The 57,671-nt window shown below is 55.1% G+C and carries 51 protein-coding genes (2 of these 51 running past the window's edge); 21 read left to right on the top strand and 30 right to left on the bottom strand.

The genetic code is table 11. The annotated features are described in order from the left end of the window. The 3 genes from dnaB to OZX72_RS08175 form a co-directional block, all read left to right on the top strand. Positions 1 to 374 carry the final stretch of a replicative DNA helicase gene (gene dnaB / locus OZX72_RS08185; RefSeq protein WP_277158203.1) on the top strand. Its footprint begins 1,060 nt before the window's first position, so only the last 374 of its 1,434 coding nucleotides appear in the window; the start codon falls outside the window, past its left edge; its stop codon occupies positions 372 to 374. Between the two features lie 124 nt (positions 375 to 498). Next, positions 499 to 2,121 (top strand): Mur ligase family protein, encoded by a 1,623-nt coding sequence (locus OZX72_RS08180; protein ID WP_277159420.1) that lies wholly within the window; start codon positions 499 to 501, stop codon positions 2,119 to 2,121. A 135-nt stretch (positions 2,122 to 2,256) separates the two neighbouring features. Continuing rightward, positions 2,257 to 3,033 carry a glutamine amidotransferase gene (locus tag OZX72_RS08175; RefSeq protein WP_277159419.1) on the top strand — a complete coding sequence of 259 codons (777 nt, stop codon included), beginning with the start codon at positions 2,257 to 2,259 and terminating at the stop codon, positions 3,031 to 3,033. 30 nt (positions 3,034 to 3,063) lie between these two features. On the opposite strand, the gene OZX72_RS08170 is transcribed toward OZX72_RS08175, so the two are convergent. From OZX72_RS08170 to uhpT, 10 genes are all read right to left on the bottom strand, one after another. Continuing rightward, positions 3,064 to 3,567, bottom strand: a complete 504-nt coding sequence (locus OZX72_RS08170) for a hypothetical protein (RefSeq protein ID WP_277158202.1) — start codon at positions 3,565 to 3,567, stop codon at positions 3,064 to 3,066. A 28-nt stretch (positions 3,568 to 3,595) separates the two neighbouring features. Next, positions 3,596 to 4,048: a hypothetical protein gene (locus OZX72_RS08165; RefSeq protein WP_277158201.1), complete on the bottom strand. Its 453-nt coding sequence runs from the start codon at positions 4,046 to 4,048 to the stop codon at positions 3,596 to 3,598. Positions 4,049 to 4,214: 166 nt separating this feature from the next. Then, positions 4,215 to 5,327 (bottom strand): hypothetical protein, encoded by a 1,113-nt coding sequence (locus OZX72_RS08160; protein ID WP_277158200.1) that lies wholly within the window; start codon positions 5,325 to 5,327, stop codon positions 4,215 to 4,217. Between the two features lie 21 nt (positions 5,328 to 5,348). Then, positions 5,349 to 5,648 (bottom strand): hypothetical protein, encoded by a 300-nt coding sequence (locus OZX72_RS08155; protein WP_277158199.1) that lies wholly within the window; start codon positions 5,646 to 5,648, stop codon positions 5,349 to 5,351. A 20-nt stretch (positions 5,649 to 5,668) separates the two neighbouring features. Further along, positions 5,669 to 5,989, bottom strand: coding sequence for a hypothetical protein (locus OZX72_RS08150; RefSeq protein WP_277158198.1), 321 nt, complete (start codon positions 5,987 to 5,989; stop codon positions 5,669 to 5,671). Next, entirely contained in the window at positions 5,990 to 6,487 is a 498-nt protein-coding gene (locus tag OZX72_RS08145) for a hypothetical protein (RefSeq protein ID WP_277158197.1), read from the bottom strand. It lies immediately after the preceding gene. Positions 6,488 to 6,559: 72 nt separating this feature from the next. Further along, positions 6,560 to 7,285: a histidine phosphatase family protein gene (locus OZX72_RS08140; RefSeq protein WP_277158196.1), complete on the bottom strand. Its 726-nt coding sequence runs from the start codon at positions 7,283 to 7,285 to the stop codon at positions 6,560 to 6,562. Between the two features lie 125 nt (positions 7,286 to 7,410). Continuing rightward, positions 7,411 to 9,195 carry a glycoside hydrolase family 13 protein gene (locus OZX72_RS08135; protein ID WP_277158195.1) on the bottom strand — a complete coding sequence of 595 codons (1,785 nt, stop codon included), beginning with the start codon at positions 9,193 to 9,195 and terminating at the stop codon, positions 7,411 to 7,413. Positions 9,196 to 9,362: 167 nt separating this feature from the next. Continuing rightward, complete coding sequence (locus tag OZX72_RS08130; protein ID WP_277158194.1) at positions 9,363 to 10,097, bottom strand: histidine phosphatase family protein; 735 nt, start codon at positions 10,095 to 10,097, stop codon at positions 9,363 to 9,365. Then, complete coding sequence (gene uhpT, locus OZX72_RS08125; protein ID WP_277158193.1) at positions 10,094 to 11,506, bottom strand: hexose-6-phosphate:phosphate antiporter; 1,413 nt, start codon at positions 11,504 to 11,506, stop codon at positions 10,094 to 10,096. Before uhpT ends, OZX72_RS08130 begins: the two co-directional genes overlap by 4 nt. 333 nt (positions 11,507 to 11,839) lie before the next feature. On the opposite strand from uhpT, the gene OZX72_RS08120 reads away from it, so the two are divergent. The 3 genes from OZX72_RS08120 (at position 11,840) to OZX72_RS08110 (ending at position 15,200) form a co-directional block, all read left to right on the top strand. Next, a complete protein-coding gene (locus tag OZX72_RS08120; protein WP_277158192.1) occupies positions 11,840 to 12,874 on the top strand; it encodes a LacI family DNA-binding transcriptional regulator in 1,035 nt (344 codons plus the stop codon). Positions 12,875 to 12,991: 117 nt separating this feature from the next. Continuing rightward, complete coding sequence (locus tag OZX72_RS08115) at positions 12,992 to 13,270, top strand: phasin family protein (protein WP_277158191.1); 279 nt, start codon at positions 12,992 to 12,994, stop codon at positions 13,268 to 13,270. A 235-nt stretch (positions 13,271 to 13,505) separates the two neighbouring features. After that, entirely contained in the window at positions 13,506 to 15,200 is a 1,695-nt protein-coding gene (locus tag OZX72_RS08110; RefSeq protein ID WP_277159418.1) for an AarF/UbiB family protein, read from the top strand. 254 nt (positions 15,201 to 15,454) lie between these two features. On the opposite strand, the gene upp is transcribed toward OZX72_RS08110, so the two are convergent. From upp to OZX72_RS08090, 4 genes are all read right to left on the bottom strand, one after another. Then, positions 15,455 to 16,093, bottom strand: coding sequence for a uracil phosphoribosyltransferase (gene upp / locus OZX72_RS08105; RefSeq protein WP_277158190.1), 639 nt, complete (start codon positions 16,091 to 16,093; stop codon positions 15,455 to 15,457). Between the two features lie 621 nt (positions 16,094 to 16,714). Beyond that, positions 16,715 to 17,701, bottom strand: coding sequence for a hypothetical protein (locus tag OZX72_RS08100; RefSeq protein WP_277158189.1), 987 nt, complete (start codon positions 17,699 to 17,701; stop codon positions 16,715 to 16,717). Continuing rightward, entirely contained in the window at positions 17,691 to 19,187 is a 1,497-nt protein-coding gene (locus OZX72_RS08095) for an NUDIX domain-containing protein (protein ID WP_277158188.1), read from the bottom strand. Before OZX72_RS08095 ends, OZX72_RS08100 begins: the two co-directional genes overlap by 11 nt. A 21-nt stretch (positions 19,188 to 19,208) precedes the next feature. Then, positions 19,209 to 21,437 carry an RNA degradosome polyphosphate kinase gene (locus OZX72_RS08090; RefSeq protein ID WP_277158187.1) on the bottom strand — a complete coding sequence of 743 codons (2,229 nt, stop codon included), beginning with the start codon at positions 21,435 to 21,437 and terminating at the stop codon, positions 19,209 to 19,211. A 314-nt stretch (positions 21,438 to 21,751) separates the two neighbouring features. Here OZX72_RS08090 and OZX72_RS08085 point away from each other — a divergent pair, with 314 nt between their 5' ends. The 3 genes from OZX72_RS08085 to OZX72_RS08075 all read left to right on the top strand — a co-directional run bounded on the left by OZX72_RS08085 (position 21,752) and on the right by OZX72_RS08075 (position 24,186). Continuing rightward, positions 21,752 to 22,102 carry a type II toxin-antitoxin system RelE/ParE family toxin gene (locus OZX72_RS08085; RefSeq protein ID WP_277158186.1) on the top strand — a complete coding sequence of 117 codons (351 nt, stop codon included), beginning with the start codon at positions 21,752 to 21,754 and terminating at the stop codon, positions 22,100 to 22,102. 6 nt (positions 22,103 to 22,108) lie between these two features. Next, entirely contained in the window at positions 22,109 to 22,384 is a 276-nt protein-coding gene (locus OZX72_RS08080) for a helix-turn-helix transcriptional regulator (RefSeq protein WP_277158185.1), read from the top strand. Positions 22,385 to 22,902: 518 nt separating this feature from the next. Beyond that, complete coding sequence (locus OZX72_RS08075; RefSeq protein ID WP_277158184.1) at positions 22,903 to 24,186, top strand: phosphatase PAP2 family protein; 1,284 nt, start codon at positions 22,903 to 22,905, stop codon at positions 24,184 to 24,186. A 112-nt stretch (positions 24,187 to 24,298) separates the two neighbouring features. On the opposite strand, the gene OZX72_RS08070 is transcribed toward OZX72_RS08075, so the two are convergent. Both OZX72_RS08070 and OZX72_RS08065 read right to left on the bottom strand, forming a co-directional pair. Next, on the bottom strand, positions 24,299 to 25,633 hold the full coding sequence (locus OZX72_RS08070; RefSeq protein WP_277158183.1) for an MFS transporter: 1,335 nt from the start codon (positions 25,631 to 25,633) through the stop codon (positions 24,299 to 24,301). Positions 25,634 to 25,948: 315 nt separating this feature from the next. Then, positions 25,949 to 26,674, bottom strand: coding sequence for a TetR/AcrR family transcriptional regulator (locus OZX72_RS08065; RefSeq protein WP_277158182.1), 726 nt, complete (start codon positions 26,672 to 26,674; stop codon positions 25,949 to 25,951). A gap of 177 nt (positions 26,675 to 26,851) precedes the next feature. On the opposite strand from OZX72_RS08065, the gene OZX72_RS08060 reads away from it, so the two are divergent. The 4 genes from OZX72_RS08060 (at position 26,852) to OZX72_RS08045 (ending at position 32,066) form a co-directional block, all read left to right on the top strand. Then, positions 26,852 to 27,748, top strand: a complete 897-nt coding sequence (locus OZX72_RS08060; RefSeq protein WP_277158181.1) for a lysophospholipid acyltransferase family protein — start codon at positions 26,852 to 26,854, stop codon at positions 27,746 to 27,748. A gap of 57 nt (positions 27,749 to 27,805) precedes the next feature. Then, positions 27,806 to 28,804, top strand: coding sequence for an NAD(P)H-dependent glycerol-3-phosphate dehydrogenase (locus OZX72_RS08055; RefSeq protein WP_277158180.1), 999 nt, complete (start codon positions 27,806 to 27,808; stop codon positions 28,802 to 28,804). A gap of 150 nt (positions 28,805 to 28,954) precedes the next feature. Beyond that, positions 28,955 to 30,103, top strand: a complete 1,149-nt coding sequence (locus OZX72_RS08050; RefSeq protein WP_277158179.1) for a D-alanine--D-alanine ligase family protein — start codon at positions 28,955 to 28,957, stop codon at positions 30,101 to 30,103. A gap of 118 nt (positions 30,104 to 30,221) precedes the next feature. Beyond that, positions 30,222 to 32,066 carry a CPBP family glutamic-type intramembrane protease gene (locus OZX72_RS08045; protein WP_277158178.1) on the top strand — a complete coding sequence of 615 codons (1,845 nt, stop codon included), beginning with the start codon at positions 30,222 to 30,224 and terminating at the stop codon, positions 32,064 to 32,066. A 92-nt stretch (positions 32,067 to 32,158) separates the two neighbouring features. Here the strand turns inward: OZX72_RS08045 and OZX72_RS08040 are convergent, their stop codons facing one another. Both OZX72_RS08040 and OZX72_RS08035 read right to left on the bottom strand, forming a co-directional pair. After that, a complete protein-coding gene (locus tag OZX72_RS08040; protein WP_277158177.1) occupies positions 32,159 to 32,911 on the bottom strand; it encodes a mechanosensitive ion channel domain-containing protein in 753 nt (250 codons plus the stop codon). A gap of 58 nt (positions 32,912 to 32,969) precedes the next feature. Continuing rightward, positions 32,970 to 33,764, bottom strand: a complete 795-nt coding sequence (locus OZX72_RS08035; protein WP_277158176.1) for a TetR/AcrR family transcriptional regulator — start codon at positions 33,762 to 33,764, stop codon at positions 32,970 to 32,972. Between the two features lie 438 nt (positions 33,765 to 34,202). Here OZX72_RS08035 and OZX72_RS08030 point away from each other — a divergent pair, with 438 nt between their 5' ends. The 5 genes from OZX72_RS08030 (at position 34,203) to rsmD (ending at position 42,100) form a co-directional block, all read left to right on the top strand. Further along, a complete protein-coding gene (locus tag OZX72_RS08030; protein WP_277158175.1) occupies positions 34,203 to 35,537 on the top strand; it encodes a beta-propeller fold lactonase family protein in 1,335 nt (444 codons plus the stop codon). A 1,107-nt stretch (positions 35,538 to 36,644) separates the two neighbouring features. Continuing rightward, positions 36,645 to 36,839, top strand: coding sequence for a 50S ribosomal protein L28 (gene rpmB / locus OZX72_RS08025; protein ID WP_277158174.1), 195 nt, complete (start codon positions 36,645 to 36,647; stop codon positions 36,837 to 36,839). Positions 36,840 to 37,108: 269 nt separating this feature from the next. Continuing rightward, positions 37,109 to 38,635, top strand: a complete 1,527-nt coding sequence (locus tag OZX72_RS08020; protein WP_277158173.1) for an MFS transporter — start codon at positions 37,109 to 37,111, stop codon at positions 38,633 to 38,635. Positions 38,636 to 38,793: 158 nt separating this feature from the next. Continuing rightward, positions 38,794 to 41,496: an ATP-dependent DNA helicase RecG gene (locus tag OZX72_RS08015; RefSeq protein WP_277158172.1), complete on the top strand. Its 2,703-nt coding sequence runs from the start codon at positions 38,794 to 38,796 to the stop codon at positions 41,494 to 41,496. Between the two features lie 28 nt (positions 41,497 to 41,524). After that, positions 41,525 to 42,100 carry a 16S rRNA (guanine(966)-N(2))-methyltransferase RsmD gene (rsmD, locus tag OZX72_RS08010; protein WP_277158171.1) on the top strand — a complete coding sequence of 192 codons (576 nt, stop codon included), beginning with the start codon at positions 41,525 to 41,527 and terminating at the stop codon, positions 42,098 to 42,100. Positions 42,101 to 42,134: 34 nt separating this feature from the next. Here the strand turns inward: rsmD and trmD are convergent, their stop codons facing one another. Genes trmD through rpsP form a run of 4 tightly spaced genes read right to left on the bottom strand, consistent with a single transcriptional unit; the run spans position 42,135 to position 44,423 of the window. Next, on the bottom strand, positions 42,135 to 42,986 hold the full coding sequence (trmD, locus tag OZX72_RS08005) for a tRNA (guanosine(37)-N1)-methyltransferase TrmD (protein ID WP_277158170.1): 852 nt from the start codon (positions 42,984 to 42,986) through the stop codon (positions 42,135 to 42,137). A 47-nt stretch (positions 42,987 to 43,033) separates the two neighbouring features. Further along, the gene (gene rimM / locus OZX72_RS08000; protein WP_277159417.1) at positions 43,034 to 43,684 is read right to left on the bottom strand and encodes a ribosome maturation factor RimM; all 651 of its coding nucleotides are present in this window, start codon (positions 43,682 to 43,684) and stop codon (positions 43,034 to 43,036) included. Between the two features lie 14 nt (positions 43,685 to 43,698). Then, positions 43,699 to 43,932 carry an RNA-binding protein gene (locus OZX72_RS07995; RefSeq protein ID WP_277142488.1) on the bottom strand — a complete coding sequence of 78 codons (234 nt, stop codon included), beginning with the start codon at positions 43,930 to 43,932 and terminating at the stop codon, positions 43,699 to 43,701. Between the two features lie 2 nt (positions 43,933 to 43,934). Further along, positions 43,935 to 44,423, bottom strand: coding sequence for a 30S ribosomal protein S16 (rpsP, locus tag OZX72_RS07990; protein WP_277158169.1), 489 nt, complete (start codon positions 44,421 to 44,423; stop codon positions 43,935 to 43,937). A gap of 220 nt (positions 44,424 to 44,643) precedes the next feature. Between rpsP and OZX72_RS07985 the strand changes: the two genes are divergently transcribed. Beyond that, entirely contained in the window at positions 44,644 to 45,582 is a 939-nt protein-coding gene (locus tag OZX72_RS07985) for a 3-hydroxyacyl-CoA dehydrogenase family protein (protein WP_277159416.1), read from the top strand. A 164-nt stretch (positions 45,583 to 45,746) separates the two neighbouring features. Here OZX72_RS07985 and OZX72_RS07980 read toward each other — a convergent pair whose 3' ends face one another. The 5 genes from OZX72_RS07980 to cysS all read right to left on the bottom strand — a co-directional run bounded on the left by OZX72_RS07980 (position 45,747) and on the right by cysS (position 53,527). After that, a complete protein-coding gene (locus OZX72_RS07980) occupies positions 45,747 to 45,977 on the bottom strand; it encodes a DUF1778 domain-containing protein (RefSeq protein ID WP_277158168.1) in 231 nt (76 codons plus the stop codon). Positions 45,978 to 46,260: 283 nt separating this feature from the next. Continuing rightward, positions 46,261 to 47,400: an endonuclease/exonuclease/phosphatase family protein gene (locus OZX72_RS07975; protein WP_277158167.1), complete on the bottom strand. Its 1,140-nt coding sequence runs from the start codon at positions 47,398 to 47,400 to the stop codon at positions 46,261 to 46,263. Positions 47,401 to 47,416: 16 nt separating this feature from the next. Further along, complete coding sequence (ffh, locus tag OZX72_RS07970; protein ID WP_277158166.1) at positions 47,417 to 49,078, bottom strand: signal recognition particle protein; 1,662 nt, start codon at positions 49,076 to 49,078, stop codon at positions 47,417 to 47,419. Positions 49,079 to 49,221: 143 nt separating this feature from the next. After that, entirely contained in the window at positions 49,222 to 51,444 is a 2,223-nt protein-coding gene (locus tag OZX72_RS07965; protein WP_277158165.1) for a BspA family leucine-rich repeat surface protein, read from the bottom strand. Positions 51,445 to 51,685: 241 nt separating this feature from the next. Further along, entirely contained in the window at positions 51,686 to 53,527 is a 1,842-nt protein-coding gene (cysS, locus tag OZX72_RS07960) for a cysteine--tRNA ligase (protein ID WP_277158164.1), read from the bottom strand. 102 nt (positions 53,528 to 53,629) lie between these two features. Between cysS and OZX72_RS07955 the strand changes: the two genes are divergently transcribed. Next, positions 53,630 to 54,352 (top strand): type 1 glutamine amidotransferase, encoded by a 723-nt coding sequence (locus OZX72_RS07955; RefSeq protein WP_277158163.1) that lies wholly within the window; start codon positions 53,630 to 53,632, stop codon positions 54,350 to 54,352. Positions 54,353 to 54,703: 351 nt separating this feature from the next. Beyond that, a complete protein-coding gene (locus OZX72_RS07950; RefSeq protein WP_277158162.1) occupies positions 54,704 to 56,740 on the top strand; it encodes an ABC-F family ATP-binding cassette domain-containing protein in 2,037 nt (678 codons plus the stop codon). Positions 56,741 to 56,782: 42 nt separating this feature from the next. Here the strand turns inward: OZX72_RS07950 and OZX72_RS07945 are convergent, their stop codons facing one another. The 3 genes in view from OZX72_RS07945 to OZX72_RS07935 are tightly spaced (at most 11 nt apart) and all read right to left on the bottom strand, a layout consistent with a single transcriptional unit that may run on beyond the window. Next, positions 56,783 to 56,971 (bottom strand): hypothetical protein, encoded by a 189-nt coding sequence (locus OZX72_RS07945; protein ID WP_277158161.1) that lies wholly within the window; start codon positions 56,969 to 56,971, stop codon positions 56,783 to 56,785. Between the two features lie 11 nt (positions 56,972 to 56,982). Continuing rightward, complete coding sequence (locus OZX72_RS07940) at positions 56,983 to 57,417, bottom strand: type II toxin-antitoxin system VapC family toxin (protein WP_277158160.1); 435 nt, start codon at positions 57,415 to 57,417, stop codon at positions 56,983 to 56,985. After that, a protein-coding gene (locus tag OZX72_RS07935) for a hypothetical protein (RefSeq protein WP_277158159.1) crosses the window boundary here: on the bottom strand, positions 57,417 to 57,671 show its 3' portion. 150 nt of this gene lie beyond the right edge of the window; the window shows 255 of its 405 coding nt (coding positions 151-405); its start codon lies beyond the right edge, outside the window; the stop codon is at positions 57,417 to 57,419. The genes OZX72_RS07940 and OZX72_RS07935 overlap by 1 nt, the downstream gene beginning before the upstream one ends.

Genomic DNA, 57,671 nt, shown 5'->3' with positions numbered 1-57,671 from the left:
TCATGAGCTCGGGCAAGCAGGAGGAAAGCCGTCAGCAGGAGGTCTCGGGCTTTTCGCGTGCGCTGAAGTTGCTCGCCAAGGAACTCGAGGTGCCGGTGGTCGCGCTTTCCCAGCTCAACCGTGGCCCCGAAATGCGTAACGACAAGAAGCCGCAGCTCGCCGATCTGCGTGAATCCGGCTCCATCGAGCAGGACGCCGACGTCGTCTTCCTCGTCCACCGTCCCGACTTCTACAACGAAGAGGATCGGCCGGGCGAGGCCGACATCATCCTTGCCAAGCATCGCAACGGCAAAACCGGCACGTACCCGCTCGCTTTCCAGGGTGAGTATTCGCGCTTCCGCGATATGCCGCAGGATTACAACCAGGGGGTCTGATGCAGACTAGATTGTCAATGGGGCTTCAACGAATTACCCGATCAACGTTCGCACAGGGCCGGTGATTATGAATACTCAAGCCAATGCCAACACAACCAACCATCCTGGCAATAAGGAACGCAACATGACGAAGGCTGCTTCAGCGCCTCGCAAGCCTTGGAACGCGTTCGCAACCCCGACCATCGGCAAGGCGGTCCGCGGGCTTTCGCGACTGCTGCGTCATGGCGGCAGCGCGTTTCCCGGCAAGGTGGTCGAGATGATAGACCCCGATTTTCTGGCGCGCACGCTCGGCCAGTTGCGTTACGGGGTCGTGCTGGTTTCGGGCACGAACGGCAAGACCACGACCACCCGCATGATCGCCTCGATGTTGAAGGATCTGGACCTCAAGGTGTTCACCAATCCGACCGGCTCCAACTTCACGCGCGGCGTCGTTTCGGCGTTGCTCACCGAGGTTTCCGCTTCTGGAAAGCTCGATGCCGATATCGCGGTTTTGGAACTTGACGAGGCGTACGCGGTGCATTTCGTGCATCAGGTCAAGCCACGTTATTCCTTGCTTTTGAACGTTATGCGCGATCAGCTCGACCGGTTCGGCGAAATCGACAATACTGCTCGGCTTTTGAGCCATGTTGCCGAAGCGACGACCGGAACCGTGGTCTTGAACAGGGAGGATCGGCGGATTGCGGCGCTTGCTTCGGTGGTGCCGCAGGGCACGCAGGTCCGGTATTTCGGGCTTTCCGACGAGTTGCGCAAGCTGTTTCCCTCTGACGACGACATGCACGCCGGGGATTTGTCTGCCGCCGAAAAGGCCGCGGCGAAAGTGGAAGGTGTCAACACGGCGTTGGCCAGTGCCATCGCGCCTGCCGCTGCTGCCACGTCCGCCTCGCAGACGCAGGACAAGGCGACATCACAAGCTAGTGTGTCCGCCTCGCAAGCTGATACTACGACTTCGCAAGATGGGACGGCAACTGCCGCAACCTCGCACGATGTATTCGATGCCGAAGGCAACAGGATTATCCCCAAACTTGACGCGCGCGAGACCGTTTCCGTTTCCGCGGCTATGACGGATTCGTTGGCATCGCAGCGTTTTGCAGATGTGGTGCTGAGTCATGTGGGTGACCACGAGGCGGAATTCGTGATGGACGACGCCGAATTCGAGACCAAAGTCCAGCTCGAAGGCGTCTATAACCTGTTCAACGCGGCTGCGGCGCTTGCCGTGGTTCGCGCGGTGACCGAGCAGATCGAGAACGCCGACACCACCCAGCCCAGGGCGCGTGATGAACGGCTCATGCGGGCGCTTTCGCACGTCACCCCGGCGTTCGGGCGCGGCGAGGTCATCAAAGTTGACGGCGCTCCGGTTGAGCTGCTACTGGTCAAGAACCCGATGGGCTTCAGGATGTCGTTGGCGAGTTTTGCACCTGAAGGTCACGAAACGATGATTGTCATTAATGACGAATATGCCGATGGGCGTGATATGAGCTGGCTTTGGGATGTCGATTTCACCTCGCTGCGTGGCACTGGCGTCGAAATGGTTTCGGGCGTACGCGCCTGGGATATGGCGTTGCGCTTGGAATATGAAGGCGTCAGGGTCGCGCAAACCGATACGAATATCGAAGAGGCCGTCCGGTCGTTCGTTACGGCCAATCCCGGCAAACCGAAACATATCTATTGCACATATACCGCGATGCTCAAAGTGCGCTCGGAACTTGGCAAATACGCCAAAGTCGCCGACGCCGGGGTGGGGAAGTGAACGCGATGGTTGAAAATCAGAATGCTATAAAATCTGCGGAAATAGCCAGAGTCGGCCTCACTCTGAGAGGGGTACAGCATGAGTAGCGATATGAACACTGCGTCTGCCGAATCTGCCGCAGCATTGGATGTGTCAATGTCGAATCAAGGCGGCGTGGCTGGCGATGCCCGGCCAATCGACGTCATGTCCATCTACCCGAAGGATATGAACATTTACGGCGACTGGGGCAATGTCTTGACCATCAAGCGCCGGCTTGCGCTATACGGCTACTCACCGGTCATCCATACCTACAATCAGGGCGACCCGTGGCCGGAACATGTCGACATGATCCTCGGCGGCGGCGGGCAGGACAACGGCCAGAAGAAGATTTCCGACGATTTCTTCAAACGGGCGGACATCCTGCGAAAACTGGCCGAAGAAGACGTTCCGATGCTCATGATCTGCGGCATGTACCAACTGTTCGGCGAGTATTTCGAGACCATCGACGGCACCAAGCTCGACGGCATCGGCATTTTCGGCGTCTACACCGAAGGCCGCGAAACCCGTATGATCGGCAACCTTCTCGAACATTCCGACCAGTTCGGAGACGTCATCGGCTATGAGAACCATTCCGGCCAGACCTTCCTGCGCGAAGGCGTTGCGCCATTCGGCCACGTCAACCACGAGGGTTGGGGCAACAACGGCAAGGACATGACCGAGGGCGCCATCGTCCACAACGTCATCGGCACCTACATGCACGGCCCGCTTCTGCCGAAGAACCCCGAGGTTTCGGACTTCCTCATCCGCGCCGCCGCCACCCACCGCTATGGCGAATTCCAGCCGCAGCAGACCGAGACGCAAAAAGCCGAGCTAACCCACATCGACGCTCTAGCCGCCAACGCCCGCCGCGTCGCTATTTCAAGGCCTCGATAGTTTAGTGATTGGCAAAATGTTCGTCTGTTTTCATTCCTGTTTGTCGTCGTTCGTGCTTGCGTCTTCGTTGAAAGTAATGGATTCGGCGATGTCCATGAACTGGTCGGTTCGTATGAATGCATTCTCGTACGTACAGTCCATGAAAATGCAGAGATCTTTTCCCTTTAAAGGAGCAAGCACAAAGATTGCGGAGTAGTCGGCGTCCAGTGTTTTGTATGTGTAAGTGATGAGCCCTAATGGGTGGTTTTGGGTTTGAGACCGTCCTTCTCGCATGGCGAATTCAAGGTTGTCGACTCCGGCGTGGGTTCGGTCGATTGTCTCTGCATAGCCTCCCAATCGTTCAGCGAGAGTGTTGTCATCCCATGTCTCTTCTCCTGGAACGAATGCAATGGAGGTGTCTTCGTCCTCTGGCACGCTGAAAACCGGATGTGCGGGGACAGTGCTTTCGTCATTTTGGGTTCCAACGGATTTCGTCGTAAACTCGTCAGGGAGCTCTACTGAGAAAGTGTTGTCAAACAAAGTCTCGGTGTGCAATGGTTCTCCTTATGTCTGATTCGGTGTTTCAGTAGCCGAAAATGTCGGTGGTGTAGCCATCCCATCCTTGCGACCACATGTATTGGTGGATGAGCTGGTTGGTGTGGCAATTGCGGAAGGTAATTTGCATGTCCCAGTCGCCTTTGCCTCCCTTGAGGTAGTAGTTGAGTCCGTAGCATTGGGGCAAGGTGGTGGCGATATTGGATTCGACAAGGGGATGGATGTTGCGGTCGAGCCAGACGGTTTGTTCCCGCCCGTCGGCAGAGACCTCCTGCTTGTATTCCGGTTCCTCGCGATGGAACTCGTCAAGGCTGTGTTTGATATAGTCGTCGTTTTCTTTGATGAGCTTATCGAGCTGTTTCTTGGTGACCACGATGACGATGTCGCCGTTCTTTCTGGCATAAACATCCGTATAATACTCAGGGCTGCGGTTCTTTTTCATGGTCTTAGCATCCTGCTCGGGAGTTTCTCCTTGATCCAAGAAATTTTTTTCGAAACTCGCCGGATAGATGATTTTTTGAGTTTTCGGTTTTGCGACCGTCTTGGATTCGTTATGCAGAGTTCGCGTACACCCTGTTGTTGCAAAAATGGCTAATAAGCAAATCAAAGAAATAACGAAGGTTGATATTTTTTTCAACGTTCGCATTTTAGGCCGCTTTCTGCATTTCAGGGATCTTTGAAGGTATGTGAAATCTTTTTTCAAGGTATTTCTTGCCGATTTCAAGTATGGATTTCCCTACCATCCGTATTGGCTTGGGTATTTTGTCCCATCCTTTTCTGATAGTAGCAATAGGTGGTTTTTGTGGTTCTACGGGATGAGGATTGAGTGGTTTCCAATCATTGTGTCGCTGAACGTTCAATCCCACATGTGTAGCTACAGCAGTTTCATTTTCCTCAGTACTTGATTCATAATCAATGCCGATAGAACCGCCTTTATGATCGGTTTTCACAGTGATTTTATCGGAGTGGTTACCGTTCTTTTTAGACCAGGAATATTCGATTTTTCGGCCAGAGAATGATTGTTTGTATTCCCAACCATCATGCTCGAGATCAGCAAATGCCATGAGTTCGATTTCCGAGCTGTTGCCTTTGATGGTGTCGGTGAAGTCAATATGAAGCGGGCCTTTTCCGCTGGTACTAGTGCTGTTGCCGACGATTATACCTATGTTTTTTCCAATAGGAATGTATCTGTCTTGTCCGATTGACACGCCGGGTGCGATTGTTGCGAATGCGCGGGCGAAAGGTCCAAGCCATTTAGCAAGTTCTTCCGGAGATTTTCCTTGAAGGTCTTTTTCGGTGATTCCGTCTTTGGCAACCTTCTTCAGTGTTTCTGATTCGGTTTTATAGTCGTCGATGCCGTTTTTGAGTGTGGAATTTATATATTGGACATTGAATTCACCCTTTTCGGGGTTGATGGTATCGATGAGGTTCCTTACCTGTTGAGTCAGGTCTTCCAACGAGGCCACTATCGCAGCAAAGCGTGAAGAGTGCTGGGTGTTGACGTTGTTGACGTCGGTCCAGATTTTGTTGATTGTCTGCGCTGACATGTTGTTCATGTCAATTATTTTTTGATAATATTTATTCTCGGAGTCGACAGTTGATCCGATATCAAATCCATTGAGGTCGTGCTCCAGGTCGTACCATCGGTCGAAAATCCAATCTCCGGTATCTCCTCCGGGATACTCATCCTGTGCTGATACCTCGGAAACAATTTGTAATAGGTTTTCTTTGGTTTTCTCTGTGAAATCTCGTTTCGGCATGTTTTTCCCTTACGCTACGACTTACTTGCTTTGCTTAGGTGCCGGTACCGGTGAGCGGTTCAGCGAGTTTTCGATGGCGTCGGCATTGGCTTTGTCTGCTTTCTCATAGTCGTTTAGTGCTTTTCGGAAAAATGCTGTTGCCTTCGTTAACAGTGTTTCGAAAAGATTTTCCAGCATTTGCGAATCCTGACCGATTTGCGAAATGGCCCTGATACTACTGCCATCTCCTACTTGATTGGAATCCTTGTCGTGCGTGATCTTGATTTTTTCAAGTTCTTTGATTTGCGTTCTCAGTACATCGGTATGGATAACGATTTCCATGATTCTCCAATTTTATGAATTTAACGGTCGTAAAGTTTTTGATCAGCATCATCGACTGAAGTAATAAGGCTTTTGCATACGTCGTTCGTTTGGTTGCCGAAGGATTCAAATTGACCTTTCAATTCTCCTGCAACGGATCGATATGCGACGGTGGCTTCATGTAGCGATCCGCATACGATGCCTCTGTCTGCGATGTCGTCAAGAATTTTGAGAAATTTATCGAAAGACTTTTCGAGGTCTTCTCCTGTCGACGATTCGGCTGTGCCGCGACCTAGTACGTACTCGTCGTCGATGACGAGGTTGCTATCTACTGTGTCTGCATTGTTCGCTTGTTGTGTCATTCAGTATGCTCCTTTTGCTTGCATTGCTGCTTTTTGGGCCGACCATTGCTCTTCGGCCATCACCCGCTGCAAATGGTTCACCTGATCGGCTCGATAATTTTCAGCATTGGTGATGCTGTGCTGTAGATCTCCTATTTCTTCTTCAGTCTTTCGGATGGCATCATTGGTATGGCTGATGCCGTCAGAATATGAGCTTGCTATATTGTTGGGTTTGTTGCCGAATAGCACGTCGCCCATGACGTTGCTATAGTTGACGGCCGATTGGCTGTTGGCGCAGTGCTCCCAAATTTGTTTGAAGCTGGATTGTTTTCTTCCTTGTTCGTTGAGAAAACTGTCTTGCCTATGTGTAACGTAAGAGAGTAATTCTTGAAGACGCTTGAGTTTTTCCTTGGCGGCATTGAGTTGATCTGACAAGTCGGAAATATGTCGATCCGTGCGCGCTATATCGGCGCGCAGGTTATCCGAATACGGCATCGTGGCCTCCCCAAAGATAGCCATGTTACTTATATTGATATATTATATTATTATATGATAATCAATATCGCCGTATTCGTTAGCTGAAATATGAAATCAATTCGACATGCTGGCTTTGCCTTTTTCGTAATATTCCAGCGACCCGACCGGGCCGACGATGCTGAAAGTTCCGTTTTCGTAGCGTAATTTGGTGACTGCCGCATTGTCCATTCCCTTGGCGTTGAGGGTTGAATCGATGGCGATGAGAAAATGGGCGATGCTCAGCCCGGAACTGACAACCAGCGCATTGCCGCCACCATGTGCAACAATGGTCTCGCCGACGCGAGTCATCCCACGGTTCATGCGCTCCAGCACCTCAGCCGCGGTCTCGGCACGCACCTCACTGTCAAGATTGGTGCCAAGCACGTCTTCAGCGTCCAGGTCATGCATTGCATTCTGTACATCCATTATGCCGTTGATGCCGAGGTTGGTGACGGCGGTTTTTTCGGTGTAGCCAAGGTGCTTGAGCGCTTCGGCAAGCGTCTTTTCGCTGTTGCGTCCCTCGAAACTGCCGAAATTCGCCTCGCGCAGGTCTGGATCGCTGATAAGCTTGACCGTCTCGTTGCCGGAGTAATCAAGTGCGCCTCGTGCGGTTGCGTAATGGCGTGGCAGTGAAGCGCAATAAGCTGCGTCGAAAGTGATGCCTTTAAAACCGAGCCCCAGGCATTTGATGATTTCTCGTCCATGCCGCGTTACCGGAAAATCCGACCAACCTTGCATGATGCCCATCTTGTTTGCTGTGGTCTCGGTATGCCTGGTCAGATAAATGATTGTCGAGTTCATTGCTCTTTGCTTTCTTTGTCGTCTACTGCTTCAAGGTTATACGTAGGGATGATTTTTGATTTCGCGAAGGCAAAGAGACCAGAGCGCAAATGGCGATTGGCGCGAGAATGCAGCCGAAGACGGGATTATCTGAGTCTCATCCACACCGAAGTGTCTTGCGGGAGCTTGCCGTCAGCGGTAAGTGGGCCTGAACTCAACAGCACTTCGCCTTCCGGCAGAGCCATCGGTTCGGCGCTGAAGTTGGTGATGTTCGTCCAGCCGTTGGTGCGCTGGTAGGCGATGGAGCCGCCGAGATTGCCGTCGGCGCCGTCGTGGGCCTTGGTCTCGTGGTCGTAATCGTCAAGCCAGGTCAGGGAAGTGTCAGGCGTCTGCAGCTCGTGGCGCAGCTTCAGCACGCGACGATAATGCGAAAGCATGGAGTCGTTGTTGGCCTCTTCGCCGTCCACAGCATAGTCGCGGAACCATTCAGGCTGCGGCAAATGGGGCTTTTCAGCGTTGCTGCCGTCGGTCTGCTTGGCGGGGGAGAAGCCGAAGGAACCATCCTCGCCGTCGGCCAGCCACGGAAGCGGCACGCGGCAGCCGTCGCGGCCCTTCTTTGTCAGATCCCGGCGGGTGCCGAAGGCCCAGGGGTCCTCGAGTTCGTCCCAAGGGATATCGGGAACTTCGAAGAGCCCAAGTTCCTCGCCTTGGTAAATGTATGCAGAGCCTGGCAAGGCCATTTCCAGCATGACGGCGGCACGGGCGCGTTTGGTGCCCAGTTCGCGGTTTTCGTGGTAGGTCGTGCCGTTGCGTAGCAGCCAATCGTTGGCGATGGCATGGTAGAGGCCGTTGTCGGTTTTGACCTGCGGCAGCGCGTAACGTGAGGCGCTGCGCGGCACGTCATGGTTGCCCATCACCCAAGTGGAGGTTGAGCCGTTGGTGCGTTCGGCAGAGGCGATGCCGTCCTCGATGGCCTCGTGCATTTCGTCGCGCAGCCAGTTGCATTCGGCGAACTTGAAGTTGAAGACCTGCCCAAGTTCATCGGGGCGGGCGTAGAGGTACTGGCGGGAAGCCGGCACCCAGGCCTCAGCCACGGCGAATCGTGCGGGCGTATACTTGTCGAAGACCTCGCGGCGCCATTCGCGGAAGATCTCGTGCACTTCGTCGCGGTCGTAGACCGGGTGGCTGCCGTCCTCGACGGTGATGTGCATGGCATCGACGTCGTAGTTGTCGAGGTCGTCGCGGTCAAGGTCCTTGGCCAGGCCCTCGGCCACGTCCACACGGAAGCCGTCGGTGCCGTGATCGCACCAGAATTTCAGGGTCTTGAGGAAGTCGTCGCGCACCTCGCGGTTGTCCCAGTTGAAGTCGGGCTGTTCCTTGGCGAACAGATGCAGATACCACTGGCCGTCGGGCACGCGGGTCCAGGCGGAGCCGCCGAAGTTGGCGATCCATTTGGTCGGCGGTTCGTCGCCGTTGGGGCCTTTGCCGTCGCGGAAGATATAGCGGTTGCGGGCGGGGGAGCCGGGCTCGGATTTCAGTGCTTCCTGGAACCACGGGTGCAGACGGGAGGAATGGTTCGGAACGATGTCGACGATGATCTTGATGCCGGCTTTGTGCGCGGCGGCGACCATCGCGTCGAAATCGTCCATGGTCCCTAGGCGCGGGTCGACGTTGCGGTAATCCTGCACGTCATAGCCGCCGTCGGCCAGTTCAGAGGGATAGAAGGGCGAAAGCCACACCGCGTCGACGCCGAGAGCCTTGAGATATCCCATTTTATCGGTGATGCCTTTGAGGTCGCCCAAACCAGAACCGGTCGAATCCTTGAAGCTTCTCGGATATATCTGATAGACCACCGCTTGTTTCCACCAAAGGTTTTCCGAAATGTCTGTGGGGTTGGATGCGGCTTTCGCCTTCTGGCTGACGGATGACATTCTGCTCCTTATTATTGTCGTATTTTCTGATTATCGATGGTTCAACGACCATGTGTGAGCCCGTATTCTTCAGGCAGAGCTTTGGAAGGGAATATGAGCCCGCACATGGGATGGTTGGTTGCGGCAAAATCAACGTTCGCAACCAACCATCATGGTATTGTCAATTGCTATTCGCGGCCGCGTTCATAATACTGCGTCGAACCCACGGGGCCGATGATGGTGAAGCGTCCGTCGGCATATCGCAACTTGGTGGTTGCAGTGTTGCCTTGGTCGGAAAGATCCACTTCCGGGTCGATACGGAAGAGGAACTCGCGCAGGCTCAAGCCCGAACTGACCACCAAGACGTTGCCGCCGCCTTGTGCAAGCGCCGATTGTCCGATGCGGGTCATGGCAGCGAGCATGCGGTCCTGAATCTGCTCCGAGCTTTCCGCGCGGTCTTCGTCATCAAGATCGGTGCCGAGCACGTTGCGTTGGTCGAGGGCGTACAGGCCGTCCTGCAGATCCAGATTGGCCTTGGTGCCGATGGCATCGAGAGCCGCCTGCAGAGAGGCATATCCGAGTTCTTCCATCGCGGCTTGTACGGATGCGTTGATGTCGCGTCCTTCGAAGCTGCCGAAGTTGGCCTCGCGAAGGTCAGCGTCGCGGGTGATGGACACGGATTCGTTGCCCGAGTAGTCGAGTGCGCCGCGAGCGGTTTCGTAATGGCGTTGCAGGGTACCGCACCATGCGGCTTTGAAAGTGATGCCTTTCAATCCTCGTCCGAAACAGCGGATGATTTCCCGTCCCTCAGGAGTCACTGGGAAATCAGACCAACCCTGCATACGGCCCATGGCATTGGAGGTGGTTTTCGTGTGACGGGCCAGATAGATGGTCACCGGCTCGGTATTGTTCATCTCGCTCATTGTGCCTGGACCTCGGGTTTGCGTGCCGCACGAATCTTCTTCTCCTCGGCGAGCGTGACGATCAGCTGGATGACGAAGGCGCAGGCGATGGCGACGTAGATTACCGTGAAGGTATCACCCCAGCCGTGAAGCACGTGGCCGAAGAAGTTGATGCCGCTTGCGGAGGAATCCGCGATCTTGGCGAGCAGGGCTTTTGCCGTGGAATCGCCAAGCAGATAGGCGAAGGCTCCGAGCAGGCCACCGGCCAATGCCGCAGCCTTCTTCGGGACCTGATTCAACAGGGAGATGCCGATCAGCACCTGTGGGCCGAACGCGAAGAGACCGACGAAGAAGATGGCGATAAGCACGCCCGTCGGGGTGGTGCCGCGCTGGTAGAAGACCATAGGCACGTTCACAGCGGCCAGGCAGATCAGCGAGACCAGAGCGGGACGTCCCTTAAGCGCATCGGAGACCGCTCCCCAGGTGATGCAGCCAATCATGGAGCCAAGGCCGAAGTAGAAGATGGCTTGGGCACCGGTATCGGCGCTGAAGCCAAGCTGCTCGGTAAGTCTCAGAGACGACCAGTTATCGACGCCGGTACGCATGATATAGGCGAAGACGTCGGAGAAGCAGAGCATCCAGACCAACGGGTTCTTCAGCAGGTACTTGCGGAAGATGGTCCAGGTGGATTCGCCTTCGGAAGAGACATCCTCTTCCTTCGCGGGCTCGCCGAAAATGGTTTCTGCGGATTCCCAGCCAAGGTCTTCAGGACGGTTCTTGCCGACGGTGAAGCAGATGATGCCCATGATGAAGGCGACGATTGCCGGGGCGATGAACATGCCAGCCACGTTTCCATGGAAGAACGTATTGGCGCACCACAGGGAGAACATGCCTGCCAGACCGCCGCCGATATTGTGCGAGGCGCTCCAGATGCCGTAATAGCGACCGTAGTTCTTCTTGGTCGTCCAGTTCATGATGACGCCGGAACAGCAGGGTCCGGCCCCGCATTGGAAGAGTCCGTTGATGGCCCAGAACGCCAGAAGCCAGCCGAGCGGTATGTTGTTGAAAGTCAGCAGGAAGCCGAAGCAGGCGACGATAAGTGAAGCCCCCATCAGCATGATGGAAGCGGCCTTCTTGTTGTCTTTGTCGGTGACGATGTAGCCGACGATGATTTTGCCGATGCCATAGGCCAGGGAGAACGCGGTGCCGATTAGGCCCAGATCAGTGGTCGTCATATGCAGCTGCGTTTTCAGCAGCGGCTGTGCGGCCTTGAAATCATCACGTACGAAATACATGAAGCTGTAGAGCAGGACGCTGATGATGAACGGCTTCATGAACTCCATGAACCATTTCTTGCGCTGCTCGGAAACCGGCATATTTATTTTTGGTACATGTTTGTCAAAAGCAAGATTGAATGTATTGCTCGACATGCGACCTCCTTGTGCTGTGTTCTCTTTTAGTTAACTGGTGCCGGCATCTTTGAAGGAGCCACTTTGCATACTGCTCTGTTCTATAAAAGCGCATTTACAAAATGTAAATAGTACTTTTAATTTCCTTTTAAAAAGCCAACAATTTTAATAATAGCGCTTGCACAATGATTGTCAAATACCTGCATTCTCTGTTACTTTGAGCTAACCGTACGATATCGATGAAAAGGAGTACGCACGGATTGCGTAATCGGCTGACGGCCTTTCGTCTCAGAGGTTGAAAACCCGGTTGTAAGATATAGGAATACCAAGGAATCAGGGTGTTTTCAGGAGGCAATGTTGGGTAGAGTCACCATGCATGATGTGGCGCTTGAAGCCGGTGTTTCGGATTCGACAGTATCCCGTGCGTTGCGCGGGCTGGATCGCGTCGACGATTCTACAAGGTTGAAGGTGCAAGAGGCGTCGAAGCGCTTGCACTTCCAATTTTCACGCAATGCCTCTTCGTTGGCGAGCGGCAAGACCATGCGGGTTTCATTGCTGTTGGCGGACTCGCTCAACACGTGGTTCGACTCCTCGGTGCTTGAAGGGGCATATGAGATTCTTTCCCCGGCAGGCTATGATGTGGTGCCCGTTGTCGCGGGCACTGCTCAAAGACTCAATAAGTTTTTCGACAGATTGCCTTCTGACGGCAACGTCGACGGAATTATGGTTTGTTCGATCAACCTCAATACCGGCCAATCCGATATTCTCAAACGACTTTCCATCCCCTCGGTCGGATTGGATTCACGCACCATCGACGGATTCGATGCTTCCGTCCTGCTCGATGATGGACAGGCCATGAGCGATGCCATTGATTTGCTTAGGAATATGGGACACGAGAATATCGCCTTTGTCGGGTGGCCCGCTCCCGGCGATTTGCAGCTGAGTTCTCAACTACGCGCAGAAATGTTCATGAAGGCGGCGTTGAGTCAAGGATTCGATAAAAACCAGGTACATAATCTTGTGCTGGGTGAGGCGAACGATTATCGATCCAAAGATGACGCCCTGGAGGTCGCCGTCGCGCAGTTACTGGCGTTGCGTCCGCGGCCCACGGCCATCTGCGTGGAGACCGACGATTTTGCCGTACCGCTGATTGGCCGGCTCAAGCGCTTTGGCGTCCGTGTGCCCGAAGACATGTCGGTTATCGGATTCGACGACAATGAATTGGCGCCCATCGTTGGTTTGACGACGATTCGTCAGAATCCGGTTAAAATGGCACGTTTGGCAGGGCGGAAGATGCTGGCGCTGATGAATGGCGAGAAGCTTGAACAACGACATTCGCTGATACGTCCCGTGCTGATGATGCGTGATACTGCATTCGCCGTCAAATAGCAACGAGACAGTAGGAAGGGTGTTTATTGGCTGGTATTGCCGAAGTTCGTCTCTTGGCTATTTCGATAGTAAAGGCTTAAAATAATTACAAGTATCACTACTAACGAAAGAGGAATCATGGCTGATTACAAACTGGGCGACGGGCTGCGCACCATATTTCTGGCCGGTATCGGAGCGCTGGCGACCACTGCCGAAAAAGGGCAGGAAATCGTTGACGAACTGGTGAAGAAGGGCGAGCTGACGGTGGAGCAGGGCAGGACGCTCAACACCGAGCTCAAGCACAAGGCGCAGGAAGTCAAGGATGACATGAAAGAGCAGAACGCCAAGGCTGAGGCAGATGACACTGACAAGCCCGCAGCTGACAAGTCCGACGAAAGCGACGAGAAAGCCGAGTAATTTTAGCATCATTGCCTCTCGTCTTTTTAGTATCTTGGTCCGGCGCTTGAAATAGCCGAGGACAGGTGGCAATGTGCTGTATAACTATGTTTGATTTCAGGTGACGATGGCCGATAAGGTTTCCAATGCCGCGCTGAAGGGCGACTATGCCCGAAATGACCTCGAGGATGATTCCGGCAACGAAAGCCGTGCTCAATCCGAAAATGCCAATCAGTCCAAAGAACACTTTGAAGACATGGATTCCCAGCTGGACGGCTATCAAAACGGCGAAGAATTCAGCTTGTTTGGGCGACGCCGCGAGACCTTTGCGCAACGCTATCACCTGACCCGGCGCGGGAAGGCCAAACGGCTCAGCCAAATCCTGCGTATCATGAGCCAGTTCGACATCACGAAAGGCCTTACGCCGCGCAAAATGCGGCTGATGCTGGAAGCGCTCGGCCCCACGTTCGTCAAGGTCGGGCAGATGCTTTCGATGCGTTCCGAGATTCTGCCGCAGCAATATTGCGACGAACTGGCGAAACTTCGCGCAGACGCCGACCCGATGCCTTACCAGACCGTCGTCGAAACATTGGAGCAGGAATACAAGCGACCGGTGGACGAGATTTTTGCCGACATTGACCCGAAGCCGTTGGGTTCTGCTTCGCTGGCTCAGGTCCATCGCGCTATCCTCGTCACCGGAGAGGATGTGGCCGTGAAGGTGCAGCGGCCGGGCGTACGGCAGACGATGGCGCAGGATGTTTCCATCATGCGCTCAATCGCCAAGGCGGCCACGAAATTGGGTTCCAGCATGCAGGTTGTCGACCTCGGCGGCGTGGTCGAGGAACTGTGGGATACCTTCGAGGACGAGACGGACTTTCTAAAGGAAGCGCAGCATCTCGCCGAATTCAAGCGTTTTTGCGAGCCGTTCCGCTATATGGACTGCCCGAAGCCGTATATGGACCTGTGCACCCAGCACGTGGTGGTGATGGATTATATCGAGGGCATCTCGCTTAACCATACCGACAAACTCATCGCCGAAGGTTACGATTTGAAGGAAATCGGCACCAAGCTGGTCGACAACTACGCCGCGCAGATTCTCGACAACGGCTTCTTCCACGCTGATCCGCATCCGGGTAATGTCATCATTTCCGGCGGCAAGATCGTACTGATTGATCTGGGTATGGTCGGCCGTCTCGACCGTAAGACCCGAGGACTCTTGCGGCAGATGATTTTCGCGGTCGGCAAGCAGGATTCGCCGGCGCTTGCCGACGGGCTATTGCGTTTTGCTGACGTCCAACCGGATTCCGAGGATTATCCGCATCTTCTGAGAGATCTCGACGTCATCGTGGAGGAATACGGCAAAGTGGACTTGGCCGATCTCAACGTCGCTGAGTTCGCGATGGCCCTGACCAATCTCGCGCAACGGCACGGCATCGAAGTCCCTTCGACCGTCACGACGATGAGCCGTGCGCTGGTCACACTTGAAGGTCTGCTTGACGAATTCATTCCCGATGTCAACATGATTGAGATTATCACCGACCATGCCACCAGAAGCAAACGCCTAGACGAGGTTGCCAAGGACGAAATCAAGACGCTCAGTATCGAAGGTAACAAGGCGCTGCACGGCTCGCTCGACGCGCTCGCTGAAAGCAAGATCGCCATGCGCATGCTCACGCGCGGCCAGTTGCGGATGAATATGGAGATTGTTGGCAGCGAGGAACCGCTGAAGCAGATTTCCGATATGACCAATCGTCTGACGATGGCGCTTATCGTGGTCGGCCTGTTCGTTGGCTCGTCCATCGTCTATTACGCCGGAATGAAACCCATCGTTTTCGGCATCCCTGTCGTCGGCTTCATGGGCTACGTCATCGCCTTCATCCTGAGCGTCTGGATCGTTTTCGACATCTACTTCAAAGGTCGCAAAGCCAAGAAAGCCGCGAAAAACAAGTAGCAGCAATTGGATGGGAAAATGAATACCGTAATGTACAACTTGGCAATTTAGAAGTTGGTTGTGCATTATACTGTTCAACTTATGATTTTTATGACGGATTGAGCAGTATAGTAAACAATTTTCATTCGGCTTAATGCATACGATTTTGTAAGTTTTATTGCTGTCAGCGAATGACTGTGGCAACAAAAGAGGTTCTTCCCAAATGTAATTGGAAAGAACCTCGTGCTGTTTAAATGGAAGTTGTTGGAGGAAATTCAGTCGATCAGGCCATAGAGGCGATCGCCGGCGTCGCCGAGGCCGGGGACGATGTAGCCGTGCTCGTTGAGGTGATCGTCGACACCGCAGACCACAACCTTGAGGTTGATGCTGGGGTCGAGGGTATCTTCGACGCGCTTCAGGCCTTCGGGGGCGGCGATGATGTTGATGGAAGTGATGTCCTTCGCGCCGCGCTCAATCAGGTAGTGGGTTGCCGCAATGGTGGTGCCGCCGGTGGCGAGCATCGGGTCAAGCAGGAAGACCTGACGGCCGGTCAAGTCTTCGGGCAGGCGGTTCGCGTAGGTGATGATGTCGAGCGTGTCTTCATCGCGGCGCATGCCGAGGAAGCCAACTTCGGCGGTCGGCAGGAGCTTGGTCATGCCGTCGAGCATGCCGAGGCCGGCGCGCAGAATCGGAACGACCATCGGACGTGGGGAAGCGAGATGCTTTCCGGTCATCTTGCAGATCGGGGTTTCGATATCCTTGTCGACGACGTCGAGGTTGCGCGTCGCTTCATAGGCTTCGAGGGTGACAAGCTCGCTAACGAGCTCGCGGAAGATGTTGGAGGGTGTGTTCTTATCCCGTAGAACGGTGAGTTTGTGCTCGACCAGCGGGTGATCCAAAACTTGAAGTTGCATACTTCTAGGATATGCCCAGCCGTGGTTATTTGAAAATCGAAAATTGAATATTGTGCGTGCCGTCACAACATCGTGGCTTGGTAAGTTATCGGCATTCGAACGGGCTCTCTCATAAATGCGTCTTTTCCCGCGCTAAATGGGGTACATGTGCGGGAAAAGTCGCATTTAACGTTGCAGAATACGTTGTTTCCCGCACATATACCCCTTCTACTGCGGGGGAAGTCGCATTTTGCGATATTGACGATTTCCGGACTAGCTGATGAGCATGTCTACACACAGGATTCGTGATAAGCCTGACACGATGAAATCAAAGCTGATATTGAAGAGTAAAACGCTGAACCGCGAAAGCGCCTGTCGGCGCGAACGCCGCTCGCAGCGGCAAAAAATGAAGCCCGGGGCTTAAGCACGGTCCAGCGCGTCTCTAAGTATAACTGGTCATCCTACGTTTACACGCCGAGCGCGTAAAGTGAGGGTTTACGAGTGTTTACGTGACGCCGGATTACTTGAGTTTGACTGACATGAATGCAGGATTGCTCAGGGCTGACGGACGGAACTTACTGGGTTGCTCGATTTGGGTGTGCGTGCCAGATTACTTGAATCTGTCGGTTGTGCAATGTTGGATTACTCGAGCTTTCCCTGGCGCCAGAGGCCGGCTCCGTGGCGGAAATCCGCGGAAGTCGTCATCAGGTTGCTGCCGGTGTGCAGCAGGCGCGCGGCAATGGTGCGAGGGTCGTTGGAGGCCGGACCGGCTGAACTCGCCGGGCCTTTGCCTTGACGATAGCGTGTGTCGGCGTCACTCAGGGCAGAGTTGTAACGGTTGGCGGCGGGGTTGTTGCGGTCGCTTTCGCCATAATCTGTGCGATTATCCTTGCCGTGATTGGCATCGTCGCTATCGGCGACATTGTTGGCCTCGTCGGAGAGCCGTTGTGCCGCTTCTGCTGCCTCAACTTCACGCTGCAAATCACGCATATGCGCCTCGCGACGGGCTGCTTCCGCGGCTTCGACCTTGCGTGCTTTGCTTGTCAGCATTTTCGCACGAATTGCAAGTCCTTTGGCAATCACGTCGATGAAGGCCGAGGCACGTTCGAGCGCGACGGCAAAATCACCGGTGAATGCGCCGGAAAGTATGGAATCTGCGGTATGCACGATGTCTTCGGCGGTTGGGGGAGTATCGACACCGGCGATAGCAGAAGCGGCCGTGTCCTCCGGCTCGGCGATACGGTACAGGCTTGCCAGCGATCGCTGGTTCTTGCGCATCCATGTGCGCAGCAGGTAAAGTCGCCAAAGGATGCCAGGCAGGGAATCGGGCTCCGACCTGCTCCACAGTTCCGCAATGATGTCGACTCCTTCGCGGTCGACCAGTGTCAGCACCCGCTGCACGATTTGTGGATCCTGCGTATGGTGCACGCGGTCGAGCATCGCCTGCGCCGAAGCATGGCTCATTTCGTTGATTTCCTCGGGATCCATGCCGCCGGCCATTTTCTCGGTCAACGCCGGGTCGAGCTGGGCAGGGCGTGCCGGGCGTGAGGAACCCGTTCGAGCGGGTGCGAAGCCAGGATGAGCGGAATTGACGGAACCGGAACTGTAATGCACTGGGTTAGTAGACAACTGGAGCCATTCTTTGAATATCGATGATGCGCGGGCCTTCCGCGTCTTTCACGATAAACAATGCTACCGCATTACCCGTCGGCATATAAGGCGACTTAGCGATGAGCTGTTTGGCCAGCGATTTCGAGGCGCACATGGTGCGCAGATGCTCGAAAATCCCGCCGATGACCGGCCGATGCATGCAGATGGCGGTGGCCCTACTGTACTGTTTCGGCGTAGTTTCCGGTGTAGAAGCTGCCGTTGGGTTCTCGTCTGGGGCAGAAGCTGCATTATCGGTATCGTCAGCGTTTTCTTTTTGATTGGGCGATGGGGAATCATCCGTTGATACCGTCGAATCTTCGGCATTCTTATCCGAATCGGATATCGCAGAGGCGGAGTTTTCGCTCTTGTCGTCGTTTGCCGATTTGTCGGCATTCTTACCTGATGAGCTACCGGCATCGGTGGTATCACTGATTTTGACCACGGCTTTGGTACCGACCCGTACGGCGCTTTTGGCCACGGATAGGCCATCGGTTTCAGCAAACAAATCGTCGATGACGTCTGAAACACACTGCCAGGATGCATCGGGATCTGCCGCGAAGGCGTCTTCCGTAAGCGCCGGCAGTTGCTCGGTCTCAAGCCCGGTATGCCAAGCGTAAGGTTCGAGCGTTTCCATGCAACGCAGCCAGGGAGAGGAAACAAGTTTTTGCGGGGCATAGCACCCCAGCTCCTGATTCAGTGCGAAGCTTGCCGCTGCGCCGCGCGGAATGATGGGGCGATTGGCGTCGGTACCGTTCCACTTTTTACGCGCGACCGCTTTGCTGTGACGAACGATAATCAGCTTCTGCGCCTTGAGCGCGCCTTCCTGGATGCGGTCGACAAACTGGTCGAGAATATCGCGGTCGAGCGGATGCGAAAGCAGTTTGCGGGCTTGCGGGATGGTCAGCCATCGCACTTCGTCGATTTCACTGGTTTTCGCAGGCTTAATGGTGCCGACAGCCTGCTCACGACTTTTTGCCGTTTCCGGCGAAATCGGGTGAGCCATCCAGTAGACGACATGCTTGGTATAAATTGTTCCGCTGGTCTTGCTGTGCTTTGAGTTCTTACCTTCGGAATTGAGTGGATATTCGACCTCGCCGATGCTTGGGCCCAGCGCCACCGGCACGCCCGTTTCCTCTTCCATCTCGCGTATCGCGGCATGACGGCTGGACTCGTGCTCCTCGAGTTTGCCTTTCGGCCAGCTCCAATCGTCATATTTCGGGCGATGCACCAGGCAGACTTCCAGCTGCGTGATGATGGCGCGGAAATGGATTTCGGCTTCGGTCAATGGCAGCTTGTGCTTCCGCCGCTTGCGCTTGCTGGTGCTGCGGGAGGCACGAGCCTCGGCGAACTTGCTAGCCTTTACAGCTCGTTCGTCGACGTTCGTAGCCTTGCCCGCGGCGATCCAACGGTAGGGAATGCCCCCCGCCGATTCAACGACATGTGATGGTTTAATCTCGGAGGTCATTTAGCGCCCGCTTCTTGATTGTTATTTACGGCCACGCTGGTGGGTCTTGATCAGCAGTTCCTGGCAATCGACTAGAGGCTTGCCGTCCTTATCGTGCGAATGGCGGATATAGGTGCCGTCCGGCTGCATGTGCCAGGACGAGGTGGTATCGGCCATCTGCAGATCGACGTAATCGATGAGCGAGGTGATTTCCTCAGGGTCGGTGATGCGTACCAGCGCCTCCACGCGGCGGTCGAGGTTACGGTGCATCAAATCGGCCGAACCGATCCAGACTTCCGGTCCGGAGGCCGGGCCTTCACCGATCTGCGGGCCCGCGGAATTCGCGAAGGCGTAGATGCGGCTGTGCTCAAGGAAACGGCCGAGGATGGAATGGACGCGGATGTTCTCGCTCAAGCCTGGAACACCGGGTTTCAGGCCGCAGATACCGCGTACGACGAGGTCGATTTTCACCCCGGCCTGGCTGGCGCGATAGAGTGCGTCGATGGTCTTTTCGTCGACGATGGAATTGACCTTGATCTTGATCCAGGATTCGTGGCCGGCGCGTGCGGCGTCCTCTTCGCGGCGAATGCGCTGGATGAGTCCGCTGCGGCAGGTGCGCGGGGCGACCAACAGACGATGGAAGCTGGAGCGCGGTGCATAGCCGGAAAGCTGGTTGAACAGGCGAGTCAAATCCTGCCCGACCACCGGGTCGCAGGTCAGCAGGCCGAGATCGGTGTACTGACGAGCGGTCTTCGGGTTGTAATTACCGGTGCCGACATGACAATAACGGCGCAGCCCGTCTGCTTCCTGGCGCACGACCAGCGAAAGCTTGCAATGGGTCTTCAAGCCGACAATGCCGTAAACGACATGGACGCCTGCGCGTTCGAGCTTGCGGGCCCACGCGATGTTCGCATCCTCATCGAACCGCGCCTTGATCTCGACCAGTGCCAAGACCTGCTTGCCGGCATGCGCCGCATCGACCAGCGCGTCGATGATCGGCGAGTTGCTGGAGGTACGGTAAAGCGTCTGCTTGATGGCCAGCACCTTCGGGTCGGCCGCAGCTTGGGCCAAGAAAGCCTGTACGGAAGTGGAGAACGAATCGTAAGGATGGTGCAGAAGGATATCGCGCTCGCGGATGGCGGCGAAAATATCCTGCGCACGGCTCGACTCGACCGTTGCAATCTGTCGGTTCGTGGTCGGGATGAACGGCTTGTTCTTGAGGTCCGGCCGGTCAATATCCTGCAGCTCGAACATCAGCTTCATGTCGAGCGGGGCGGGCAGACGGAAAATTTCGTCCTCGCTGACGCGCAGACGACGTGCCAGAAGCTGGGAGAGGAACGGGCTTGTGGTGTCGCTGATCTCCAAGCGAATCGGCGGCCCGAAACGACGGCGCAGCAGTTCCTTTTCCATCGCGTTCAGTAGGTTTTCGGCGTCATCCTCTTCGACGTCGATGTCCTCGTTACGAGTGACGCGGAACGAACGCGCCTCCTTGATGATCATGCCGGGGAAGAGCGATTCGAGGTGGGCGATGATGAGGTTCTCCATGGTGATGAAACCATAGCGTTCCTCACGGCTTTCCTCGTCGGTCAGATCGTCGACGGGAACCAAGCGGTTCAGATTGTCTGGCACCTTTACGCGGGCGAAATGGGTCTTGCCACTGTTCGGGTTCTCCACCAAAACGGCGAGGTTCAGCGAACCGCCAGAAATATAGGGGAAGGGGTGGGCCGGGTCGAACGCGAGCGGCGTCAGAACCGGGAAGACCTGCTGACGGTAATAACGCGAAAGCCGTTCCTGCTCGGCGCTGGTGAGTCTGTCCCAGCTCAGCAAAACGATATGTTCCTTCGCCAGCTCGGGAAGGATGTGCTTGATGGCTTCGTTGGCGTGCTCGGCCTGCAGTTCGTGCGCGGTTTCGCTGATCGAACGCAGTTGCTGGCGTGGGCTCAAGCCGGACGCCGAAGTCACCGCGATGCCGGTGTCGATACGGCGCTTGAGGCCAGCGACGCGCACCATGAAATACTCATCGAGGTTCGAGGCAAAGATGCCTGCGAAGTTGGCGCGTTCCAGCAGCGGGACTTCAGGATCCTCCGCCATTTCGAGTACACGCTTGTTGAATTTGAGCCAGCTCAGCTCGCGGTCGAAATAACGGTCAGCCGGCAGCGGTTGTTCCTCCGGCAGCGCCTTGCGCTTATCGGACTTCTCGGTTTCTGCGATGTGCTCGGCAATCTGACTGCGGAGCAATGCCTTCGAGGGTGCGTCAAAAATCTGTGCCATATCCCTACTCTAAGCATTGCCATAGAGCTATGGAAGACAAGAAACGCAGAATTCGCCATATTGTGAATAACTAATTTTTCGTCCACCGTGATTTACCCAGAATGTGCATAATTTTCTGACTCAACCCGCAACACGCCTCAAATGTGGATAACCCCTATCATCCGACCACAGTGCCTGTTTTAGCTTGCTCTTCGGCGTATAGCAGTGTTTTGCTGGAAATGGAATACAAAACTGACGAAAGAGGGGAATGAAGTGAATTTGCAAAACATATCAAAAATGATAATATCAAAATTGATAATTAAATAGGTGATGCCATGGAAAATTTTGAAGTTGAGTTCTATGCATTACCCAATGGCAAGAAGCCAATGCAAGAACTGTTGAGCTCGTTGGATGAAAAATTAGCGCGGAAATTGTTGGATGACATCGACATGTTGAGGGTATATGGCAACCATTTGCGTGAGCCATATTCAAAGCGTGTCTCTGACGGTATTTTCGAGTTACGCGTTCGGCAGTCGACAAATGATGTTCGTGCCTTGTATTTTTTCATGGAAGGCCGTCGAATCATCATCACCAATGGTTTTGTGAAAAAGCAAAATAAACTGCCGCTTGTGGAGTTGTCCAGGGCAAAACGGTATCGCAAAGATTGGTTGGAAAGGGAGGCGTAAATAGCGATGGATGATTTGGATAGGTATATAGCCGAGCGCAAAAGCCGGGACCCGAAATTTGCGGAGGAGTATGAGCGCACCAGGCCAGAGCACGAAGCCGCGATAGCGATTATGGGTGCTCGGATCCAGGCTCATATGACGCAGGCTGAAGTGGCGAAAAGGTGCGGTATGAGGCCTTCGAACTATTCACGTATTGAAAGGGGAAATTCCATTCCAACGGTCCGAACGCTTGCACAAATCGCCAAGGGGCTGGGGCGCAAACTCAAGATTGAGTTTGTGTGAGTTTTGCACTGCCATTTTGTGGGTACGGTGCTTCGTTACGCTGCAGGAATAGCGAAACGACAGAAACGCACAATCGGCTTTTCTTAGAGACCAAAATATGACATTTCATGTGCGTAATAGGTTGGAAGAAAACGTTAGCTACCATTAACGCACAAATGTCGTTTTCGGTTTGTGTTAGCGAGGCGGATAGTACATAATATGAACTACAAGCACAATTGAACAGAGCAGATCCACAAAAAGACAAGGTCTCGATGACTATTACGTTGAACGGGCCGATGATAAAGCTTACCGTTGCGACGATGGAGTTGTGAAGTTATCTGCTTTTCAGTTGGACTTGTTAGGAGACCCGCTTCGGCGGGTCTCCTTTTACGTTCGGGGCAGTTTCATGCGTTCCATGAGCTCGAGCTTGAGTAACGTCTTACAGTCCTGCGAGCCGATATTTGACGGACTTGTAGATATTCAGACTTGGTATCCGCAAGGACGCCCGCTCGTAGTCAATGCCATCTAAACTGAAAACCATGACTGACGATTCCACTGGACAGGTTCCACAAGCAGCACAGGCCGGCAATTCCGGCGAACCCGCACCGCGCAATCAGACCAAAGTCGCGATTCCTTCGCCTCCTCGGGTTCAGACCGAAGCCCCGGTAAGCCAGGCTCGGCCGGCAAGTCAACCGTCAGCTACGCCGCCAATTCAAAACGAACCGGTGAGTTTCGTGGCTTTCGGCAGTGAAAGCGCCACGTTTGACGATGACGACAGCGCCTCGGCAGGCAGCGTTTTCACGGCAGGCACGAGTGCGGGCAAGTCCGGCATCAAATCTGCCAACGAAACCTCAAACAGTGACGCTTCCGAGGCCGATGACGACATCGAAAAAGGACTCGCTCAAATCGATCCGCTGACCATTCGTCCACGTGTGTCCAGCTGTGTCCTCGCCGTTGTCCTCGCGCTGCTCTGTTTTGTTTCGGCCGCTGCGATTTATTGGTTCGGCGTGCACACCATGGAGGGGCAGAGCTTCGACGAACTCGTCTGGCAGGTGTTCAACACGAGTGCTCCGAGCTGGATTATCGCGGTTGCGCATGTGCTTAACCGCGGCGTGGTGATAGTGGTAACCAGTCTGACGATTGCCGTGCTTGCTTTCATCATCGCGGCGGTCCGTAAACGCTGGTGGCTGGTTGGCCAGATGGCCGTGTTTGGGGGCGTTGCCTACGGCGCGGCGTGGCTCAAACGGCTTTTGCCGAGGCCAATGATTATCCGTGTCCTTTCCACACACGAAAACAGTGCGCCTTCCGGTCACACCTTGCTTGCGGTGGGGTCGGTGCTGGTGCTGCTTATCGCCGTTCCGCGCGTTTGGCGTGCGTTGGTCGCGGTGCTTGGAGGAACATATAGCATCCTTGTTGCCGCTTCCGTGATCGTCGGTCGCTGGCACCGCCCGTCTGACGTGCTGATGTCGCTGTTCATCGGTGGAGGTCTGGCGATGCTTACGCTCGCGTTCACGCGCAAATCCGGTATGGACAGCCCTGGCAGCCGAATGTCGTCGGCCAGCATACAGATTGTCGGCAGCATCATGATTACGTTCGGCGTCGTCTCCTGCGCCTACGCCGGCTACATGCTTTGGCAGATTTATCCCGGGCTTGACATTATGGCTATGTGGGCCAAGAACGGCGCGTGCGCACTGACCATGGCTGCCATCATCGGTGTCGGCTGTCTCATGTCCGGCCTCACGCTTGCAGTGCGTCAGTTGACTGCGTCCCCGTTGACGCGTCTGGGCTTGGTCGGGGCTCCTCCCGCCCCGCCGCAGGAGTAATCACGCGGTTGCGTTATTCGTCAATGCGTGGATGTCGCCTTCTAAATAAAAAAAAAGACACGTTTAGCTGCCGGTCACGTTGGAAAAGTGGTGAATTCGGCCGGTTTGATTACTACCTTGCTGCTTCTTCATGCCCAAATCTTTTGCACATCGGCGTAAGGATGAATGCGCCAATTGCCAAGCAAACGCCAGTGCCGACCATAATCGGCGCAACTGCGAGACGATCGAAAAGCAGACCGTAAGTCATCTGGCCCAGCGGCGCCGCACAAAGGCTGGCGGCTGAAATAAATGCGCCGATTTTGCCCATCAGCTCGTCAGGAATCAGTGTCATAAAGGTCGGAGTGGCGATGATGTTGGTGAAGTCGGTGGAAAGTGTGACCAGGCAAAACGCGACAATGAACGTGACCAATTTCGCCCACCTGCTCACTGGCAGCGCGAAAGCCACAGCGATCGGCGCGAAGCAGAGGGCTGAGGCGTAAATAGTTGCAGGCATCTGCCGCATGAATAGTTTCGCGGCCAGTGCGGTGGTCAGCAAGGTGTCAAGCAGCGAAACAATACTCATAATCCCGTCGCAATAGCCGTAGATGTCGGCCCCGAAACGCAGCGCCGTACGAATGATATAAGGCGAGCCCACAGACGAGACCCCGTTAAGGAAGAAGTTGAGAGCGGCGGTGACGGCAACGAGTTCGAGCAGCGTCGGGTTGGCCCTGAGAAACGCGGCGGCATCGCGGGTGTCGGCCAGAAAAACTTTGAGGATATGATGGCGAACAGTTGGCTTAGTGTTTTGGAATTTTGATAATTTTGAATCGTTCATTCCTACTGCACCAGGAAACATCGCCGTTGCAGATTTACGACCTGGGTTGGTTTGTTTGCCTGATGATAGTTCGTTCTTATTTCCATTTATCGCTTCATGATGATGTACTGTGCCGAGCCTGATGAAGCATTCCAATCCGGCGGTGACGAAGAAACAGACAGTCGTGGCGGCCATCATGGTGCGGATGCCGATCAAGGCGTATAGCGCACCGCCTGCAAAGGTGGGAATGATTTGCATGATGGAGTTGACCTGGCTGGAAATCGCTTGGGCCCGTCGCAGCAACACAGTGTCTTTTCGTCCGAGCATTTGGGGGATGGACGCGCTGACGGTAGGGGATTCTAGCGCGTCAAGCGCCGAAAGGGTAATGAGCAGCATGGCGATTGAAACGATGGTATGGGCTTGCATAAAGCCGAACGCGAGGGTTGCAACCAATACGATGCTTCCGCTGACGGCGTCGAGCGCGACCATCATAGTCCGCCGGTTGACACGGTCGGCGACAACTCCGCCGAATGGCATAAGCAGAATGGTCGGGACGATGGAGACGGAGAGCAGCGTCGCAAAAACGGTGGCCGAGCCGGTTTTGTCGAGCACCCACATCGACATGGCGAAGCGCAGCATGGTGTTACCGAACAACGAAAGCCCTTGTCCCGCAATGAGCAGGATAAAGTTGCCGGAACGTAATGGCGAAACAGTCGGTTTGGAGGTGTCTTGTGCTTGATTTGTTTGGACTGTCCTTGCTTGTTTGGATTGGTTTAGAAGAGCGGGGTTTCGAAGTTCAGTCTCGTCTATAAATTTCTCGGCTTTTGCGCTACAGATGTCCTTCATATTTTTTTCCCTCGAAAGTTTTCAATTTACATACCGACCGGCGGTATGTAAATCATGTAATAAAACGCCTGTATATCGTTGTTATGAATTGTTTTGAGCTATTGGAACTCTTAAATGAATAACTCAGGAAACGTTACCTGAGGGTCTCTTTATTTTCAATCTTTTGGTTTTGTTGTCGCTTTTGGCAGTAGTGTTATCGGAGTTCTGAATTTGAATCTGTGAGTAAAAGTCGGCGAGCTTGTCAATCATGTCGTGCGTAATCGCGGGCACGCCGATAGAGACGCAGATGGTCGCCAGGCATTGTGCACGGTGTCGCAGCTCGTTGCGGGTGCCGGGGTAGAAATTCGGCATGAACCAGATATTCATCAGCAGCGTGAGCAGTTCTGCCGCCTCCTGCGGATAGTCGGTAATGATGGAACCGTCCTCGATGCCACAATCGATGAGTTTGCGCATACCGACCGGCAACGTGCGCGTCCATGCGCCGATACTTTCGCTGAGATTCTGCGGGTCGTTGGCTGTGGGGAGCGTGCCCTTGAGCCTTTCGACATGTTCCTGGTCGGTCATGGTACCGAGGAAAAGTTCGCGGATTTTCTGCAGGCCGTTCAGGTCTTTGCGTTGAAGAAGGGCGTCGTATTGGGCGTAGGATTTTTTGTTGTCTTCGTCGCTGATGGCGTCCAGGATATCCAATTTGGATTTGAAATGGTGATATATCGCGCCTTTGGAGAGGTCGCCAAGTTCATCAAGGATATCCTGGATCGAGGTGTTTTCGTAGCCTTTAGCGGCGAACAGCTTCTGCGCCGCGTCCAGTATGCGGCGCCTGGTCACTTCAGGATGTGCATTGCGTGCCATACTGTGCCTTCTTTTGTGATATCGATGGACTGGCGGTAAGTGGAACGTAAGCCTAACCGATTGCGTGCCTCGTTCGTGACCAAGCTAATCTTGTAATCAGTATACATACCGCTGGTCGGTATTGTGTAAGGTGTGTCGCTATAAGGGGAGTTCGCAACCCCGAGGCACAATAGGGGCATGACTTCCAAAGGAAAACCGTCGCCGCGTTCGAGTGTTTTGCCTCTGAGCGATGCGCAAGTGGAGCTTCTGGGCAAGCGTCACCGTCTGGTGGATCCGACGCAATATTTCCCAACCGGGCCGCGCAAGGCGAACACTGCCGAAATCGAAGCGCAGAATCCGAAAGGCACCAAGCGGTTGCTTGACGCTGTGTCCAAGATTCTTCGAATGCATAGCAAGAATTACGCATGGGGGCTTGAACACGTCCCCGAAACCGGCCCGTTCATTACGGCCGCCACACATGTCACGATGTATGACGTCTTTATTCCTATGGATGCGCTGTTCCATATGGGTCGCCGTCCGCGTTATATGGCCAAAGCCGAGATGTCGCATTGGCCTGTCATCGGTAAATGGTTCATGCTGGTGGGTATGCAGCCGGTGCCGCGCCGCAGCGGTAAGGCCGTCGAAATCGAGAAGGAGTCCATTGATATTCTCACTTCCGGTCGTCCGCTGACAGTCTGGCCGGAAGGCACGCTTTCGCGCGATCCGCTCAAATGGCCGATGAGTCTTAAGGACGGAGTCGGCATCATCGCGCTTGAATCCTCGCGCCGGCTTGGCTGCCAGATACCGCTTTATTGTTCGGTGACGTGGGGCGCGGCGAGCATCAACCATTGGTGGCCGTGGCCGCGCAAGAACGTGGTGATGTGCTATGACGACGTGTTGGATTACGGCGACTTGCTCAAAGACATGGATTCTTGGGGTGATGAGCCGCCGATGGAACTGGTCACGGAGCTCACCACGCGCATCCGCGAACGGATGGAAACGATTATGGCCGAGATTCGCGGCGAAGAGCCTCCGGCCGAAGGTTATTGGGATTTCCGTACGATGAGCCGCAAGCCGCGTCGCGCAAATTCATAGTAGAACGGGATAACAGTAACTATTATGGAAGAATCTAGCGATGCAAAGGAGCAGATTATGAAGGTGACAGTACTCGGGGCAGGCGCTTGGGGAACGGCGTTCGGCCAAGTGCTTGCGGACGCAGGCAACGACGTGACGATGTGGGGGCGTGAGCCGGAAATCGTCGCAGGCATCCGCGACCGCCATTACAACGGGGTGCGACTTCCGAGCGTCAAGTGTCTTCCTGACAATATGACCGCCACCGGCGATCGGGCGGAAGCGGTGAGCCAGGCGCAGATTGTCGTCGTTGCCATTGCGGCCCAGCATGCGCGTGAGGCGTTGGAGCTTTTTGCACCGTTGATCAAGCCCAACGCCATCGTAGTGTCGTTGATGAAAGGCATCGAGCGTACTACTGGAAAGCGCATGGATGAAGTGGTGCGTGAGGCCTTGGGGGGTCTGCCGGCGCAGCGTTTTGCCGCCATTTCCGGCCCAAATCTGAGCAAGGAGGTCGCTGACCGTCAGCCCAGCGCAACGGTGGTGGCCTGCGAAAATATCGACAATGCCAAAATCGTCGCGGAAGCCTGTAAAACCCCGTATTTCAAAGCGTTTGTCACCACTGACGTCATCGGTGTGGAAATGTGCGGATCACTTAAAAACGTCGTGGCGCTCGCGGTTGGTATGGCACGGGGCGCAGGCTACGGCGAAAATACTGCCGCAATGGTCGAGACGCGTGGCTTGGCGGAACTCGTGGGGCTTGGCAAGGCGGCCCACGCTGAAGCCAAGACCTTCCATGGCCTTGCAGGGGTTGGCGACCTGATTGCCACCTGTGGATCGCCCCTGAGCCGCAACTACACTTTCGGTGCGAACCTTGGCCGTGGCATGAGTGTTGAGGAAGCAACGAAAGTCAGCAACGGCGTGGCCGAAGGTGTGCCCACGACGGAGGCTGTGGTTCGTATGGGCGCTCAGCTTGGCGTGCAGACCCCGCTGGCCAGCGCGATGGACGATGTCTTGAAGCACGGCCTGACCTGCGAACAGATGCTCCACGAGCTGGTGAAAGGCGACATCACCGAAGAATAGCAAGACTGTCTTCTTACTTCTTGTCGACACACCTATATTTCTCGCGTGCATCGGCTTTGTGAATGAGAGGTATACGTATCGGAGTGTCGCTGCTTTGCCGTGTAGGCTTGGGGTTCAGGTTCGGTTTCGGACGAGGTAAAGCGAGGAAATATGCGTAAGCAGCGTGTGGTGGTTTTGTATGGTGGCAGAGCGGACGAGCATTCGATTTCCTGCCTTTCTGCGGCTGGAGTTTTGAAGGCGATGGATACCGAACGGTTCGAGCCGATTCCCATTGCCATCACCAAGGCCGGCGAGTGGGTGATGGGCGGCACCGATCCCCGCGATTTCGAAGTTGCCGACGGCGCGATGCCCGTGGCCGAGGGGACGGAAGCGAATGAGGCCGTCAAACCGGTCGTTCTCGATATGTCCCGCGGCAATAATGGCTTCTATGTTCGCGAGAAGAACGGCAAGCTCACTTCGCTGGGTTATGTCGATGTGGTATTTCCCGTTTTGCACGGTCCGTACGGTGAGGACGGCACGGTGCAAGGCCTGCTCGAGATGATGGGTGTGCCGTATGTCGGCTGTGGGGTTTTCGCATCGTCCGCTTGCATGGACAAGGCATTCACCAAGATTATTTTGAGCGAGGCCGGCATTCCGGTGGCTCCCGGTGTGACCTTCGATACCCGCGATTTCGACGCGTCCGACGAGTTCAAGAACGATGCTGCAGAAGCAATGAAAAGTATCAAGTCAGCTAAGCTGCGTTATCCTCTGTTTGTCAAGCCTTCCCGCGCCGGTTCGAGTTTCGGCGTGACCAAATTGGAACGTGAGGGGGATACGGAAGAACTCGCTGCGGCGCTTTTCGAGGCGTCGCACCACGACTGGAAGGTGTTGGTGGAGCAGGGCATCGACGGCCACGAGATCGAGTGCGCTGTGCTCAACCCGGTTGCCGGCGAGGAGCCGAAGTGCGCATTGCCCGGCGAGATCGTGCTCGACCGCCGTGGCGCCGACGACGACCAGTTCTACGATTTCGACAGCAAATACACTGATTCCGAAGCCTCGCACGTTGAGGTTCCGGCGAATCTGCCCGATGAGACGTTGAAGCGTGCGCAGGAAGTCGCGGTTCGAGCGTTCAAGGCCATTGACGGGGCTGGGCTTTCGCGTGTGGATACGTTCGTGACCCCGCGCGGTGAAGTGATGGTCAATGAAATCAACACCATCCCTGGATTCACCCCAATTTCCATGTACCCGAAGGCTTGGGAAGCTACCGGCGTGAGTTATACAGAACTGATTACCAGGCTCGTCGAAGGTGTGGTACGGTGATTCTATATATCAAAAATTGCTGAATTTAGTTTGAAATAGATAAGTCGTTTTATATTATTTATTATCACGATTAATATAATTGGATTGATCAATAACTCGAGAGGGTGTGTGCCGCACTATGAATGACGATAACCGTTCTGAAGAGCAGACTTCGCAGTCGGGCGAGCACGAAGAATCCAGTGCGTCACAGCTGCCGCAACATCAGCCGCATTCGGCGTATCATGCGTTGCACGCCAAAGCACAAACAGAGCAGAAGTCGCAGGAAACTCCGCAATCTGACCGTCTGGAGGATTTCTCTGCATTCCATCGTCATACTTCGTCTCAGACCCAGACAAATCAGGCGGAATCTCAATCTCAATACAAACCGCAATCGGCTTATCGGACATTGAACGAGCAAGTGCGGGCTCAGTCTGAGCCGCAGGCATCGCAGCCGCAGTCTTGGAGAGCTGAAACTGCGCCGTCGCCGCAATATCAAGGTCAGCCTTACAACCCTCAGACCCAGCCGAATCAACAGTCTCAGCCGCAGACATACCAGACGCCCCAGCCGCAGCTGTACCAGCAGCCTGGCCAATATGCTTCGCAGCCCGGTTATCAGCAATTCCAGTACCAGCCGTATCAGCCTCAATATCCACTGAACCAGCAACCCCAGTCGCAATATCAGCAGTACCAGCAGTCTGGTCTATATACGCAGCAGTTTGGCCAATATTCTTCCCAGCAGTACTCGCAGCAGCAATACCTGACATACCAATACCCGTCGTATCCGCAGCAACAGTTTGGATCGCAACCGCAGTACCGACAGTACGGTCAACCGCAGTACCAGCGGTATCAACAGCCCCAACCCCAATACCAGTACCAGCAGCCTGGCGTAAGTTATCAGTACCCCACGCAGCCTCGGTACGGTCAGCAACCGCCTGCGCAATTCGCCCGTCCGGCGTTCGGCGGTTATTACCAGCCCAACGCTGCGTGGCAGGCCGCGATGTCCCGATGGCTTCAGAGTGCGCGCAAACGTTTCTCGAACATTGGCTTCGCCTTGGTCATGGTGGTTCTGGTCTGGAATGTTCTTGCCGCTATTCTTTCTGGAGTTGCGGCGCTATTCGTCGATCCCCGCAAAATGCCGATGTGGGGGCAATTGCTGATCGGTAATGGGCCGCTTTACGCGGTTGCGATTCCATTATCCCTGCTTATCTTCCGTAAGATGCCTAAGGTCAAGCGCAAAACAAGCGATATGGGAGTAGGCATGTTCTTCGCGCTGATGGCCATATCATTCCCGGTGGCGGATATCGGCAACTGGATTGGCAACATCCTTTCAGGCGTGCTTTCGCACAATCAGGCAGAGAGCAGCATCAACGACCTGATTCAACGTCTCGACCCGATAAGCCTTTTGCTTTTCACCGTGATCATCGGCCCGATTTTCGAAGAATGGCTGTTCCGCCGCCTGCTGATTGACCATATGCAACAATATGGCGAGAAAACGGCGATTCTGGTGTCTGCCTTCGCTTTTGGCCTCTTCCACGGCAACCTCTTCCAGTTCTTCTATGCTTTCGGCTTCGGCCTGCTGCTTGCTTACGCCTACGTGCGCACCGGCAAGCTGCGCTATACCATCGCCATGCACATGACGTTCAATTTCTTCGGTGGGTTCCTCTATGAGATGACTTTCCTGCCGATGAGCAAGAGCACGTGGGCCACGGTTTCGGTGGATATGTTCGGTGGGATACAAAAAGCGTTCGCTGCAGGGAATGGTAGGGAAGTCACGCCGTTCCTCATGTATCTCGTTTTCGATCTTGTCATGTTCATTGCGGGCATCGTCGTCGCTGTGGTCATGCGCAAGGAGCTGGTGTTCTATCGGGCGCCCGAGGAATTGCCGGCAGGCACGCGCCTCAAGACGGTGGTTGGCAATCCCGGAGCGATTGTGTTTATCGTTCTGTGCATCGTGCTGATGATTGCGGCGTTGTTTAACGTATAAAGGTCGCGGATTAAAGATTCGAGATTACCGTTACCGCGGAAGTTGGTTGGAATATGACCATTGCCGCGGTAACGGATTTTAAATAGCGAAGCCTAGATAATGAAATCTTCCTTCGCCAACGCGCGCACGGCGCAATCGCGTACCCGGTCCTGGCTGATGCCGGTATTGGCGAATAGCAGAGCCTCGCCTTGCACTCCGTCTGGTGAGAAGCCGGTGAAGTTGATTTGCGGTGGGTTTCTGCGGTCGGTGATGTTCGCTGTCGCCGTTTTGAGCACACTGGCTATACGCTTTGCAGCCATTTTGATATCGGTGCCGGGTTTCACTGCAAAAGCGACGCTGACGCACGCCTCGCCCTCCCGGGTAAGCCGTTCCAGCGAAGAAGTGTTGAGTACTGAATTGGGAATAATAAGCTGATTGCCGTTGCGCTCGCGCACCACCGTCTGCCGCCAGGTGATGTCTTCGACGGTTCCGGTGATGTTTTGGATACGCACGTGGTCGCCCGGGTGAATGACATGACCGATCATCAGTCCGAATCCGGAGATGATATTGGCGATGGTGTCTTTCAAACCCAGTGAAATCGCAACGCCGCCGACGCCAAGCGCCGTGACGATGGTGGTCGGATTGATGCCGAAAACCGGCTGGAGCACCATAGCCACGGCAATGGTCCAGATCGCCACCAACGAAAGGTTGACGAAAATCGACGCATTGGGAATGCCGGAATGATTAAGTAGTTTTTTGAGCCATCGCGAAACGACTTTTGTAGCCGCAAAGGCGACGGCGAGCACGATAATCAGAAATGCGATGCGACTATCGTGCGCCTTGAGCCAGTCCAGCAATGTATCCATAAGGCTTTAGCTTACCCCCGTAGGCCTAGACCTGTTGGACCGGCTTAAAATCCAAAAATCAAGCAGAGTGACTAATACCACCCATAAGCGCGGCGTTTCCCCTGAAGCCGTCGGTATGTTGATGCTGCATAGTGTGAAGGTCCTCAAGCAGGGCATCAACCTCGTGCTTGAAGTCCTTGTCTTGGCTTTCGGCTTCGGCGATGCTCTTGAGCAGGGAACCGTCGCTATTTTCCAGTGCACTGCGGAACATCTGTACCCAGAAACCGGGCATGCTGTCGCCGGAAACGGCCATGTAGAGCGTGCGAGCGACCACTGCCGCATCGAGATTGCTCCACTGTTCGACCGTCGTCTCCTTGGCGAGTTTGGGCCACATACCGGAAAGCGCGAGCAGGCCGCCGACTGAGAACTCCAACAGGCAATTCTGGGTGATGGTCATGTCGCGGTCGAGATGCTGCCACTCGATGAAGCCGTCGCGAATCGCGTCGTGTACCGTGAAAAGCAGGAACGGGGAACCGTGTTCGCTTACTGTCAACGCGAGACGGTCGAGATAGATGCGGTTGGCCGGTACGCCGATGAGCTGCATAACGATGCCGTTCCAGGCTTTGGCCGGGTCGATGGTGAATTCGGGCATTGCCCTGTTGATTCCTTCGACGGCATGCTGAATTGCGGTTTCGGCGAGATTGTTGAGCTTGCAGTAATGGTAGTAGAAAGAGTTACGGTTGACACCGGCCAGGTTGACTATGTCAGTGACGGTGATTTTGGGATAATCCCGCTCCTCAAGCAACTTCCAGAACGCATTCTCCATGCGCGTCGTAGCCGGCAATTGATTTGAGTCTTGTCGGGGTCTAGACATTCTGATGCCTCCTGATGATTGAGAAAATTCTATGTGAAGAATTTCTGTATTGATTCTAAAGGATAACGGTTGACGATTTTCGTTAAATCGCGATTATCGCGTAGAGAAAACTTTCCGATGGTTCATTATACAGAGAGTTGTGCATATTAAACTAGATGAAATTATTTTTTAAATCTAGTTCTTTATACGTAACTTTGTAAATTTATAAATTAAAATGTGACGTAAATCACAATAATTAAAAATTCGCTTTTAAATTTGGGGTGAACATTCAAAGCGCGATAGATTGAAAACATGGATATTCAAGCTTATCAGCTGCTAGTTGGCGGGTTCGGATCAATACATCACGAACAAAGCAAAGGTGTCGAGCGATATTTGTTAATGTTGCCTAATTCAATAGACATAAAAACGTTTGACGTAAAAGGGCGTTCGAATGATTCGATGAATGTCAAAAACGGTGAAAAACTATCTGTTGATGATATTTCGCAGAAGTTGCCAACGATCGAAGCCGCGGGCGTGGCTTCGGATGTGCCATCACCTTCGTGGCTTTTGCGTGAAGGCGATACGGTTTTCGCGGTTCTCGAGGATACCGATGAAGTCGCTTCGTTGCGTGTCGTATATAAAGGAGCGAATTCGGGTGGGCAGGCCGGCAATAAGTCTGGTGAATTTGCTCGTGGAAGCATCGGCGGCAATTCGGGCGAGTTGTCTGGCAATAACTCTGCCGATACATCCAGCGCAAGTGCGCGCGAAAATGTTGACAATCGATTCGGCGAAGTGACGCTTCGCGAAATATCCCGCGTGAAATTGCCTGCGAAATCCGGCCCCACTCATGCCGCCATTGCGGTTGATCCCATGCTCGGACGCCATTTGATTACCGCCGATTACGCGGATGGTACGGTATGCGTTCTGCCGATTGGTGCGGATGACGTTCTGGGTCCAGTGGCGCAGGTGCTGCACGGCGACCCGGAGCACCACGGACCGTTGCCGGCGCAAGAGGCGCCGCACGCCCACTGGATTCTTCCCCTGACCGACGGTCGTGTGCTGACCACTGATTTGGGTGCGGATCGCATCTATATCCATCGCTGGCAGGGTTCGTGTCTGGTTCGCACTGGCTTTGTTTCCTTGGCTCCCGGCACCGGCCCGCGTGACATGCACGTTTTGCCCGGTCCTTCCGGCAAGTTCGGGGAGAGCGGCGACTGGCGTATAGCAGTCGTCGATGAATGGGGTTGTACGGTGACCATTCTCGAACCGGTCGGGTCGGACGTTGAAGGTTCTCGAGATAGTGGGGACGATAATAAGGACGATAAAGATAAAGGAGCGAAAGGCCAGTCGGAGGAATTCTGGGTGGCCCAAACTGTCAACCTCGGTGGCGACAAAGGGAAGCACCCAGATCAGGCTGCCTCCTTGGCCTTTGTGCCCGATGCCCTGCGTCTTACTGGTTCAACGGAAGACCAAAACACTGTGGTCTCGCCGTTCTCACGCGGTTTCGTCTATGTCGGGCTGCGGGGTTCCGAGCGCATCGTGACCCTGTATTGGGACGGCAGCAAGCTGAGCCGTTTGGCCGACGAGGGCGATCCGAGTTGGAAAGGCCGCGGCGTGCAAAGCGGGGGCAAGCGCCCGCGTCACCTTCTGGCTGTCGGCAACATGTTGATCGCAGCCAACGAGGTGAGCGACAATCTGAGCCTCTTCCGTGTGGCAGCTGACGGGGAACCGGTGCATCTCGGCGACTACCCGGCCGGTTCGCCGACCGCGGTGTTGCCCCTGACCGGAGTTTAAACCGCGTTTTTCCATTTTTACAGTTCATCTGCTCGACTGTCGCCGAGGTGTCCTTGCATTAGAATTTTGATGGAGTTTTGCACTAAATAAGGTATTCCCGGAAAGTTAATTAGGCAGCTACGTAACGGGGTATTTCGTTGTTGCGTTTTAAAATCCGTTATTGTTCTTTATCGGGTTTGGACTGTATAGAATACACTAGTCCAAAAATATCGATTTATGATATAAAATAACTTTTTATGTCAAATCTAAATCAAGCTGTATCGGTTCTTGTTGACGTAGCTAGAGTTTTTTGACGTAAGAGTGTGCAAAAATCGATGTGAGCGGTTGGTATTTAGGGTTGAACGGTTAAAAGCGCATGGTGAATTTTGAAACTTACTTGCTTCGATGGGGATTTTTGCTGGGTTCGCTTGCTACTTGCGGCGCTTTGATTGGGCTTTTGTGGACAAAATACCCGGCGGTAGATGTTTTCGGGCACCGGTTGCATATCTGAGGCCTTTAACATAAGTAGAATAAAAATAAATAACTGCATATTATACATGCTAAATTTATAAAAATTGTATAAATATTTTTAGAAATACTTTTTATGATATATGCTGTAAGCAAAATTCTAGATAGATTTAGACAACCGGATCGGCAAATAAATTTTTCGTCACTGTAAAAGCGCCGTTCGTCGTCATATTACAACCGGATAGCCATAAGTGTGTTTGTAGTGCATTCGCTCCCTTTAGTTGCTCCTGGATGTATGACTCGATGGACTATGCATTATTGTTATACATTTTTATCGAGGCTGTTGCAGAGTTGCGTCAAGTCATCGCCGGGTCGTCTTCAACCCATCGCAAGATATCGCCAAGCCTCCGCCAAGAGTTACGGCCAACCGTATTGTTTACCTGGTTTAAGATGACAATATGTATAAGTGAGTGTCATTTGGTGAGTGTTGAGGAGCTGCTACGAGCCAATCATCTGGTCTCGCTGAACCCTGGATAACCGTTATCTTGCCCTTGGTCGGCCCCGGTTGTATACTTGATAAGTTGTGTGTCGCTGTTGTGCGCCAAAACGCAGGATAACGGCATCAAGACTTGCAAGTCAAAACAGTATAGGGAGTCCATTATGGCAGCTCGTTGCGCAGTGTGCGGCAAGGGACCGCAGACCGGTTACAGCGTTTCGCATTCACATATTCGCAATAAGCGCACCTTCAGCCCGAACCTTCAGTCGGTTCGCACCACTATCGACGGACAGAACGTTCGCGTTCGTGTGTGCGCCAAGTGCATCAAGGCTGGTAAGGTTCAGCGCGTGGCCGCGTGAATCGCGAGTAGCAAACAGCAATTTGAAAACCTCCGTACGTCGTTCGGCGTCGGAGGTTTTTTCGTGCCTGCGTATTGATGTCTGTGTATTCGTTTTCGTGATTTTGTCCAGCGAGCCGCTAATAATGAGGACTCGCTTTGGGAATTGAGGGGTTCCCACCAACATAAAGTGGGCGCGTTCGGCGCCACCCTTGCAATGGAAGCGCGCTTGAAGGCGCGATGCACGAATGTCCCGCGCAACCGTAAACGGCGATAAGACGCAGGAATGAAATGGAGAAAGAAAACATGGGCTCTGCCATGTCTAGTTCAATTGCGCCTGAAAACGGGATTGCCATAGAGAAAACAAAGCGCGCGGAAGAAGATCCGACGTCACCGCACAAGCCGCTGAAAGCGCGTATCGATGTCAAGCATCCGAACCTGACGATGCTCGGGCTTTATCTCGGCGCGTTCCTTGGAATGTTGAGCGAAACCGCGATGAACATCGCGCTGCCTGACCTGATGGTCAGCTTCCACATCGGTTCTGGCACCGCGCAGTGGATGGTGGTGGGCTATATGCTCGTCATCGGCATCGTGCTGCCGTTCACCAGCCTGCTCTTAAAGTGGATTCCGTCAAAGCCGCTGCTGCTCTTCGCGCTGGCGATGTTCTTCGTGGGCTCGCTGATTTCCGGTTTCGCGCCGGGTACTTCGTTCGGTGTGCTGCTCGCAGGTCGTATGATCCAGGGCATCTCGACCGGTCTGGTGCTGCCGATGATGTTCTCCGTCATCCTCGAGGTCTTCCCGCTTAATAAAATCGGTGCGGCTATGGGCATGGCCGGCCTTGTGGTCATGTTCGCCCCAGCCATCGGCCCGACCCTGGCCGGCGGTTTGATTGGCGCGTTCTCTTGGCGTGCGATTTTCTTCTTCTTTGCTGTCATCGCACTGGTCGCGTTTGTGTGTGCCTCGATCTGGATGGTCAACGCCTACAAGCTCACCAAGCCCAGCATCGACGCGCTTTCCTGCATCACCTCGATTGTCGGCTTCGGCGGCTTCGTGCTCGGCGTCAGCCTCATTAGCGACTTCGGTTTCTCATTGCCGGTCATCGCCATTCTGGTCGTCGGTATCGCCGCCATCGCCACGTATAGCTACCGTCAGCTGCACATGGACAACCCGGTTATCGACCTTCATGCGTTGGGCATTCGCCAGTTCACGGTCGGCGCGCTGATTGTGATGATGAATTTCGGCATCACGCTGGCCACCATGTATCTGATGCCTCAGGAACTGCAGAATGGCCTCGGCGTGAAGGTTGCGCTCACCGGCCTCGTGATGCTGCCCGGTGGTGTGGTCAACGCGCTCGTTTCCATGTTTGCCGGTCGCCTCTACGATGTCGTCGGCGCGAAGTGGCTCGTGCGTGGCGGATTGGTGCTTTCCATGATTGGTGTCGTCCTGCTGATGCTGGCAGGCCCGTCGACTTCTGTGGCATACATCATCTGCGCGCACGTCATCCTGATGATCGGTATCCCGATGGCCATGAGCCCGGCCCAGTCCTCGGCGCTTGCCTCGCTGCCGCAGCATCTTTCGACCGATGGTTCCACCATCCTGAACACGATGCAGCAGGTTGTCGGTGCGGTCATCACCGCTGTCGCCACCATTCTGCTCGGTGCCGGCCAGGCTGCTTCCCACTCCGGCGGCAAGGCGATGGCTTTCGTCACCGGCTCGCGCTGGGGCTTCACTTTCGCGCTGGTGCTCGCCATCGTCGCGTTCATTATCTCCTTCGGTCTTTCCAAGCAGACTTCGACGGACGATGCCTCCAAGCGCTGATGGCGTGATTTAAATGGTTCCCGGATATTTTGCCGGGGAAGTCCCGCACAAGTCGACAGATAGGTTTTAGAGATTGGCTTAATATGGCCATTCCTGAAATCCTATCTGCCGACTTGTACGGGACCTTGTCGTTCGTAGGCACTCAATAGAATAGAAATATGAGCAATACCGTCACCCTTACCACCCCGATTTCCGCGTTGATCGCCAACAAACGGCGGGTCAGCGCGCTTAAAGGGCTTGGTATGGTGGCGGTTGGCGATGCCCTGACTTACTATCCGTTCCGCGTCACCGAGCCCGTGCCGCTGCGGGCGATTCGCGAGGCAAAAGTTGGTATGCCGATGGCGTTCGCTGCCGTGGTGCGCTTTGCGCGGGTCATTCCGATGGGCGGTCGGCGTGGGTATCGGCTTGAGGCCGTCGTCGACGATGCAGCGTTCGCCGCGAGCCGCCAGATTCCGGCGTCGAGTTGCCGGCTCGTCTTTTTCTCGCATAAAAAGCAATATATGGACTGGATGAGCGGGCGCTTGCATTCGGGTGCTGACGTTGTTCTCGCCGGTACGCCCACGGAGTTCAACGGCCAGTTGCAATTCACCCATCCCGAAGTGCTCACGGTGATGCCGCAAGGCGCGAACGTATTCGCCAATCCGGCTGCGACATCCGGTTCCGCAAATGCTGGCGAACTTTCTTTCGACGATATTTCCAACCAAACCAATGCGCAACCTTTATCACGAGGTGACGCAGCTGCTGGTATCGGTGTTTCCGCTTCGCATTCCCAGCCGGTTCAAACTGCCAATGCTCTGAAATTTGATGCGTCAACTGCGTACGAAGCGCTGCAGCACGTCTGCCGCCCACGTCCTGTCTACCACGCTACTTCGCGTATCTCCACCGAACATATCCACGAATCCATCGTCGCGATGCTCGATGCGCTGCGTGCCAGCGGAGAAGCGATGCTCGAAAAGAACGATGATGACGCCAATGGTCTTGCAGATAATAAGGTAGATGATCTTGCCTTGCGCGCCGCCATTCCTGACGTGCTGCCGCAGAACGTTATCGAATCCAAACAACTGATGCACCGGGCCGACGCGTTTGAAGCCATCCATGATCCGCAATCGACCAAGGCGTTTCATGCGGCGTTGGCGACGTTGCGCTATGAGGAGGCGTTCGTCTCGCAGATTTCGGTGCTGCAGGAACGCGAGAATGCGCGTAAGGCCGATACTTTCGAATGTAAGGATTCCGGGTTGCGAGAACGTTTTGTCGCCTCGTTGCCGTTTACGCTGACCCGCGGCCAACAGGACGTCATCGACACCATTTGCGAGGACATGGGGCGCAGCTACCCGATGCAACGGCTGTTGCAAGGCGAGGTCGGAAGCGGCAAGACCGTGGTGGCGCTCGCAGCCATGCTGCAGGCTGTGGGTTCCGGCAATCAGGCGGTTTTGGTCGCACCTACGCAGGTGCTCGCCGAGCAGCATTTTGAGACCATCAGCGGCATGGTGGCCAAACTTGCCGGCGGCGACGACGATAAAGCTGGCAAAACGACGGCTTCCGAACCCGATTCCGATGGTGAGGATAACAGCAAGAATAAGGGAAAGTCTGATAACCAGCCTTCAACTATCCCGGTGACGCTGCTGACCGGAGGCATGAAACTCGCGGTCCGACGCAAGGCGCTCGCGACTGCGGCCAGCGGCGAGCCAAGTATCATCATCGCCACGCACGCGGCGTTTTCCAAGATGTTTCAAGCGCCGAACTTGGCGTTGGTGGTCATTGACGAACAGCATCGTTTCGGCGTCGAGCAGCGTGAGATTCTGCGTTCGAAAGGCGAGAAGACCCCGCATCTGCTGGTGATGACGGCGACCCCGATTCCGCGCACCGCGGCGATGACGTGGTTCGGCGATCTTGACATTTCGTGGCTCACCGAGTTGCCTGGCGGACGCAAGCCGATCCGCACGTTTATCGTGCCCGAGGCTGACGGCAATATGATGGCGCAGATGTTCGTGCATATTCGCCGGCGCATCGACGCGGGGGAGCGTGCGTACGTGGTCTGCCCACGAATTGATGCGGACGAGGCCGATGCTGAGGCGGCTGCCGCGGGTGCCTCCGGCGGTAGGGCTATCGGTGTGGCTGGTTCCGGCAAACGCGGTCAAGGTAGGGTTTCTGCGGCTAGTTCCGGTAGCGACGATGTCGAGAGCGGATTCGTGGAGGTCGATGACTACGGTGACGAAAACGATGATGGCACGCCGCGCGAACCCAAGCCACCGCTGCACGCCGTCGACGAAATCGCGCAAAGGCTTTCGTCCCTGCCGCAGTTTGCCGGCATCAAGTTCGCGACGCTGACCGGTCGCGACGATGACGAAACCAAGCGCAAGGTGATGGCTGATTTCGAATCCGGCAAGACCCCGATACTCGTGGCGACGACGGTTATCGAAGTCGGGGTTGATGTACCGCAGGCAAGTTGCATTACAATCTTCGATGCCGACCGTTACGGGCTTTCCCAGTTGCATCAGCTGCGTGGGCGCGTCGGCCGAGGTGGCACTGATTCCTGGGCGTTCCTCGTCTCGCGCGCCGAGCCTGGTAGCATCGCCGAACAGCGTCTGAAGGTCATCGAGGGCTCGCTCGACGGTGCCGAAATCGCGCAGGCCGATCTTGAGTTGCGCGGTGCCGGCGACGTCTTGGGCGATGCCCAGTCCGGCGGCAAGTCCGGACTGAAGCTGCTACGTGTGGTCAAGGATGCCAAGACCATCGCCGATGCCCGCGAACAGGCTGAAGCATTGCTCAAGCGTGACCCGACTTTGACCGACCAGCCCCAGCTTGCCGGTGCCGTTTTGGATTTCACGCGTAGCGGCGAGTCCGAAATCTTGAGCAACTGAGCTCTTTATATAGCTATAAGGTGGAATTATGCGTGTGATTGCGGGACGATTCAAAGGATTCGAGCTGGCCAAGGCCAAGCCGGGCACTCGGCCGACGACCGACCGGGCAAAAGAGGCCATTTTCTCCAAGCTCGAGGCGTGGGGAGTGCTCGATGGTGCTTGTGTGCTCGACTTGTTCGCTGGAACCGGAGCTCTGGGCATCGAGGCACTTTCGCGTGGTGCCGACGAGCTAGTGGCAGTGGAATCGGCTGGTCCGGCGGCTGCGCTGATCGACAAAGAACTGAGCAATCTCAAGCGCAATCGTGCATGGGATTCGCACGTGATGAAGGCCCGAGTGATGCGTAAGCGTGCCGAGCGCATCGCTTCTGGCTATGACGGCCCCGCCTTCGACGTGATTTTCGCTGATCCTCCATATGCGCTCACCACCAAGGAATGTAACCAACTCATCGCAGACTTGGTCGCATCCCCGGCCGCAGACGAACAAACAGTAATCATTTTTGAGCGTTCAACTCGTTCCGAGCCGCTGACGGTGCCTGAAAACTGGCAAGTCTCCGACCAACGCCACTACGGCGAAACCGAGGTCTACTATATTGACCACAAGTGAGTAACACTAGACCACCTTTATTCTTGATGAAAAATTAGTCATCCAACTTTCGCGGGTGGGGGCCAGAGACTTCCCAGTCCAAGGACATCAGGGTTTTGCGATCCGCCTTGTCAAGGGCTTTGCAGTCGAGCTGCGCGATGAGGTCTGGGCGGAGTTGAGCAGTGTGGGCGATGGCTTCGTCACGGCGGAAGCGATCAACCTTGCCGTGGTCACCGCTCGTGAGCACGTCGGGGACACCCATGCCGCGCCAGACGGCCGGTTTCGTGTACTGGTAGTGCTCTAGCAGCGCGTTTTGGCCGGTGTAGGATTCCTCCACGATGGAGTCGGGGTTGCCCATGAATCCGGGCATGAGACGGGTGATGGCTTCGAGCATCACGGAGACGGCCACCTCGCCGCCGTTAAGTACGTAATCGCCGATGGAGTATTCGCGTACGTCAACGCCTTGTGCGCAGTAGTAGCGGGGGATACGTGCGTCGTAACCCTCGTAACGTCCGCAGCCGAAGATGAGGTGGCTGGCATGCGAAAGCTCGGTCGCGTCGCGCTGGGTAAACAACGTTGCCGAAGGATTCGGGAAAATCAGGACGGGCTTTGCATCATCGGCTTCGATATCTGATGAAGATATATTAGGGCTATCGTCATCGTTGACTTCGACAGGTTCCAAGCCCAACAAATCGTCCAAGCATTCGGCCCAGACTTCGGGCTTCATCACCATGCCGGCACCGCCGCCGACCGGCGTATCGTCGACGGAATGGTGCACGTCGTGGGTCCAGTCGCGTAGATCATGTGTTTTTACGTCGAGCAGTCCGTGTTCGATGGCCTTGCCGAACAGGCCAACGTTGAGGGCTTCGAAATACTCAGGGAATACGGACACGATATCGATCTTCATGGTTTCAACCATATCGTGAGCCGGTCACTGACATTAGTCAGCAGGAATCACAGCCCCGGAATCAGACCGACAGGCGGATCCAGAGTCAGATAATGTTCATCCAAATCGATATCCGGTACGAGTTCGTCGACAAACGGAACTAAAGCCGTTTTGATGATTTTATCGTCAGTATCTTTGTCGGCCCCATCGAGAGAGGCGGGAGCGAAACTGCCGTCTTTTTGCTCGACAACGGGCGTGGCCAAGCGGATTTTCAGCAGTGATTGTGCAGGGCCGTCGATGACGTCCACAACTTTTCCAATGACATTGCCGGACTTGCCAGCGTCGATTCCATTGGCAGGATTGTCGGCGACGCGAGCCTCCAGTCCGATAAGATCTTTGGGATACCAGGCGTCTTCTTCTGCCATTTCCTCAGGGTCATCGGCTTCGATGTAAAGCTCCAATCCGTTTAAAGCTTCGGAAGCATCACGATTGTCAACGCCCTCGAAATGTAGAATCCAGCGGTCCTTGAACGTCCGGGAATGAGCGATGGTGTAAGTTCGTGAGCCGTCTTTGGTATATAAAACGGATCCGGGTGCAAACCGCAGTTCCGGTTCGTCGGTGAACGTACGCGCATTGACCTCGCCTTTGAGCCCTTGCGCACGTCCGATACGGCAGACCCTCAACAGTTCACGCTGCTGAGGGTCTGCCTGCTGCGAAATGTTTTCGTCGCGATTCACTTGCGAACATCCATGATGTCGACGCGCACCTTGTGGTCGGACAACGCCTGCACCACGGTACGAATTGCATTGGCGGTGCGGCCGGAACGACCGATCACGCGCCCGATGTCTTCAGGGTTCACACGCACCCGCAACAGTTCGCCGCGGGCGTTTTCGTGGGACTTCACCGACACATCATCGGGAAAGTCGACGATATTGGAAATGAGATGTTCCACAGCTTGCGCGAGCATGATTACTCAGCCTTCTCGGTCTCAGCGGCTTCGGCCTTGGCCTCTTCGGCGCCGGCTTCCTCTGCCTTGGCTTCGTCGGCTTTGGCGGCTTCTGCAGCCTTCTCAGCTTCGGCCTTCGCCTTGGCTTCGGACTGCTTGGCCTTGCGCTTCTGAGCGTCGGCTTCAACGGCCTCGACGCGGGCGGCGGCATCCGGGCCGTCTTCAGCGGTCTTCAGCGTGCCCTCGGCACCCGGCAGACCCTTGAACTTCTGCCAGTCACCGGTGATCTTCAAAAGATTGCGTACTGCGTCGCTCGGCTGTGCGCCGACGCCAAGCCAGTACTGAGCACGATCGGAATCGATCTTGATCATCGAAGGCTGTTGGTTCGGATCATACAGGCCGATCTCCTCGATCGACTTGCCGTCACGCTTCTTGCGCTCATCCATGACGACAATGCGGTAGAAGGCATAGAACTTCTTACCCATGCGCTTCAGACGAATCTTGGTAGCCATTGTGGCTCTCCTTGTAGGTATCATTGCGGTTTCGAGCTCGTATGTGGGGCATACTTGCGCGAATCCGCGTTGTCCCTCACGGCCTACGGGATTGAGAGGGCCCCGCACCCGTGAATAACTTTTCAACTATAACTCGTCCGCTGGATAGATTCCGGTTCCGGTCTATCCTTAGAAACGAAGCTGCACCCTGATGCTGCTTTGAGGAGATACATCTATGGAAATGACGGATATCAAGAAGATTGGCAATCTCGGCGCGGGCACGATGGGACATGCCACCGCATTGCAGTTCGCGATGAAGGGCTACGACGTGACCGTGGTCGACACGGCCCAGCCTGCGTTGGATCGTGGCCGCAAGCTCGTCGAGCGCGACCTCGACACGTTCATCAAGGCAGGCATGGTCAAAGCCGAGGAACGGGACGCGGTGCTTGGCCGCATCGCCATGACCACCGATTACGAAGCGCTTGCCGGTGTCGATTTCATCATCGAATCGGTGCTTGAAAATCTTGAGGTCAAACATGATGTGTGGAAGAAGGTCGAAGGCATCGTCTCCGATCAGACCATTTTGGCCACCAACACTTCGGGGTTAAGCCCGTCCGCAATTGCGAATGGTTTGCAGCATCCTGGTCGTTTCGTCGTTGCTCACTTCTGGAACCCGGCCCAGCTCATGCCGTTGGTCGAGGTGGTGCCAGGCGAAAAGACCAATCAGGCGACCGTAGACATCACCGTCGAGCTGATGAACCACATCGGTAAGCACGCCGTGCCGCTCAAGACCGAATCGTTGGGATTCGTCGGCAACCGCATCCAGTTGGCGGTCATCCGCGAATGCCTGAACATTGTCGAGCGTGGTATCGCCACGCCGGAGGCCGTCGATGACATCGTCAAATACAGCCTCGGCCGTCGCTGGGCGATTCTTGGCCCGATCGCCAGCGCCGATCTCGGCGGACTCGATGTCTTCGATAATATCTCCAAGTATCTTTACGACGATCTGTCGAACGAGACCGGCGAGGACCCGGCTCTGAACGCCAAGGTCGACGCCGGTGAACTTGGCTCGAAGAGCGGTAAAGGCTTCTACGATTGGCAAGGCGAGCAGGCTGCCCAGACCATCCAGTCACGTGACGATCAGCTTCTTGAGGCGCTCAGCCGCGACAAGGATGAGTAATAGCAATCCAGATATTCGAATATGAGCATTCGGGTATACGAAAAGCGGGAAACAACCAGATAGCTGTTTCCCGCTTTTGTGATGCTTGTTAATGTGATTAGATTCTGCGATTTCGTGCGTATCGGTGCGGGATTGCAGAATATTGGTAACCGGTCGAAAAATTATCAGACGCTGGCAGGCACCTCGAACGTCGCGAGGATCTTGTCGAACTCCTCATTGACCTCCTGAAGTGTCACCTCTTGTTCTACGCCCTCGCTCGCAGCCTCGAACAGTTTGTCCGCCGCCCAGTAGGCAACCGGCCTTTCTTCAAGCGCCGCAGCCCGTTTCATAAGCGTGAGCTGTTCTTTGCTGACGGGAATATTGAATTGAATGTCTGCATTTTGTGTGTCGTTCATAATATGTCCTTCTTTGCATTCGACATTGAATTCGTACTTTTAGTATCGGTTCAAGTCGTCTACATAGCAACCAAATGGACAGCATATGGACACTATCTGGGAAAGTCAATAGACAGTCATTTTATGACTAGTTTTATCTCTTTTTGATTACCTTTCCTGCGAAAGCGACATTCCGGTAAAAGCCTTGTGCCGCTTATGTTATGGAGTGGTTTTAAAGGTAAAAGACAGGCGAATTGTTCTTTGCCTCACCGTTTGTATTTATCTTAGAGCACAGTAATACAATTTACGTGTGAGCAAGGTGCACAAGCAAGGCAAGATGGTCGCTGCCGGGGATGTTGGTCGTTTGTACCGAAGATATGTTGATTTCTGGCGTTGCCAGAACGTGATCCAGTTCGAGGCGGGGCCAACGTAACCAGGTCGGGAAGCTCGCGGCGCCGCTGTGCGAGATGCCGAGACCGGCATCGGTGAAGCCGGAGTTGAGCAGCTTGCGGAAGCTGGGATGGTCGAGGTTGGAGTTGAGGTCGCCCATAATGACGGTGGCGCGTGTGGGGGCGGATGGCGTCGTTGTTGCCGTAGTCGTCGAGGCATTCGGCTCAGTAGCAGTGGTCTCTATCGGTATTGTCCCTGACATTGCCACGTGCGCACTGGCGACGGGGTTGTGGTCGGCTTCGGCATCGGTCGTTTTGGAGGAGCTCTGTCCGATAGCGAATACGTCTCGGTTGATGAGTTCGGCCAGCCTCCTGATGCCGAGTGACCATTCCCGACACCCGCGCATCGGCGATTTGGGATGCGCGCTGAAGTACGCCACATTTCCCACGATGATGCTCGGCACGTCGGCGGCGGCGATGTCGATCGCGTTGCCTGCTTGCGCGTCGGGTTGGGTGCGTGAGTAGATGCCGTTGAATCCGCCGTTGTCGCTTTCCTGTGCTTTGCCCAATTGGCAGTATGGGAGCAGCGTGTTCAATCCCGCTTTGTCGAGCGCGGCGACGAGGTCTGGCGTAAGTTCCTGCAAAGCCAATATGGATACATTATTGCCACGTACGGCGTCGACGATGGCCTGCGGGTCGGCCAGTCCGTAACGGCAGTTCAGTGTCATTACTGTATGGGGATTATTGGTATTTTGGGTTACTAGATTACCGGCCAACTTCTTTGAGTTGGCGGAGTTGGTGGGAATATTGCGTTTCCTGTACCAAGGCGAAACGAATACGCCGGTAAGCAATATCAATATCGCGGCGAAAACAGCGATAATCCAATGCCGGGAAGCAAGCGCTACTGCCAAGACCAATGCTGACGGCATCCACAGAAAGCGGACGAACGCGATGAGATATGGCAACGGGCCGTACCCGTCCGCGCCTGCAGGCAGAAAACGCAACGCCCACCACAGGGCGATGAGACCCAGCGGTATGGATAGAGCTATAGCCATGAGACCTATTCGCGGTTCAGCCGAGCAGACCGGCCAAGCCGCCACCGAAGTTCGGCGGAAGGTTCGGGGTGCCGTTCTCGTTGGTGCCAGCCGCGTCCATGGCTTCTTGCAGGCCTGCCGGAAGTGCAGGGTTCTGAGGTTTCTTGGCAAAAGCCGAGCCGCCGGAGTTCTTCTTGCCGGCAAGCTTGGCGCGCAATGCTTTTTCTTCGGCCTCGCGCTTCATCGGGTTGCCGGACTTGGACTTGCCCTTCTTCTTGCCTTTCTTGCCCTTTTTGCCGCCGTAGCCGCCTCCCATGGCCGGACCTCCCATGCCGGGAATGCCGCCACCGACTTTGTTGGTCATGCGCTTCATCATCTTGGCCGCTTGTTCGAAACGTTGCAGCAGACCATTGACCGACGAAACCGTGTTGCCGGAACCGTAGGCGATGCGGGCGCGACGGGAGCCGTCGATGATGGATGGATCGCGACGCTCGGCCGGAGTCATTGAATGGATGATGGCTTCGGTGCGGTCGATTTCGTGCTCGTCAAGCGCTTCGAGTTCCTTGCGGTGCGCGGCCATGCCGGGAATCATGCCAAGCAGGCTTTTCATCGAGCCGAGCTTACGCACCTGCTCGAGCTGCTCCATGAAGTCGTCGAGGCCATAGGTGCCCTTCGCCATCTTCTTGGCGGACTGAATCGCCTCCTGCTCGTCGAACTCCTTCTGCGCCTGCTCGATGAGCGTCAAAATATCGCCCATGTCGAGGATGCGGGAGGCCATGCGGTCGGGGTGGAAGACCTCGAAGTCTTTGAGCCCCTCGCCGTTGGAGACGAACAAAATCGGCTTGCCGGTGACGGATGCGACGGAAAGCGCTGCGCCGCCTCGCGCGTCGCCATCGAGCTTGGAGAGCACCACGCCGGTGAAGTCTACGCCCTTGTTGAAGGCTTCGGCGGTCTGCACTGCGTCCTGACCGATCATCGCGTCGATGACGAAGAGAATCTCATTGGGGTTCACGGCGTCGCGGATGTCACGAGCCTGCTTCATCAGCTCTTCGTCGACGCCCAAACGGCCGGCGGTATCGATGATGACTGTGTCATACAGTTTGTCTTTGGCGTACTGAATCGAATCGCGTGCGACTTTCACCGGGTCCCCGCTGGTCTGACCGGGGGCCGCCACGGCCTCGCCGCCGTCGGACTGCACGCCCTTCTCGGGAGCATAAACCGGCACGTCCGCGCGCTCGCCGACCACCTGCAGCTGGGTGACGGCGTTCGGGCGCTGCAAATCGGCCGCGACCAGAAGCGGGGTGTGGCCGGCGTCTTTCAGCCAATAGCCAAGCTTGCCTGCCAACGTCGTCTTACCGGCGCCCTGAAGACCGGCCAGCATGATGATAGTCGGCGGGTTCTTGGCGAAGTTCAGCGGGCGATCGACGCCGGCGCCGAGAATCTGCGTCAGCTCGTCGTTGACGATCTTCACCACCTGCTGCGCGGGGTTCAGCGCCTGTGAAACCTCTTCGCCCAACGCACGTTCGCGCACGCGGGAAGTGAAGGAGCGCACCACGTCGAGCGCCACATCGGCGTCGAGCAATGCGCGACGAATCTCGCGGATCGTCCCGTCAATATCCGCCTCGGAAAGTTTGCCTTTGCTCTTCAGGTGCTTGAACGCGTTGGAGAGCTTGTCTGTCAAAGAACTGAATGCTGCCATAATGTCTTAATTCTAGCGGTTCGTAGGGAGAAAAAAGAAGCTCCGACTCAGTTCAAAACTGGGCGGAGCTTCTTTTACTGGGAGCGCAACCTTCTGTTATTCATCGTTGACCTGTGAATCAGCGGGTTGCGACTGGTTGCCTGTTAGTCAGTGGTTGCTGCGGCGCGGTGTTGTGCGGCGAAGAACGCGTTGCGGCGCTGGTAGAGGAACATGATCGCGAAGAACAAGACGGCAAGTACGAGCATAAAAAGCCATGCTGGAGCTAGTGCGGTCCGAGTGGCTGCGTCGGGTACTGCGCTTACGACGGACTTCTTGTTGTCGTTCTTGCAGATTACCGCTGCGGGGGCCACGGAGCCTTCGCCGTAGTAGGTGATCTTGCAGATCTTTTCTTTCGGGGTCTCGCCGGAAGCGTTCGGGGAAGCACCGTTGAGGGTGTGGTCACCAGTACCAGGTACTGCCGGACCGGTGGTTGAGATGCCCGGGGCTGCTGCAAAGAGACGTGCGGCGGGGGCCAGAGTAGGCGCTGAAGGCGATGCGACCGCGCCGGCTGCGGCAGAGGTCGGACCTTGGGCGGCGGGATAGGAGATTATGCCGCTCGCTCCGCTTGCACTTGTGCCTGAACCGGAAGTCGAGGTGGATGAGCCGGAAGCGCTGCCTGACTCGGAAGGCCCGGAAGGCACGGAAGGTGAAGTGCTGGGAGGCGTGACGTGGACGGGCCTGGCGTCCTTCTTCCAGATCGCGTAGAGCGTTACGTCAGCACTGGCGAGGCTGATTGTGTCACCGTTGTGATGGTCGGCGGTGGTGGCCGTTGGAGTAGTGCTCCAGCCCAACAGCGTGTAGGTGTCACTCGTCGGCGAAGGAGCGGTGAGCGTGTATGGGTCTGCGGTGGGCAGGGTCAACGTAGACCCATCCGTTCGGGTGATGTTGCGCTTGCTGCCGCGATTGGTCAGAACTTGCGCGGTATCGTATGTAGGGAACGGGACGTTTTGGGCGCTCGTGTCAAACGCGCTCCGTGAGAGGTTGCCGCTGCCATCATCGGTATATCCGCTGGCTGCAGCGCTTGCCGTGTAGCCTGCGGGAAGGTTGGCGTTGAGGTTGAGCGAATGGCTCTCGTTGTTCACATGCGTATAGGTGCCTGCGCGGGCGGGATTGGTGGTCAGGCTTGCCTGGAGTTCCGCCGTGGTCTGTGGGGTGGAGTCGGTGACTTCCTGTGTGGTTCCGGAGGTGCCGGTAGACAGACGGGTGACTTTCAACCAGTTGGCATTGCCGAGATCGCTCAAATCGATGACGTCGGTTTTGGGGCCGACGGTCAATGTTTGAAGCCCGCTTCCCATGAACATATTTCCTGTATCGGTCACATTGCTGGTGTCCCAGCCACTGAGATTCAAGGTCTTGAGCTTGGACGTGTTAAAGAATGCCTGGTGCATCTGCGTGAGAGAGTGGGTGTCCCAGCCGCTCAAATCCAAATCGGTGAGGCCGGTTATATCGAACATCGAGTATATGTTTTCAAGCCTGCCGGTGTTCCATCCGCTCATGTCAAGATTCGTCAGTTGTGTTCCAGCCTGGAACATTCCTCGCATGCTGGTGGTGTGGCTTGTGTCGAGGGCGTTATTGCTCTTGAAGCTTTTGAGTCCGCAACCGGAATAACCGCTGCCGGCGCATCCCCAATCGCCAAACATGAAAGCCGCATTTTCTGGAAGCTTGGTTTTGCCGGGGCCTTCGAAGACGATGTGCTCGGCCTCTCCGAATTCCTGTACCCGCGATGGATTGAGCATAAAACCTGCGGAACGGGCATTTCTTGTTCCAAAATGTGAATAGGGGCCGTAGCCTGTCGATGAGGCGACCATCCAGTCGGGATAGGATTGCAAGCCGTTAAAGTCGTTTTCATGGATGGGGTCGTTGGCCGTGAAAGTCAGCGTACATTCTCCGCCGTATTCGGCGCTGGGTGCCAAAGTCCAATAGCCGTGGCTCATGGCTCCGGTGTCACTGCACTCGCCGCCTTGGGCGCTGGGTTCCAGGCCTCGTGTCGCTATGCCGGGGGTCTTGTCGCTGTGGAGCGGCGAAGAGGGCAGGATTGCGGCCGAGGACGATTTCGATTTGGGTGTTAGAGTTCCGGTGGCGGGCGTCGCGCTTGTAGACGACGACCCAGATGCGCTGGTCCCGCTAGTTTCAGATGACGAAGTTTCAGGCGCGGATGCCGAGACGCCTGGTGCCGAGGTTGCGGCTCCTGAAGCTTGTGTGCTACCTGTGCTCTTTTGTGGTTGCTCGCTTGGTTCGGCGGGATCCGCTTGCGCGATGGCGGGTGCCAGTAGCGTCGCCGCGGCCACCGCAGTTGCGAATATCGTTTTAATCTTGCGATTCATCATTGCTTCCCTTGTTCTCTCACTCTTACCATCGTCAAATAATCCTCAAAATTGATTTATAAATAGGGATTATTATATTCGAATAACAGTAAGCAACTGTACGACAAAATTGCAGGGAATGCAAGTCAATTGTAATAATTTATATTACTTATTAATAAATCCGGTTATGAAAATAGCGATGAATAATTTATTGGGAAATAACCGTCATTTGTAATATCTTTCGTACTGTCGGCAGGATGCTGCCTCAGGACTTCAGACTCCAGGTGGAACCGGTAGGCTTGTCTTCGACTATCACGCCCATGGCGGCAAGAGCATTGCGAATCTTATCGGCCTTCTCGAAGTTCTTGGCCTTGCGGGCGGCGTTGCGGGCGGCGAGCTGATAGCCGATCAGGTTGTCGAGCAACTTGCGTTCGGCTTCGGTGCTGGAGCTGCCGTTGGCGTTCTGAGCACCGGCGCTGCTTTCGGAAGCCCCGGCGTTCCAAGGCTCGGCCAACGGGTCCAGACCTAAAGTATCGAGCATCGCGCGCACCGAGAGCAACGTCTCCTGAAGAGCTACCCGGGAGGTCAGCGCGTCGATGATTTCGGAGGGAACATTGCCGTGTGTGAAGGCGAACCGGGCCTTCGCGTCGTTCTGAATGGCCTCTTTGGGCATATCGGCATAGCGCTCGCTGGTCTCTTCGAGGACCTGGCGGAATTCGTCGGTCAAAGCGATCATATCGGCATCGTCCAACATGTCAGTGCTTTGGTTGCCCTGCTCCGACTCAAGCTTGTCAGCCAGCGAATTGCCGTGTCGGATGGTGGTGAAAATTGCGGCGGTGGCACCCGAAACGTTGATGTCTTCGTTCATGGCCTCCACGAAATCGGCCGGAAGCTGGTCGGCCCTGACGGCTTCGACTTTCTCGCGGCTTGGCTGGCCGTCGGTACCCAGAGCCTTGCCGGCGCGGCCGATGAAATTGCTGATGCGCTCGTAGGCGGACTTCGCTTCGGCGAGCGTCTGGTCGCTCCACTCGAGCATCGAGCGATATTGCACGCCGCCCAACGCGTAACGCACTACCCACGCTGAATTATCCGCTAGTACGCTCGGCACGGAAAGGCCGTTGCCCAGCGACTTCGACATCTTTTCGCCCTTGGCCGTCACCCATGCCGAGTGCATCCACACGTTGGCGGATTCGTAGCCGGCTGCGCGAGTTTGCGCCATCTCATTTTCGTGGTGGGGGAAGCGCAGATCGAGCCCGCCGCCATGGATATCGAACATGCCGTCGAGGTAGCGGTGGCTCATCGCCGAGCATTCGATATGCCAGCCAGGGCGACCGGTGCCGAACGGCGTCTTCCAACGGGCAGTCTCGGGGTCGCTCGGCTTCGAAGCCTTCCAAAGCGCGAAATCGCGTGGATCGTGCTTGTCGGGGGAGTAATCTGCAGGGTCGGCAGGATTGTATTTGTCGTCGCCGGACTGGTCGACGCTCGGGCCCATTTCATCGGCCACAGCTGCCGCGGAATCAAAATCGGAAGTCTGCTTTTGATGGGTCAGTTCGCCGTAATGCGGCCAGCTGGCCACGTCGAAGAATACATTGCCGGTCGGCTCGCCGTTGGCGTCAGTGATGACGTAGGCGTGACCGCGGTCGACAAGGCGTTGGATTAAATCAACCATGTCGCCGATATGACCGGTGGCGCGGGGTTCGTAGGTTGGGGGAAGCACGCCGAGCGTGTCGTAGGCGTGGGTGAATTCCCGCTCATAATAATAGGCGCGCGCCCACCATTGCTGGCCGGCAGCCGCTGCCTTGTCCAAAATCTTATCGTCGATATCGGTGACATTGCGGATGAAAGTGACTTCGTAGCCCAGCTTTTTGAGCCAACGACGGACGATGTCGAAGGCGACGGCGGCGCGAATATGACCGATATGCGGCGAACTTTGCACCGTGGCACCGCAGACGTAAATGCCCACTTTACCAGGCACAATCGGTGTGAACGCGGACACTTCGTGTGTGGCCGTGTTGTAAAGTCTCAGATTGTTGGCAGCTTTAGAGAGAGCCTTTGGCTGGTCTGTTCCGGAAAGGTTGGAATTCTGCGGTTTCGTGGCGTTTTCCATAATAATCAAGAATATTGGGTTTAGCCGACAAAAATGGATAGGTTTCGTTCGCTGGAAGTCAATCGTTATAAATTTGGGGTGACGAAATGCCACAATGGAATCATGACGATGCCGAAAGTGCTTATTCTGCAACATGTCTCCTGTGAGAAGCCAGGACGAATCCTTGATAATCTTGACGATCTCGGTATGGCCAGTGAGACGTTGAGCATTGCGGCTGATGCGGACCCTGACGTGCCGAAAAGCGAAGAAATCGCCGGGCTCGTCGTGATGGGCGGACCGATGGGGGCGCAGGATTACAAAGAATTTCCGGGGCTGAAAACCGAAGCGAAACTGGTGCGCAAGGCCGTGAAGGCCGGCAAACCGGTGCTTGGCATCTGCCTTGGCCACCAGATTATTTCCACGGCGCTCGGTGGCAAGCTGCAGAGCGGAAAGTGCTCGGAAATCGGGTTCGCACCAATCAAGCGCGTCGCCAAAAACGATTGGTTCCCGATGTGGACCGACCAGATCAATGTGCTCAACTGGCATAACGACGTCGTTTCCGTGCCCGAGGGCGGGCAGCTTCTCGCGTCGTCAAAATATACCGAAAACCAGGCGTTCTGCTATAAAAGCGCGCTTGGGCTGCAATTTCACCTCGAGGTCACGCCGACGCTGCTGGACGAATGGCTCAACGAGCCTTCCATGGTCAAAGGCATGAAGAAAAGCGAGATTGCGAAGATTCGCGAGGATTTCAAGCGCTACGACGTCGAGTTGCAGCCACTTGCCGAGCAGGTCTTCTCCGCTTTCGCCGTGCGTTGCGCCGCCAGTGCCCGCGCGATGAGCGAATGACCTAAACCCATGAGAAAAACGCCAAAACGAGGTCGAAATGGTGCTTTTCTCCTCGACTTCGCCCTGAATCCGTGGGAAAAGCGCTAAAACGGGGCTGAAATGGTGCTTTTCGCACTGGTTTTGGGATAACCCGTGGGAAAAGCACTAAAACGTGTCCAAAAAGGTGCTTTTTGCACTGATTCTGGTCGGAACCTGTGAGAAAAGCATCATTTTGGGTCAGCTGGTGCTTTTCTTTTGCAGTTCTTTGGGGTTGGCACAGCGGGCAATGTGTGGGGGGTGCGCAAGCAATGCGACAGCTGATTCGGTTGCGGGCTGAAGGGTGTTGGCAGCGAGCGATACCATCGAATCACTATGCCGACTTATGACTTGGGACTTGAACACGTTTCGCTTGATTTCGCCACCAAAACCATTTTTACCGATGTGACGCAGGGCGTCTTCGAGGGCGACCGTATCGGTATAGTCGGCAAGAACGGCGACGGCAAATCCACGTTATTGCACTTGTTGGCCGGAACGCAGCAGCCTGATTCCGGGCGTGTGACCACCCGCAACGGGCTGACCTTCGGCATGCTCGATCAGCGTGATCCGCTTGACGACAACGCTACCGTGCGCGAGGCTGCGCTCGAGGGGCGCGAAGATTACCAATGGGCTTCCGACACCCGTTCGCGTGAAATCGTGGAGGCGCTGCTTGGCGGTTTGAGCCTTGATGCCAAGATCGGCTCGCTTTCCGGCGGCCAGCGCCGACGTGCCGATCTGACGCGGCTGCTCCTGAAGGATTGGGACATTCTTGCGCTCGACGAGCCTACGAATCATTTGGATATCGTCACCATCCATTGGCTCGCGGAACACCTGAAGAACCGTTGGGCCTCGGGGCAGGGCGCGTTGTTGCTGGTCACCCACGACCGCTGGTTCCTGGACGAGGTCTGCGAATCGATGTGGGAGGTGCACGACGGGGTGATCGATCCGTTCGAGGGTGGCTACAGCGCCTACATGCTCCAGCGCGTCGAACGCGACCGGCAGGCCGACATCCGCGAGGAACGCCGGCGCAACCTGGCACGCAAGGAGCTGGCGTGGCTGACCCGCGGCGCTCGGGCCCGCGCCACCAAGCAGAAGTTCCACGTCAAACAGGCCAACGCGCTCATCGCCGACGTACCGCCGATGCGCAACACCTTGCAATTGAAGCAGATGGCGACTTCACGGCTGGGTAAGCAGGTCGTTGATTTGAACGACGTGACTCAGATTTTCGAGCACCTTCAAGGTGAAAGCAGTGATGACGACAATAACAATATCGTTCCTGCTTTGTACGAAGAGCCGAAAGTCATCGGATCTGTAGAGCTTGCTGTTGACGATGATGAAACGACGTCCGCCGCGCAAAAGATGACGGTCAGCGGGCGAAAGATTCTTGATGACGTCACTTGGCTGATTGGCCCGGGCGATCGGTTCGGCATTGTCGGTGCGAACGGTGCCGGCAAGTCGACGTTGCTGAAGATTATCGATGGAACGCTGACCCCGACGGCCGGTCATGTGAAAATCGGCAAGACCGTGAAGTTCGCGGTGCTTTCGCAGCGTCTTGACGAGTTGGAAAAACTCAACAAGTACAAGATCAAGGAAGTGCTGAGCCGTTACAAGCCGACCTATGAGGTCGACGGCAAAGAGGTTTCGACCAGCCAGTTGATGGAACGGCTAGGTTTCTCGGCTGCCCAGTTGATGACGCCGATTGGCGACCTTTCCGGTGGTCAAAAGCGTCGTATGCAACTGCTGCTGATTTTGCTGGACGAGCCGAATGTCCTGATTTTGGACGAGCCCGGCAACGACCTCGATACTGACATGCTCGCTGTTATGGAGGATCTGCTTGATTCATGGCCTGGCACATTGATTGTGGTTTCCCACGACCGCTATCTGCTGGAACGTGTGACCGACGAGCAGTTCGCGCTGATTGGTGGCAAAGTTCGTCATCTTCCCGGCGGTGTTGACGATTACCTAGAGATGGTGCGCAAGATTGAAAACGGCGAGACCCTTGATGAGGTTGTTGGCGGCAGTCACGGTGCCAAGTCATCGGGTAAAGGATCTTCCTCGAGCAATACGTCTGAGGCTCAATCGTCCAGTGCAAACGCAGGCGATAGCGGTGACAATGTCGATTCCGATTCGCAATCCGGCGAGCAAAAACTGACCGGCAAAGCCTTTCACGACGCCACTCGTCGTCTTTCGGCCATCGAGCGGAAACTGGCAAAACTCGAAACTGAGAAGTCGAAGATCGAGCAGAAAATGGCCGCTCACGACCCGTCCGATTACGTCGGCTTGGGCAAGCTCAATGAGCAGCTCTCCGCCAACTCCACCGAGTCCGAATCCCTCGAATCCGAATGGATGGAGCTTTCCGAGCAAGTTGAATAAGTCCTTCTTAATTTATTCGATTATTGTCGAAGAATTTCACCGTTACGATTGTTTGTTTACTCGAACCAGTTTTCCGCTTGCATAATCTTCGATTAGAGAACGAGCCTCATCTTCGGTGGTTCTGCCGTCCGTATGGGCGATATTCGTAAATTTCGCCAAGACGTCGTCATCGATATCAAGCAGCAAATCATGCGGGCCAGGTTGTTGATTGCTGGGAAGTGTCTGGGACATGAGAACCTCTTTTAGCTTTTTTGATTTTGGTATTTCCAAGGATTAATGATTCTTACTCCCGTGTTTTCAAAATCCTTTATGTTTCGAGTGACTACAGCCATATTGTTGGACATGGCAATGGCTGCAATCATGGCGTCATTTGGTCCAATAGGTTGGCCTAATTTTCTCCTTTGAGCGGCGACGGATGCATAATATGGTGCTGCCTGTTCGTCGAAAGGTAGTGGACGAGACTGAAAATCAGAAAGTGTGGATACCACACTGTTGCGTACATCGTCTTTGCGTCGGCCTTCTGGTAAAAGCTCAATGCCATATATAAGTTCAGCCAAAGTGATACTTGATATATATAGTGTGTCTGGTGATTGGGCGAAAAACCATGCAAGTACTTTTTCATCAGGAATTGCGCGGCTGGAAATTTCACTCACTACATTGGTGTCAAGTAGAAACATCAGTTACCTAGTTCCACATGGCGAATCTCGCCGCTGCGCGGAGGGATCAGCTGTTCGTCACCTGTAAGTCCGGAATCTCTTAGCAGTCGATGTGCTTTTGCGAAGATTTCAGCTGTAGTTGCTGGTTTTTTCGTCGATTCTTTTTGTGTGACTGACTCATTCTTTCTTTTCGCGGTATGAGAGACATCGTTGTCTTTGATGCGTGGCTGTTGAAAGAGAAGATAAGTTTGCAGTTCTTCGGAAAAATCTGTGGA

Origin of the sequence: Bifidobacterium sp. ESL0769, assembly GCF_029395495.1 — a bacterium.
In the GTDB taxonomy this organism is placed as follows: domain Bacteria; phylum Actinomycetota; class Actinomycetes; order Actinomycetales; family Bifidobacteriaceae; genus Bifidobacterium.
This window is presented reverse-complemented; position numbering and strand designations above follow the sequence as displayed.

Excerpts from the sequence above, each read along its gene's own strand:
- OZX72_RS08180 (WP_277159420.1), top strand. The coding sequence starts at position 499 with ATGACGAAGGCTGCTTCAGCGCCTCGCAAGCCTTGGAACGCGTTCGCA.
- OZX72_RS08175 (WP_277159419.1), top strand. The coding sequence starts at position 2,257 with ATGTCGAATCAAGGCGGCGTGGCTGGCGATGCCCGGCCAATCGACGTC.
- OZX72_RS08160 (WP_277158200.1), bottom strand. The coding sequence starts at position 5,327 with ATGCCGAAACGAGATTTCACAGAGAAAACCAAAGAAAACCTATTACAA.
- OZX72_RS08155 (WP_277158199.1), bottom strand. The coding sequence starts at position 5,648 with ATGGAAATCGTTATCCATACCGATGTACTGAGAACGCAAATCAAAGAA.
- OZX72_RS08150 (WP_277158198.1), bottom strand. The coding sequence starts at position 5,989 with ATGACACAACAAGCGAACAATGCAGACACAGTAGATAGCAACCTCGTC.
- OZX72_RS08145 (WP_277158197.1), bottom strand. The coding sequence starts at position 6,487 with ATGGCTATCTTTGGGGAGGCCACGATGCCGTATTCGGATAACCTGCGC.
- OZX72_RS08140 (WP_277158196.1), bottom strand. The coding sequence starts at position 7,285 with ATGAACTCGACAATCATTTATCTGACCAGGCATACCGAGACCACAGCA.
- OZX72_RS08135 (WP_277158195.1), bottom strand. The coding sequence starts at position 9,195 with ATGTCATCCGTCAGCCAGAAGGCGAAAGCCGCATCCAACCCCACAGAC.
- OZX72_RS08130 (WP_277158194.1), bottom strand. The coding sequence starts at position 10,097 with ATGAGCGAGATGAACAATACCGAGCCGGTGACCATCTATCTGGCCCGT.
- uhpT (WP_277158193.1), bottom strand. The coding sequence starts at position 11,506 with ATGTCGAGCAATACATTCAATCTTGCTTTTGACAAACATGTACCAAAA.
- OZX72_RS08120 (WP_277158192.1), top strand. The coding sequence starts at position 11,840 with ATGTTGGGTAGAGTCACCATGCATGATGTGGCGCTTGAAGCCGGTGTT.
- OZX72_RS08115 (WP_277158191.1), top strand. The coding sequence starts at position 12,992 with ATGGCTGATTACAAACTGGGCGACGGGCTGCGCACCATATTTCTGGCC.
- OZX72_RS08110 (WP_277159418.1), top strand. The coding sequence starts at position 13,506 with ATGGATTCCCAGCTGGACGGCTATCAAAACGGCGAAGAATTCAGCTTG.
- upp (WP_277158190.1), bottom strand. The coding sequence starts at position 16,093 with ATGCAACTTCAAGTTTTGGATCACCCGCTGGTCGAGCACAAACTCACC.
- OZX72_RS08095 (WP_277158188.1), bottom strand. The coding sequence starts at position 19,187 with ATGACCTCCGAGATTAAACCATCACATGTCGTTGAATCGGCGGGGGGC.
- OZX72_RS08090 (WP_277158187.1), bottom strand. The coding sequence starts at position 21,437 with ATGGCACAGATTTTTGACGCACCCTCGAAGGCATTGCTCCGCAGTCAG.
- OZX72_RS08085 (WP_277158186.1), top strand. The coding sequence starts at position 21,752 with ATGGAAAATTTTGAAGTTGAGTTCTATGCATTACCCAATGGCAAGAAG.
- OZX72_RS08080 (WP_277158185.1), top strand. The coding sequence starts at position 22,109 with ATGGATGATTTGGATAGGTATATAGCCGAGCGCAAAAGCCGGGACCCG.
- OZX72_RS08075 (WP_277158184.1), top strand. The coding sequence starts at position 22,903 with ATGACTGACGATTCCACTGGACAGGTTCCACAAGCAGCACAGGCCGGC.
- OZX72_RS08065 (WP_277158182.1), bottom strand. The coding sequence starts at position 26,674 with ATGGCACGCAATGCACATCCTGAAGTGACCAGGCGCCGCATACTGGAC.
- OZX72_RS08060 (WP_277158181.1), top strand. The coding sequence starts at position 26,852 with ATGACTTCCAAAGGAAAACCGTCGCCGCGTTCGAGTGTTTTGCCTCTG.
- OZX72_RS08055 (WP_277158180.1), top strand. The coding sequence starts at position 27,806 with ATGAAGGTGACAGTACTCGGGGCAGGCGCTTGGGGAACGGCGTTCGGC.
- OZX72_RS08050 (WP_277158179.1), top strand. The coding sequence starts at position 28,955 with ATGCGTAAGCAGCGTGTGGTGGTTTTGTATGGTGGCAGAGCGGACGAG.
- OZX72_RS08045 (WP_277158178.1), top strand. The coding sequence starts at position 30,222 with ATGAATGACGATAACCGTTCTGAAGAGCAGACTTCGCAGTCGGGCGAG.
- OZX72_RS08040 (WP_277158177.1), bottom strand. The coding sequence starts at position 32,911 with ATGGATACATTGCTGGACTGGCTCAAGGCGCACGATAGTCGCATCGCA.
- OZX72_RS08035 (WP_277158176.1), bottom strand. The coding sequence starts at position 33,764 with ATGTCTAGACCCCGACAAGACTCAAATCAATTGCCGGCTACGACGCGC.
- OZX72_RS08030 (WP_277158175.1), top strand. The coding sequence starts at position 34,203 with ATGAATGTCAAAAACGGTGAAAAACTATCTGTTGATGATATTTCGCAG.
- rpmB (WP_277158174.1), top strand. The coding sequence starts at position 36,645 with ATGGCAGCTCGTTGCGCAGTGTGCGGCAAGGGACCGCAGACCGGTTAC.
- OZX72_RS08020 (WP_277158173.1), top strand. The coding sequence starts at position 37,109 with ATGGAGAAAGAAAACATGGGCTCTGCCATGTCTAGTTCAATTGCGCCT.
- OZX72_RS08015 (WP_277158172.1), top strand. The coding sequence starts at position 38,794 with ATGAGCAATACCGTCACCCTTACCACCCCGATTTCCGCGTTGATCGCC.
- rsmD (WP_277158171.1), top strand. The coding sequence starts at position 41,525 with ATGCGTGTGATTGCGGGACGATTCAAAGGATTCGAGCTGGCCAAGGCC.
- trmD (WP_277158170.1), bottom strand. The coding sequence starts at position 42,986 with ATGAAGATCGATATCGTGTCCGTATTCCCTGAGTATTTCGAAGCCCTC.
- OZX72_RS07995 (WP_277142488.1), bottom strand. The coding sequence starts at position 43,932 with ATGCTCGCGCAAGCTGTGGAACATCTCATTTCCAATATCGTCGACTTT.
- rpsP (WP_277158169.1), bottom strand. The coding sequence starts at position 44,423 with ATGGCTACCAAGATTCGTCTGAAGCGCATGGGTAAGAAGTTCTATGCC.
- OZX72_RS07985 (WP_277159416.1), top strand. The coding sequence starts at position 44,644 with ATGACGGATATCAAGAAGATTGGCAATCTCGGCGCGGGCACGATGGGA.
- OZX72_RS07980 (WP_277158168.1), bottom strand. The coding sequence starts at position 45,977 with ATGAACGACACACAAAATGCAGACATTCAATTCAATATTCCCGTCAGC.
- OZX72_RS07975 (WP_277158167.1), bottom strand. The coding sequence starts at position 47,400 with ATGGCTATAGCTCTATCCATACCGCTGGGTCTCATCGCCCTGTGGTGG.
- ffh (WP_277158166.1), bottom strand. The coding sequence starts at position 49,078 with ATGGCAGCATTCAGTTCTTTGACAGACAAGCTCTCCAACGCGTTCAAG.
- OZX72_RS07965 (WP_277158165.1), bottom strand. The coding sequence starts at position 51,444 with ATGATGAATCGCAAGATTAAAACGATATTCGCAACTGCGGTGGCCGCG.
- cysS (WP_277158164.1), bottom strand. The coding sequence starts at position 53,527 with ATGGAAAACGCCACGAAACCGCAGAATTCCAACCTTTCCGGAACAGAC.
- OZX72_RS07955 (WP_277158163.1), top strand. The coding sequence starts at position 53,630 with ATGACGATGCCGAAAGTGCTTATTCTGCAACATGTCTCCTGTGAGAAG.
- OZX72_RS07950 (WP_277158162.1), top strand. The coding sequence starts at position 54,704 with ATGCCGACTTATGACTTGGGACTTGAACACGTTTCGCTTGATTTCGCC.
- OZX72_RS07945 (WP_277158161.1), bottom strand. The coding sequence starts at position 56,971 with ATGTCCCAGACACTTCCCAGCAATCAACAACCTGGCCCGCATGATTTG.
- OZX72_RS07940 (WP_277158160.1), bottom strand. The coding sequence starts at position 57,417 with ATGTTTCTACTTGACACCAATGTAGTGAGTGAAATTTCCAGCCGCGCA.